Here is a 57671-nt window from a genome sequence, read left to right as displayed (position 1 = left end):
CGACGAACCTGATTGCCAGCGCGGACGCCACCCACCAGGCGTTGGGCGGGCCGGGCCAATGGCTGTTGGCGATGCCGGCCGCGTTCATCGCGGGCATCCAGGTGTTGGTGCGCAGCATGGTCGCGGGTGTCGAGCCCGCCTTCGTGGACTTGACCCACGGGTTCCACGTGGATGAGTTCGCGGCCCGCACCGCGGAGATCGCGGCGACTGGGGACCGCTGCTACACAGCGCTGACCCCGCTGCAGCTGGACAAGGCGATGTCGACGCTCACCGGCATCGACGCGCTGCGCAGCTTCGACGCGGTGCTCGTCGGCGGAGCGGCCACCAACCCGACACTGCTGGACTCGGCGGTCAAGCTGCGCATCAACGTTGTCACCACCTACGGTTCCTCGGAGACCTCCGGCGGCTGCGTCTACGACGGGGTGCCAATCGCCGGCGCCAACGTGCGCATCCGCGACGGCCGCATCTGGCTCGGCGGCCCCATGGTCGCGCGCGGCTACCGCAACCAGCCGGAGCACCCCGACTTCGCCGAGCCGGGGTGGTTCCGCACCTCAGACGCAGGCCAGCTTGCCGACGGCCACCTGACGGTCGAAGGGCGCGTCGATAATGTGATTGATTCGGGTGGGCTGAAGCTGCAGCCGGAGGTGCTGGAGCGCTTCCTGCTGGGTGTGCCAGGTGTGACGGACGCGTGCGTGGTCGGCGTGCCGGACGAGCGTTTCGGGCAGCGGATCTGCGCCGCCTTTGCGGGTGAGGCGCAGGTGCCGGACGTGATGGATGCCCTGCAGGACCTGCCGCGGTGGCAGGTACCGAAAGAGCTCAAGCGCGTCGCGGCGTTGCCGTTGCTGGGGCCGGGCAAGGTGGACCGGTCCGCGGTGCGCGACCTGTTCTAGCCTGCGTTGACGACCGCGCTGATGTCCTCGGCACTGTAGCTTGCGGCGAGCTGGGCGTCGTTACCCCCGCGCAGGTTTGTGCGCACCAGCGCCACCGACTGCGAGCCTGGTACCAGCGGAAACTCCTTCGGTTTGTCAAAGACTTGGCGCACAAAGTGCCCGGAGCGCACCGCGCACATGTTGAGCCACACGTCGTCGGCGCTGGGGGCGGCGCGTTGGAATGCGTCGCCCTGGGCGGCGACGAAGTCCACCATCGCGGGTGGGTACGCCACGCCGGAGACGCCGGTGGCGAAGTGCCGTGGGCTCGGCGCGGTGGTGCGCACACTGCGCCACTGCGTGTACGGCGCGAATTGGCCGCCACGCAGCGAAATCTCGTGGGCGCGGTACGCCGTCACCGCCAGCGGATCCACCACCAGCTTCTCGACGAACCACCTCGGGTACAACACGTCATCATCCACCGTGATCACGCTCGTCCCCGTGCCCGCGATCTGCCGGAACGTGCCGTAGTACTTGGTGTGCGGGCCGTAGTGGCCGTCGGAACGCCGCACCTGCAGGCCGCGCTCCATGAGCTCGTGGAGCGGCTCAGGCCAGGGCGCATCGAAGTCCTCCGCGTCCAGCCACAGGATGGTGGGCACGCGGCGAGTCCCCACCAGCAGCGATGCAAGGGTGTGGTGGACCGTCGATAAGCGGGTGCCGTGCGAAGTCAGGCTGATGACAGTGTGGCCGTCGGCGGGAAACTCGAAGCGCCCGGAGCGCACCGCCAACCGCAACGACGGCAGACGCAGCGCCGCGCCTATCTGCGCCACCGCCTGCCGCGCCGCGTAATCAACCCACATGGCGCACCACTTTAGCCGACAGGCCCGACACGGGGCATGATGGAAAGCATGAACGCACAACCCAACCTGCACGCGTGGTGGGAAGCCTCCCGCCCCCACACCTGGCCAAACGCCTTCGCGCCCGTCATCGCCGGCACCGGCGTCGCGGCCTTTACCGCGCACGCCAACCTCGGCCGGGCGCTGTTGGCGCTGCTCGTGGCGTGGGCCCTCATCATCGGCGTCAACTTTGCCAACGACTACTCCGACGGCATCCGCGGCACCGACGACGACCGCTCCGGCCCCACACGCATCACCGCCAGCGGACTCGCCGAACCCAAAGACGTAAAACTCGCCGCCTTCATCGCGTTCGGTGTTGCAGGGCTGTTCGGCATCATCCTGTCCGTGCTGGCCGGGGCGTGGTGGCTGATCCTGGTCGGCGCCGTCTGCATCGCCGCCGCTTGGTTCTACACCGGCGGCAACAACCCCTACGGATACATCGGACTTGGCGAGATCAGCGTCTTCATCTTCTTCGGCCTCGTCGCCGTGATGGGCACCGAGTTCGTCCAGACCGGCTTCCTGTCCTGGGAGGGCCTGCTCGTCGCCGTGGCGATCGGCGCAATCTCCGCATCCGTGAACCTAGTCAACAACATCCGCGACATCCCCACCGATGCGGAGGCCGGTAAGCAAACCATCGCGGTCCGCCTCGGCGACGCCCGCGCCCGCGCCCTGTTCACCGTCCTGACCTGCGTCCCGTTCGTAGTCAGCGTGCTGTTGGCCCTGGTGTACGCGCCGGCCCTGGTCGGACTGGTGGCGCTCCCCCTGGCGATCGCCGCCATCATGAAGGTCCGCAGCGGCGCGACCGGCACAGCCCTCATCCCGGTGCTGGGCCTCAACGGCAAGGCCATGCTGGCGTGGGCCGTGCTCACGGCGGTTGCGCTGGCGTTCGGCGGGATGGTCGTCCCGTACGCGTAGGGCTGGTTCTTTGTGGTTTTGCGGGGTCTACGCACCAAATTCCCTCGCGCAGCAGTTTGCGTAACCTGGGCTTTTCCAAACCTCCGCGCGAAAATCTAGGAATTTGATGTCCTCGTTCGCCGCGCTAGTGACAAAAGACGCAACCCCCTTTTCACGACCTGGACTTTTACCGAGGTCGAGCGGCAGGATTGCGTCCATTGTCACTCGCCGTTCACACAAGACACCACATTCCCCCACCCGATTTACGCGACCGAGGGAAACGCTCCGACGCCACTCTGAAAAACGGGAATGTGGTGCACGTGCTACGCTCGGAACCCATAATTGTATACGGAATCCCATACATTTTGTTTATACGTTTGAAGGAGTTTCCATGAAGCGTCGCATCACAGCCGCAGCCCTGGCTGGCGCAACCGCACTTTCCCTCGCCGTCGCCCCGACCACGTAGGCAGCGGAGAACCCAGACATCCTCGACACGCTGGATAAGGTCGACGGCAAGCTGCAGGAGACAGAAAAGGAGGTCCGAACGAAAGTCGAGCGCGCCAAGCTCCGAAAGATCCTGCACGACAAGGGCACCAGCGCCGCACCAGATACCCAGACCACCCGGGACTGGGTGTACGGTTCCGTGGAGAACGGTTCCTCCGCCGAAGAGGCCTACCGGGCAACGCAGGTCGGCTGGATCCTGACCTGGATCGCAGTTGCCGCAGCAGGCCTGGGCACCATCGGCTACGGCGCGAAGGTCGCCGGTGTGCTGCCTCCACAGGTTGCGCAGGCGCTGCCGTTCTAAGGACCTAATCTCTCGCCCGGGTGGCATCAGTGGGGCATAATGTTGCGCATGTCGACATTCACTGATGCCATCGAGGAACTCCGCAAGCTGCCGTCGAAGTCGGAGCAAGGGTTGGCGTTTGAAAAGTTGATGGTCAACTACTTCAAGACGGACCCGACGCTATCGAGTGAGTACTCGGAGGTGTACCGCTGGGTGGATTGGCCGTTCAACGGTGGCAAGTCAGACGTGGGGATTGACCTCGTCGCGAAGCGGGTGGATGACGGCGAGTGGACGGCAATTCAGTGCAAGTTTTACATGCCCACGACGCATATTCAGAAGGGTCAACTGGACTCGTTCTTTGAGGCGTCGGGACGCTCGTTCGAAACTGACCGCGGGGTGGAGCAGTTTGCGAACCGTCTGATTATTTCGACGACGGACCATTGGTCGTCGAACGCTGAGGCGATGCTGGAGAACCAGCTGATCGCCACGAACCGGATCGGTACGTCGGCGATTGCGGAGTCCCCGATTAATTGGGATATCGCTTACCCAGGCAGTGAGATGTCGGTGAACCTCACCTTGCGGGAGACGTTTGAGCCGCGGCCGCATCAGGCAACGGCGATTGAAAAGTCGCTGGAGGGGTTCAAGGCGCACGATCTCGGCAAGCTGATTATGGCCTGCGGTACGGGGAAAACGTTTACGGCGCTGCGCTTGGCTGAGCGTTTTGCGAAGGAGCACTATGGCAAGGCGCGAGTGCTGTTTTTGGTGCCGTCGATTAGTTTGTTGTCGCAGTCGTTGAAGGAGTGGACTGCGCAGGCACGGATGGATCTTCGCAGTTACGCGGTGTGTTCCGATAGCAAGGTGGCGCGCAAGGCGGAGGATATCGCCTCATATGACCTTGAGGTGCCGGTGTCCACGAACGGCGCGGACATCGCAGAGCGGTTGTCGAAGCGCAAGCGCGCGGCTGGGTTGAGCGTCGTGTTTTCGACGTACCAGTCCCTGCCCGCGATCCACGACGCGCAAGAAGCTGGCCTCGAGGAGTTCGATCTTGTCATTTGCGACGAGGCCCACCGCACCACAGGGGCCACGCTCGCTGGGGAGGACCCGTCGAACTTCTCCCGCATCCACGACAATGACTACGTCAAGGCAAAGAAGCGCCTGTACATGACTGCCACCCCACGGCTTTTCGACGAAACCGTGAAGGGCAAAGCCATCGAGCATTCGGCGGAACTGTACTCCATGGATGACGAAGCCGTGTATGGCCCCGAGTTTCACCGGTTGGGGTTCGGAGAGGCCGTCGATAAGGGGTTGTTGACGGACTACAAGGTGCTCATCATGACTGTGGATGAGTCGCTGGGTGCCGATGCGATGGGCAAGTTCAACGCTGCTGGTGGCAAGGACATTAACTTAACGACGGGCTCCGCGATGATCGGCGTTTGGAATGCGTTGGCGAAGCGCTCGGGGGGTTTGCAGGGCAAGAAGGGCGGCTTCGATGAGGGCGCGGAGCCGATGCACCGCACGGTGGCGTTCGCGAAGGATATTAAGACGTCGAAGGCGATCACTGAGGCGTTCCCGCTGCTGGTGAAGTCGCACCGCGAGCTGTTGCAGGAAAAGGCGGTGCTCAATGACGTTCAGACGCTGAACATGGATCTTGACGTGCAGGCGCAACATGTTGATGGCGCGATGAATGCCCTGGAGCGCAACACGAAGCTGACGTGGCTTGAGTCGGATATGCCGACCAATGAGACCCGTGTGCTCACAAACGCCAGGTGCCTTTCGGAGGGTGTCGACGTCCCCGCCCTCGATTCGGTGGTGTTTTTCAACCCGCGTAATTCGATGGTGGACGTGGTGCAGTCCGTTGGTCGCGTGATGCGGAAGGCGGAAGGCAAGGACTACGGCTACATCATTTTGCCGGTGGCGGTGGCGCCGGATACATCGCCGTCGGAGGCGCTGAACGATAACCAGCGGTTCAAGGTTGTATGGCAGATCCTCAACGCGTTGCGTGCACACGACGACCGCTTTAACGCCAAGGTGAACTCGATTGCGCTCAACGAGAACGTGCAGGATGATTTGCCGATTTCCGTCCAGCCAGTTGTTGATCCTGCGCAGGAGGCGAAGAAGAAACTCGCGAACAGTGAGCGGACCGAGGCCCACGAATCCGACCAGGTGACAGCCCAGCAGATCGCGTTGTTCTCGCTTGAGCAGTGGCAGGAAGCGATCTACACCAAGCTGGTGGACAAGGTTGGTACCCGCACCTACTGGGAGGATTGGGCCGACGACGTCGCGGACATCTCCAAGGCGCAGGTCACCCGCATCCGCGCGCTGCTTGACCAGGCGGATGCGACACTGCGCGGTGAGTTCGACACCTTCGTAGAAGGTCTGCGGGGTAACCTCAACGACTCGATCTCTGAGGACGAGGCAATCAGTATGCTGTCGCAGCACCTGATTACCGCCCCAGTATTTGACGCCCTGTTTAGCGAGCACAACTTCGCCGTCCACAACCCGGTCTCCCAGGTCATGCAGCGCATGGTCGACGCCCTCGACGACAGTGACCTGGATGCCGAGACTGACTCGTTGGAGAAGTTCTACGCCTCGGTGCGTGTGCGCGCATCTGAGGTCACGAGTGCATCCGGGAAGCAGCAGGTGATCAAAGAACTTTACGAGCGTTTCTTCCAAAAGGCGTTCAAACGCGACGCCGACAAGCTGGGCATTGTGTATACCCCGGTGGAGATCGTGGACTTTATCCTGCGCGCCGCCGACGATGTGTCGAAGAAGCACTTCGGCCGCGGTTTAACCGACGAGAGCGTGCATATCCTGGATCCGTTTACGGGCACCGGCACGTTTATGGTGCGCCTGTTGCAGTCCGGGTTGATTGATCCGAAGGATCTCGCACGCAAGTACGCCAACGAGTTGCACGCCACCGAGATCATGCTGCTGGCTTACTACGTCGCGGCCGCCAACATCGAAACGACGTTCAACGCGTTGCTGGCCGAGGCAGCCAAACGCTCGGAAAGCGCACCCCCCCCCCGCTACGTTTCCTTCGAGGGCATCGCGCTTGCCGATACGTTCCAGATCCACGAGGAAGGAGACATCCTCGACCTCACGGTATTCAGAAACAACAACGAGCGCATCGTTCGGCAGAAGGAAGCCCCGATCAACGTCATCGTGGGCAATCCGCCGTACTCATCGGGTCAGAAAAAAGCGAATGACAACAACGCGAACCTGAAGTACCCGACGCTGGATGCGCGTATCGCGGAGACGTACGCGGCGAAGTCAACGGCGACGAATAAGAACTCGCTATACGACTCATATTTGCGCGCATTCCGGTGGGCGACGGACCGAATCGGGGATCATGGCGTCGTGGCGTTTATCGCAAATAACGGCTGGGTAGACGGCAACACCGGAGATGGTGTCCGCCTGTCGATGGCCGAGGATTTCACCGACCTCTATGTTTTCAATCTGCGCGGCAACTCTTTGGGTGGTGGCGAACAAGCCAAGCGTGAGGGCGACAATGTCTTTGATATCCGGGTTGGCGTTGCGGTGCTGATCGGTGTGAAGGATCCTTCCAAGACCGGCTTCCACCTGCATTACGCGCAGACTCCTGACTATCAGAAGCGTAAAGAGAAGCTGGCGTTTGCCGAGAATGCGTCAATTGACCGGATTAAGTGGCGTTCAATCACGCCGAATCAGCACGGTGACTGGCTAAATCAGCGTAGTGCCGAGTTTGGGACGTGGCCCGTGATCGGCGAGAAGAAGAGCGACGAAACAACATTCTTCACAACGTATTCCTCAGGACTAAAGACAGGTCGCGACTCGTGGTCTTATTCGTCTTCTACCCCACAACTCGTAGAAAACATCGAGACGCACGTTGCGAACTACGATCAGGCGCAAGTTGTGTTGCGAAGCGAAGGGTTCGAGCAAAACAAGCGGGGTGTCGATGCGTTGTTTGCGCAGCACCCGGAGTTGATCGACAGCACGCAGGGTTCATGGAATCGTAGCTTGAAGCAGGAGTTAGCCCGCGGAACCGAGATTACGGTCGATACGGACCGTGTCTACACCTCGTTGTACCGCCCGTTTTTCAAACAGCGCAGTTACTTTGCGAAAGAACTCAACGACATGGTGTACCAGTTGCCGTCGATGTTCCCGACGCAGCACCACCACAACATTGGGTTTGCCCAGATGACCGTGGGCGCAGTGAAGCCTTACAGCATTTTTGCAGCTGATATGCTCCTTGACCTTAATCTGTTTGGTTCAGAAGGGACACAGTTCTTCCCCCGCTTCACCTGGGAGCCCGTGGACGCTGGGGATGGTGGGTTGTTTGGCGAGGGGGCGTCGATAAGCGAGGGTGAATCCTCGATGTATGGGCAGGTCGGTGAGGTTGTTGCGGGGCATGTGCGCAAGGACAACATCACTGATGCGATCAAGGCGCTCTACCGCGATGCGCTGGGTGCCGATGTCACTGGTGACGACATCTTCCACTTCGTCTACGGCAAGCTGCACGACCCGAACTATCGGGAGGCGTACGCGACGGACTTGAAAAAGATGCTGCCGCACATTGAGATACCGGGAACGCGTACGGAGTTCGATAAGTTTGCGCGCGCCGGCAAGGAACTCATGGACCTGCACGTTGGGTACGAGGATGTGGAGCCGTACCCGCTGGACATCGCGGTCAAGGGCGACGAGTCCGACCCAGACACCTGGCGTGTGTTGAAGATGAAGTGGGCACGCAAGAAGGACCCAGAGACGGGTAAGAACGTCAACGACGTGACCAAGTTGATTTACAACAAGCGCGTGACCATCACCGGTATCCCGGCTGAGGCTGATGAGTACATGCTGGGGTCACGCTCTGCGCTGGCGTGGCTGATTGATCGCTACCAGGTGAAGAAGGACAAGGCGTCCGGGATTGTCAACGACCCGAACGATTGGGCCGATGAGGTTGGCAACCCGCGCTACATCGTGGATCTGATTGGCAAGGTCACGCGGGTTGCGGTGGAGACGGTGCGGATCGTGGAGGGGCTGCGAGAATAACGCCGTTTGCTTCATTGACAGTTGAGGCTCGAGAGCGTGGCTTCATCACGGATGATCGAAAAGCGGTGCGGTGGCCCCTCAGTCGTCAGGTTGACCTTGAACACCTCACCGAAGATCCGGGCCGTAGCGGACGTGTCATCCACCTCGACCTCAACTCATCAACCGCACCCTCAAGTCTGCATGCGTCTTTAGCGTCTTTAGACGCTTTCCTGGCGTCATCACCAATCTTCAAACCGAAAGAGGAGTCAGCCATGAGAGGCGTATCCCCCACTTGAACCATGTAGCTTTTAGGCTACACTTGGGCGTGTGGAGATCATTTCCAGCAGCTTGTTTGACGCCTGGTTAGGTGAGCTAAAAGACAAACATGCTCAGCGACGCATTTTGTATGCAATAGCCCGATGCGAAGCACACGGAAGAATGATTGGAGACATCAAACCCGTTGGCGAGAAGGTGAGCGAGATGAGATTTCATTTCGGGCCCGGCTATCGGGTGTACTACACCCGACTAGGCGCAATAACGGTTTTCCTGCTGGCCGGAGGAGATAAATCCAGCCAGGATAAAGATATTCGAACCGCTCAAAAGCTCGCACAACAGGTAAGGGAGGAACAGTCGTGAAGGAAGTAACATTTTCAGCGTTCGATGCAAGCAAATATCTCGATAGCCAAGAAGCAGTGAACGATTACCTGGCTATCGCACTCGAAGACGGCGATACGAAAACCGTACAGGTGGTTTTGCGTGACATTGCAAGGGCACACGGCATGAGCCAGCTCGCTAAAGAGACTCAACTCAACCGTGAATCCCTCTACAAGTCACTATCAAAAGACGGTAACCCGTCCTTTGCGGCTATCACGAAAATCATGAAAGCCCTGGGACTCAAAATAACTCTCGCTACACAAAATGCCTAGATACCTACTGGAATCACATCACCAATAAACCAAACGTGCCTCTGCTCAGCCCGTCCGGCCTCTATCCGCCGATCAGTGGTGGATCGCGGATTTCACGTATGTGCACACCAGCTGCGGTTTCAGCTACGTGGCTTCTGTCACCGACGTATTCACCCGTGAGATCCTGGCGTATGTCGTGGACACCCGAGCCACGAAATCTTTGGCCATCCGTGCGCTGCGACAGGCACTGGCACTACGCCAGCGCCAGGACCCGTACTTTGAGTCGGCCGGGGTGCCCCATCACTCGGGCGGGCTCACAGTACACTCCCACACATCTCCGCCGTCTGCTTGCCGTCCATCAGATAGACGGGTCCATCGGCACTGTCGGCGACGCCTACGACAACGGTCTGATGGAGTCAACGATCGGGCTGTACAAGTCTGAACTCATTGATTTCGAGGCAGAGACGTGGACGAACTGGGGGGAGGTGGAACGCGCCACAGCCGGATGGGTCCACTGGTACAATCACGAGCGGTTGCATTCCTCGCTCGGGCATATCCCGCCGATCAAGCACTACACCAACTACCAACGAGAAAACCACGCAGGCCTTCACGCCGCGTAACACGCCGCTCTCAAAAAGTCAGGCCGATTCACAACACCAGCAGAAGGATGCTCTTTGACGAGTTTGAACGCGGCGTACTAGGCGAACTTCCTACAACACCGTGGCAGCATACCGAATGGAAACGTGCGAAAGTCGCACCCAACTTCCACATCACCGTCAATACTGCACGTTACTTAAGTGCCTTACCAGCTTGTCGGCCGGACTGTCGATGTGCGTATCACTGGCAATGAAGTAACCGTTTTTGATGCCGGGCAGCGTGTTGCAACCCACCGGCTTGCCCAAGCCCGGGGGATCTATGTCACCGATGTGGATCATATTCCTGCCAACATGGCTGATACCACAGGGTTGTGGACCAGTGAGTACTTCTACCGTGAGGCAGCCAAGATCGGGCCCGCAACCCGGAGCGTCATCGAAGAACTCATCAGCGCAAAGGCAATCCCTGCCCAGGCGTATCAGTCGTGGCGAAACGTACTGAATATGGGCAAACACGCCAATAAGGTGATCTTGGAACAAGCCTGTGCACGCCTGATCGCACCTGATGGCACCAGGAGGGCTGTGCCGTATACCGCGGTGAAAAACATGATGGCCGCGGTACGCAAAGACCAATCAACCCGCCCGACAGGCCATGATCTGCCAGCCACAACACCGCCTGAAACACCACCGGTGGAACACGCACGCGATACCCGCGGCGCATATCTGGGTGGGTCTGCCCAGTTCAGTATGGAAAACCTCACGAAGAAAGGACCTCTACAGTCATGACACAGCCACAATCAGCATCAGCATCAGCGCGCTTTCTTGATGAATCGATCCTGCCTGTCTTTACCGATCTACGTATGACGGCTTTTGGCCGAACCGTGATTGATATTGCAGCAGATCCCATCTTCGACTCGTGGAGCTTTTCTGACAAAGTGCTCTACGCGCTCGATAAAGAAGTCGCGGCCAAGCGTGAACGACGAGTCAACAAATTACTCAAAGCATCCCGATCGCCAAATCTCGATGCGTGTATCGAAGACATCACCTACGCACCCGGCCGCAACCTCAACAAAGAGCAAATCACCAGACTCGCTCACTGCCAATGGTGTCAAAAAGCGCAAAGCATTGTCATCCTCGGCAAATCATCCGTCGGCAAAACATACCTGGCCCAAGCACTCCTTACCGCTGCGTGCAGAAACGACTACTCTGCTCGTTTCTTCCGCACAGACACCCTGGCCAACCAGCTGATGGTGCTACGCCATGATGACACAGCACGCATGGAGTTTCTTCAAGATCTCCACCTGGCAGACGTACTCGTACTTGATGACTTCTTAACAACGCCGATTGATGCTGCCACAGCACACCAGCTGCTCAACATTCTTGCTGAGCGTGAACACCGGGGATCAACCATTGTCACCTCCCAGTTCACGCCCGATGAGTGGTACAAGTCCATCCCGGATGCTGTCATCGCCGAGTCGATTTTGAATCGGCTTGTCGTTGGCGCTGAGATCATCACGCTGGAAGGTCCGAATATGCGCCTCGAAGCCAATACGCAGTAGCGGCTCATGGTCAACGCCCGGGTGTTACTCGATACTCACCCGGGCGTTACTAAATCCGTGGTCCTAACAGCTATCGCGTCCCCATTCGTGGCCATGTCTCAGTCGTTTAGCAAGCAGGCGAATACGCTCTGGTACGAGATTTTCGATGTCGTCAAAGCCAACTCGCTGGTGGACTACTCGGGGCCGACTCCTGCGGATAACGTGATGGAACGGCTACTTCAGGCACGCTCATAGTTATTGGCGTAGTGCGGGTGCGGTGTGGGCGTAGATGACGACCACTGCAATCAAGGCGATACAGACGGCGAAGGGTGCCAGCGGGTTCCACCCGTAAAGGGCGGTCGAAGCCAGCGGGGCAATCGCGTACGCCAACCCATTATTAGCGTTGATGATGCCAGCCACTGCGCCTTGCTCATCTGCACTCATCTTCAAGGTTGGGCCAGTGTTGTACCCGGGCATCGCCAGTCCCATACCTACCCCCAGCACGATACACCCGACAACCAGTAAAGCGTGCGAGGAGGTAGGCCAAATGAGCACAGTTGCAACTAGTGTAATGGCCAGACCAGTACGTAAAAGCTTCGCTGCTCCCCACCCTGTCTTTGGAGCAATCACCGCTTGGGCAATGATCATGGTCACGCCCATGATGGTCAGGTAAATCGCGGAAATACCTGCGGTCGCAGTTGCCGACAGGGCGAAGCGGTCTTGGACAGTGAATCCAAAAATCGTAGCAACAGAAGAAAACACAAGAAACATCACCAGACCAGTTGCTAGCCAGGGAGCTACACGCGGATCAGTGAAGCGAATCCGTTGAGGCTTTGCAAAAAGTTGCCCTCGGCTTTGAGGTGCGAAACTCACCAAGAGAACAACCAGACCAATCACCATCACAACGGGCATGACCACCAAGGGCAAGAGCAGGCCACCAGCAGCGGCTAACACACCTCCAGTAACACCTCCAACAATGGAGGCCATCCCTTGAGCCGCTCCAATCATGCCCAGTGCTTTTACCCGCCCGTTCTCGCTGGCAGCATGCGTGACCAGGTGGGCTTGCGCGGTCGGGGCGATCGCTGAAATCCCTCCACCATAGAGCAAACCACGAGTGATCACAACACCAAAAACTAGTCCGACACCGCCAACTACCTGGTTCATCCCCAGGTAGGAGACAATACCGAAGGCGCTCAAAGCGATGATCGCGATCACAAGCCCGGCAGCGAGTACACGTTTAGCGCCGACACGTTGGGAAGCTCGCCCCCAATAAGCACTCAAGCTCGCTAGTACAATCGCTGCCAAAGAGATAGTGGCGCCAATATGCCATTCCCGCAATCCCATCTGTCGTGACAGTGGCGCGATGATCGGATTGAGAATCATTTGCCCCATAAAGGCGAGAAAAACGATTCCCACTACCAGGTTTGCTTGCGCTCCTGGATCAATAGAGCTCTGTGTCGGCTTATTACTACGAGGGTCGGGCATCACTACACTCCATTACTAGAACACTGTTTCACTTAGGGATATTGTAGAATGGTGTTCTAGTAAGGGTCAAGGAATAAGTTAGGGTCACCTTATGAACACTGCGCTAACGGGGCGAAGGGCTGGGCTATCACGCGAGCTGATTGTCAAACAAGCTGTACAGTTAAGCGCGATCAGTGGCGTTGAGGGATGGTCAGTACGGGACATTGCCCGTGAACTGGGCGTGGTTCCCTCAGTGATTTATCATTATTTTCCAAACAAGGAAGCCATTTGTGATGCTGTTGTAGACCGGGTATGTGTCGGGATTGAAGTTCCCGACCCGGACCTTGAATGGAAAGCCTGGTTTCGAGCTATGGCTCACAATCTACGCCCCGCATTGTTAGCATATCCGGGGATTACCGACAGGTTCGCGCGGGGCAAGTTCACCGAACAGTTTTTGCCGATGATCGATGGAGCCTGGGCCAAACTACAAGAAGCTGGGTTTGGTGACAATTCGCCTGTGGCCTACACAATTATCGCGAACTCGATCATCCACACGATCGGAGCGAGAAACCTGCGCGCATCCAATCAAATCCAGCCTCGCCACAACCTGCACGAAATGCTTGTCAGGCTTGAGCCTATGATGGCTCAATCTGTTGGACTGACCAGTATTGTCAACTCTTACCTGGAGCCTCTCTCACACCCTGATGAAGAAGAAGCGATGTCCGAGGAATACTACGACCTCGTCATCGATGTGATTCTAGACGGCATCGAACACACCCTGCTGCCTTAACTCTGACCCACTTCTCAATCATCGTCTTAGTGAGCGCCCGCACAGCTGTGTACTTCAACACAGCGGATGTAGCCCAGTTGATAAGCCGGGTCAGTTCACGTTCACCCCCGCGTTCTCATGGTCACGGAGACGGTTAAGTAGTTCTTCCTGATACGGATTATTCATGGTGTGCCCTTCATCCAGGTATGGGTAAAGGGGGCCAAGGCACACACCCTGACCCCTTCGCTGTCTGCTACGGGCTAGCGTCTACTCGGTAGCACCCGCCGTGGTCGGCTCCACCACATCCTGTTCAGCCGTCGCCAGCGCCTCCGGGCGGATCACGGAACGGCAGCATGGACGATTCCTCCACCTCCGTGATCTGGTAGCCGAACGGGGTAGCCATCGGGTGGCCCGCAGTGACCACCTCACGGCCCGGCACCGTCGGCGCGGAAATGATGCGGAACCCGAGCAGGCGACCAATCTCACCGTTCAAGAGATTGCCGTTGTTCACTGCCTTGTCCAGGCGCTCGTCGTACAGCAACGCCGATTCCATCTCCGGGCCAACCATCACGAAACGGTCAGTCTTCGGAACCGAAGTGGCGTTGAGTTTCTTACGCAGCGCCACCAGCGTCTTGTACGCGTCCTTCTTCTCAATGTCGAGCGGGAGGGTGCCCACCTTGTTGGAGTTCTTCACTCCGTCCTTCATGAGCTTGCCGATGTAGGTATCGACCTGCTCGGACATGCCTTCCTCTGCCTCGCTGACTGCCTCCGGCTTCACGTCCAGAGCAGACTGGACGGAAGATACCAGCGGAATCTTGAAGTTGAAGTAGTCGCCCTGGTCGGTCTTGAACTTACGCTCTCCGAACTCGACATCTTCAACAATCATGTCTTCGGACTCGTCGTACTTACGGATGGTGGGGACGGCCAAGGTTGGAGACAACAACCTCGTCACCCTTGCCCTTGATTTCACCTTCGAATTCGCGGTTCGTCACGCCTTCCTGCGCGAATGCCCAGGTCTCCTTGAGCGGCTGCATGAGCGCGGACGCGACAACGGGGCCAATTACCGGATCCCAGTTCTTGTGGGACTGTGGAGTTGCCATAGTGTGTTCCTCCTAGTGGAAACTGTTAGCGGCTGATACGGCCTTCCTCCACTGCCTTGTTGATTTCCTCAAACTTGCCCTGTGCGTACAGGCGGTTGAGGTCATCGGCGGTGAGGATTCGGCCATCGTTGTTGTTCGTGGGGCTGGGGTTCCGCTGGTGCGGGGTGCTACCCCACCCGCCTTGAACTGTGGGAATGAGTTGAGCGTGTTGGTGACGAGTTCGCCAGCCTTACTGTCCCACTCGTCGCTGCCCCACTTCGGGAGATCACCTACACCACGGAGATACGGCACAAGCATGTCGGGGGCTGCCCCGTTTTCCTTCGCCAGCTTGCGTAGGGTGTTGTCCTCGCGCATTCGGTCGAGTTCGGCCTGGAGCTTGTCACGCTCGGCTTCTCGTTCCTGCGCGGCGGCCTTGGCCTGCTTGATTTGTTCCTCCGAGTCTTCGTCGGACGGTTCAAAACCGAGTACCTGCGCGAGTTTCTTCAACGTCGCTGCCTGTTCTTCCGCCTGCTTCGCCTTCACTCGGCGGTCGCCGTTCTCGTTCTTCAACTTGCGGTTTTCCGCTTCGTATCGGGCGAGCTGCTTACGTAGCGCGTCAAGGTCTACGGCTTCGTCCGCCTCGTTGGCCTGCGCCTCGCCTAGGTGTTCACCGGCTTGAGTGTAGTTGCCCTGCTCGGTGTCGTGCTGGGCTTGCTGCGCCTTGTCAGCGGCCTGCTGTGCGAGGTCTGCGGGGGTGGTGTTTTCATCCGACATGTGGTTTGTCTCCTCATTGGGGGCTTGGGTGGTGTTCCACGCCTTGGTGGTAACGGGGAGGAGTATCGCGGAGTCAGGGTGGCGGTCAGTGTTGCGTGACGGTCACCCAGGCGGAATCGTCCTCACACACCTGCCAGTACCACTCCGGCCACGTATCAGCGTTGGAAGGCAAAGCCACAACCCCTGTAGGGGTTACCCAGGCGGGAGCGTCACCAACCACCATGGGCACTGTTTCCTCCGGCATTACCATCGCCTCGTCACCGTAAACAACCACCCGGTTAGACCACAGGCGTTCGGGCAGCGCCTCCCTAGCGCGCTCCACCGCCCGTGCTGCAACGTCAATCAACGCTAATCACCGCCAAAACTTCATCCGTAGGTGTCAAATCGTCCGTGCGCATCATCGTCAGCGAACCCGCCTTCAACTTCTTCAACCGTTCGTCAACATTGATTAGTCCATCTGATGACTGGCCCTCAAACCACTTGATCTCGCCGTCCTCTTTAACCCAGTTCCAGATATGGCCGCTCCTAGTGTGTGCACGGCACGTACCGGGACATCATCGCGGGGTTCCTCGGGACGGTCGAAGGGTTATAGAGCGTGGCGTGGGGTCGGATTGGCCGTTTTAAAAAATAATGCTTTGTTGCCTTAAGAAATCAAACTCTGTCATGCACTGCACTCCCAAACCATTGGCAACGTCAGGCAGCTTGACCCGCGTTTGTTTTCGCGGACTCGGGGTCTCGTTCGTAATCACGGTGAAGTCTCGGGCATGCGCACTCGCCACTATCCAAGAATCTGCAACGCGCAGAAATTCTCGAATTGCGCTTTCTTCATAGGGAGCATCCTTACGATCACGCACCCATTGTGTTACCGCACGATAGGAGTCAACCTCTTCTTGCGTCACAGTGAGAATCTGCGACGTAGGGACGAAGCTTCTCAGCCACTGTGACTTTTCGTCATCTCGTTTCAGCAACTCATCTTCTACAGTCTGGTGAAAATAAAACTGACCATTGGAGAAAAACGAATCGAACTGCCGCCAGTACGTTTCAAAAATGTCCCGTGGCCGATGATTGAACGCACCAATCACGATATTCGTATCGATGAGGTACATCTATGCGACCCCCTGCGCACGAGTAACCGTATTCTTCAACGTCTCGGTCTTGGCAATCCCCAGTTGACGCGAAGCCTCCTCTTCAGAAATTGCACCGTCTACATATGCCCCGGTGACGGTGTCCAAAAATCGGCCACCCAGCCGCGACTTCAACGTGACGAAAAAGTCGCCGCCTCCGCCAACAACTGGAGGCTTGAGGTTCGAGGGACGTTGCCGAAGGAATTCCTGCACTTGTGGTTTGCCAAGGCGACGCTGCCCCACCAGTGACCACAGCGCCGTATCCGCACTCACGCGGTACGCATCGTATGCCCACTGAGTTATGTTATTCAGGTCGGGATTACGGTCCCACTCCTGCAACAACGCATGCTGTGGCAGAAGCAGGGCAGCTGCAAACCTGTTACACCATCGCTCCACATCGTGATGATCATTCATGGCACCTGTGAGACCTTCTGCAGCGAGCAGTACGTGGCCTAGCTCGTGAGCAAGGCTGAAGTACTGCCCAACTTTGTAATCACTGCCGTTAACGAAGATCAAGGGATAGGGACCATCAAACAGTGTGAAAGCTCGAAACTCGTCGATGTCGAGTTTGCGGTGGTTGTTATTTCCAAGTACGGAGTTTCGCATCACTAAGACACCGCAGTGCTCAATTGCATCCGCTAATTCCAGCACATTCTCCCGACCAGTGGGCGCTTTACCCGGCCTCCATCCGACATCGGCAAGCTGGGGTAACAATGCACACACCGCATCGTCCGGGCTATCACGCAGTGTCCAGGCACCACCGAAATTTGGAGGATCAATTCCTTCCGCGCGCGCAAATTCTGCATACCAGCTCAAGCGGCGCTCACAGGTATAAATCGTCTCCTTCAACGCTGGGCTGAACTCAGTTACTTTCTTACTATCCACGGTGCGAAAATCTGGGAAATCCGGCTGATCGTCCGTGGGGCCGTCGAGAAGCAAGTAACCAAACGGGATACATGCGAGCGATGCCAAGTGCTCAGCCTGACGCAGCGTCGGCGACACCTTGCCTTCCAGCCATTGCCGGACCAACCGGAAATCACTTCTTTGGGCAAGTTCTTCCACCGTGCTGCCAGTACGCTGCAGCGCCCAGCGCAGCGTCGGCTCTGCAATGTCGACTCGAACAGCCATCACTCACCTCCCGCTAGTTACGTAGTTTTTACCTTAGCGGAGGAGCCCGACAAACATCTCTGGGTAGCTACAGCTAGCAAATTGATACAAACGAGTTTTCATGCTTGTGGAACTAACCTCACGAACGCTAGGATTCATGTCAATCGTTCAGCCCGCCTCCGAGCCAAGCTCAGAGTGTGGGCTGGATTTCTTATTGCAATCGGGGAATATACTTCGCCAAGCTGCAAGATCAAACCAGCTACAACCGTTTCGCAACAAATCGCAAGTTCTCCTCGCTTCCAGAAGGACAACGTGAACACATTTTCGGAGCTTTCGTTATCATGTCCTCCGTAATTCGGGTCGTGTCCCCCGGGACGACTTGGCCAGACACAGTCTCGCAGTATCAAAAAGCGTGCCAGCCGTTGCACACAATAGCGATAGACATTTAAGATAAGGCTAACCTAAGTTATCTAATGAGGGGAGTCTCACCTTGAACGTATCCACACGGCGTCGCGTCGCAACGGGCGCTGCCCTATTCGCGCTGCTCAGCACTAACATCGCGGTCGCGCACGCCTTCCCAACTATCGACGCCGCCACCGCACCCGGCTGCACCGGCGAACTCGACACGCGACACCCGGACCTCGGCGTGCAGTTCGACGTCACCGGCCCCGACACCATCGACCCAACCAAAGACATCACGTTCAAGCTGAAAGGGTCGGGGATCAACCCGGCGTCGACGCCCGGGGCGTCCAACGGCGTTTACGTGGTGCTCACGCCGACGCGGGTGTGGCGCCTCAACCACTGCTCCACCATGACCGGCGACGGCGACGCGCTCGTCGCACGCTGGATCCCCGCCGCCGTGATGGAAGAAAACGGCGGGAAGCTGGATCTCGACCTGCTCGTGGAGGCAAACACGCTGCAACCTGGACAAACATACACGGTCGGGATCATGGCGGCGCACGCCCTGGCGCTCAGCGAGCGCTACTTCGACCGCGGCGTCACGTTCAAGGTGCCGTCGGTAACAACGGACCACGTAGCGACGCCATCCAACGTCCGCGGCGAGATCGACCAGCAGCGCAACGTCACCGTCGCATGGGACTACCCCGAGTCTGTCCCCGGCACCGCGTGGCGCACTCAAATCGAATGCGTCGAACACTGCACCAGCACCAAAACACTACGCAGCCTCGACCTTTCCGACCCGAACGCCCGCACCGCCAAGTTCGACGACGCCGACCCCGGCGTCTACCAAGCCTCCGTCAACGCCAGCCGATGGGTCAACGGCAAGTTCGTCACCACAGACTTCGGGGTGTCGACGCGCTTTGTCGTAGGGGACGTCGATAAGCCGATCAGCCAGCGACTGTACGCGGCCGGCATCGCGCATGAGTACGGCGAGTACGTGGCGCCCGGCACCAACGTCACCCTGACGAACCCCCTGAACACGAAGCCGAAGTGGTCCGTGACCGGGGTGAAGGACTACACAGTCGACCCCGCGACGCAGGCGCTGCGCTTCACCATGCCGACCAACCCGGTGCAGGTCGAAGTCGCAGAGGCGAAGGAGGCGCCGACGACCACTCCGACCACCCCGACTTCGACGACCGCAGCGCCTACCGTGCCTGCAGCGCCTACCGTGCCTGCCGAGCCCACTGCCCCTGCTGCCCCTACCAAGTTCCCGGCTTGGGGCGCGGTGCTGATCGCGGGCGGGGTGGCCCTACTCGCCGTCGTTGCTGGCCTGGCTACCCAATCCCCCGTGATCGCGGCGCTACTGAAGCACCTGCAGCGTTAGATCTTCGGCAGGATGCTCGCCGCGAGCGTATGCAACGCGGCGAACCCACCCAGCAGCGTGGCGATGACCCCCAGCACAATCGCCACAATCGACTCCGGGGCCATGCCCTGCTGCTGCGCCGACGGCATCTCGACAGGCGGCAGCACCGTCCCATCCGTCAGCGTCACGACGAGCTTGCCGTCCTTATCCGTCTTCACCGACGCGATACCGCGACCGTCCTTGCCGTTGTTGCCATTTGTGCCTGCGGCGCCGTCCTTGCCTGGGGTGCCGTCTTTGCCTACGGCACCGTCGCGTCCATCCTTACCGTCCCGACCAGCAGGCGCGTCGCGGCCGTCACGACCATCGTGACCGTCCTTGCCATCAGCGCCGTTGCGGCCGTCCTTGCCGTCCTTCCCCACCACTTTGCCGAGGTCCTTGGTTGTGCCGTTGGTGAAGGTCAGGATCAGGTGGCCGTCACGGTTAATAGAGGCGTCGCGGATGCCGCTTTCTGGCTGCTGTCCTGGCGCTGGTGCCGGTTCCGGTTCGGCGGGCTTCTCGGGCTTCTCGCCGAGCTCCAGCGTCACAGCAAACGGCGACGGCTTCTTCTGATCCTCCCACCTGCTCCCCGAGTTGTAGAACCACGACCGCACCGAGTCCGTCACGTTGTTGACCAGCTCAGTCGGCCACGCATCTGGGTAGGAAATGTCCTCGTCCCGCTTATAGACGACCCCTTCGTACTCCGGCGTCGCCCCCACCGTCACCGTCTTTCCCTCGACGGCAACGTTGGCACCCTTGAACGTCGCGACGGTGACCCGCTTCGCTTCCTTATTATTCACTGCCTGGTTCGGGTCCGCCGAGCTCACGACCGCCGTAATCTTACCGGCGCCCTCCACATCGACCTCGAGCGCGAAGTCCTTGAAAGAGATCGTTTGCGCCCCGTTAATCGTGTAGGTCACCTGACCAGTCCACTGCACCGACAGCGCCTTGGTGTCCTCGTTCACCCAGCCGGTCGCCTTGGTCAGTTTCAGGCTCCCATTGTTCGGCTCGGACTCGTCAACCGGAACGACGGAGACTCCCTCCCCTTCCACGGCGGCGTCCCACAGCAGGGCGCGTTTGCTCAGTTCCCACTCCAGGGTTTGGGATTGGGCGTCGACAAGCGGTGTTGACCCAGCTGGCTGAGCTGCTGCGACGGGCGCGACGGCCGTGGTGCCAGCCTCCTGTGCTTGGGCAGGGACGGCCAGCGGCGCGACGGCGAGACTTGCCGCGAGCGCAACCGCGGGCAGCACTGGCAGCGCTGGCAGCGTGGCGTAGGTCCTGCGTTGGGACTTCTTCATAAGGTTCACCCTCCTCGTAGAAATATTAGGCGTGCCTTACCTTAGTTCAATATATGGTTTGGAGTAAAGGTTTCCGGGCAGATTTTGAGGCGTTTCTGGGGCGTTCGTTCCCGTCGCTTCCGTTCCCGTCGACCTCTTCCGGTCGACCAACGCAGGTCACGACGTTTTGGGCCTTTTTGGTGCGATTTTGCCGATTTCGTACTGACCAGGGTTGGTCGACGCGAGCAGGTCGACCGGAACCTTGCACCCCGCACCCGGGGCGCCCGGCCCGCTAATGTAAAGGCAACACGCTTCAGCGGACGTCGAAGGAGAGCTATGGCCCAGCACGTGTGGGGAGCCCACAATAACAAGACGGATTTTGATCCGATTGCATATGGCTGCGTCGGCGTCAGTTACAGATTTCCGGTTGACCTGCGAAGCTTCGCCTCCAAAGACGCGCTCAGGGACGCCTACAGTGAATGGTTCCCCGACAAGACTGCCTTCGAAAGTGGCCAGGTCATCGGGGTGCTCTACCGCTTTTCTCGCCAAGCACGGGTCGGTGACGTGGTTGTACTGAGCAACCGGGAAAACAAAACGCTGAGCATCGGCGTGGTTACCGGGCCGTACTACTTCGAGGAACAGGGCCAGACAGCGCCGCACCGGTTGCCCGTGGAGTGGAAGCACATCGACATCCCGCGTGCCAACCTGTCCCAGTCAACGCTGAACACGCTCGGGTCTGGGATGTCCTTCTTCGAGGTTCGAAACGGTAGACAGGAAATCCTTGATCTGCTCAGAGGCGTCAACCCTGCGACCAAGCAACCAGTGTTTGATTGGGTGCCGTTCTACGAAGAACTCGCCAATACCGTGCTCACGTACAGAACTAGCCGCACTGAACTGCTGGATAAAGTGCTGGAGTGCGGGACGGTCAGCGGCAAGCCCGACCTGTTCAAGTTCCTACTTCCCTCCAACGAGCGCTACAGCGACGGCACTCGGGTCCGCGATATTGATCCGTTTACGGTCTTCGCCCCGTTCAATCGGAGCATCATCGACGCGAACCGCCTCCGCATCGCGGAGGCATACAAGCAGGTCTTTGGCATCGAGGCCCCGGCGCCGACCGGGTTTAGCGGCGTCCCGCTCCTGAACAACCTCAACTCGTGGTTCATGCACTTCCCTGCCGAAAACGCCGATGATTCCGAAAGCAACGTGGAGCAGTTGTGGGATCTCGCCGAGGCGGCTGTCCGCTACGCGGACTCGGGGACAGACGCGGACGAAGAGGCTTTCGTCGCTACGTTTGATGCGGCCCGGCGCAACTCCGTCGTCAAAACCACGATGGGACTGTTCTACCTTCGCCCACGAAAGTTCGTGGCCGTCGATTCGCAGAATGTGCGCTACCTCAACGAACAGTACCCCAACCCAGAAACGCTCAATCTCAACCGCGCAATGACTGGCGATGAGTACGTCGCAACGCTCGACAGCGTCACTGACTGGATCAGCGAGAGTGCCGAAAGCCCAAGCACCATCGTAGAGCTTTCCCACGAGGCGTTCGTGCACCGCGTGGAGCCAGCCACCATCATCGAGGACGAGCCCGCTGCCGAGTCCACCGACAACAGCTACGACGTCAGCCAAATCATCGACGACGGCTGCTTCCTCGAAGAAGCCCAGCTGACCAGCATGCTGCACAGCCTCGAAGCGAAGAAAAATCTCATCCTCCAGGGCCCTCCCGGCACGGGCAAAACCTGGCTCGCCCGCCGCCTCGCGTACGCGCTCATCGGGGAGAAAAACACGGATTCGCTCACGGTCATGCAGTTCCACCCCTCCATGAGCTACGAGGATTTCGTCCGCGGGTACCGCCCATCGCCGACCGGCAGCCTCGAGCTTATCGACGGCCCCCTCCTCACCCTCGCCGAACGGGCCCGCGCAGACCAGGACACCCGCTATGTCATGATCATCGAGGAGATCAACCGCGGCAACCCCGCCCAGATCTTCGGCGAGATGCTCACCCTCATGGAGAACACTAAGCGTGTCCCGGCCGCCGCAATGCAGCTCATCTACCCGCGGACCGACGAGCAGTTCTACCTCCCGCCGAATCTCTACATCATCGGCACGATGAACCTCGCGGATCGCTCGCTCGCACTCGTCGACATGGCTTTTCGACGCCGCTTCGCCTTCACCAACCTCTACCCCCAGATCAACAACCGCTGGTTGGAGTACGTCACGCAGCTCGGCTACGACGCGAGTATCGCCGACGCCTACCGCGCTGCCCTCGCCGACCTGAACCAGGACATCCACGACGACCAGCTGCTGGGCCCCGAGTACCAAATCGGCCACAGCTACGTCGTGCCCACCGAACGCATCGACACCCAAGCCAACGTGGACGCCCCCGCGAAAACCCGCGCCTGGCTGCAGGTAGTCACCGACACCGAGATCCTGCCACTACTCGAGGAATACTGGTTTGATGATCGCGACAAAGTAGCGAAGGCGGAGTCCCAGCTTACGGCTGCACTGCACACGGGAAGCACGCAAGCGTGACGCCCATCCCTGTCCGCAACGTCTGGCTGCTACAGCTGCTGGCGTCGAAGTTGTACCGCGATGGTGGGATCGCGTTGTCCGGCGCGGAGCTCGTCGATAAGGATGTTATTGAGCTGGTCTCAACCATCCTTGCCGACGCCGCCCAACACCGCCTCCGCAACGGACTGCGCATCGGATTCGAGCGCCACACCTCGGACATCCGCCGTGTACGAGGCAAGATCGACCTGCTTGGCACCGCGCGCGACCAGCTCCTCACACGTGGCCGCATCCGCTGCCACTTCGACGAGGTCTCCCTCGATACTCCGACCAACAGGCTGGTCCGCTCCGCGCTCATTCGTGCGACCCGTTTCCCCGGCGCCGACCCCCGCTGCCACCACCTTGCCGATCAGTTCGGCGCCGCCGGTGTTGGCGGTCAGAAGCCTGCCGGGCGGTTCGTCGCCGCCCTCGAGCACGACCGCAACGCCTCGGCCGACCTGCGCATGATCGCCGCCGCGAAACTCATCCACGACCTCGCGGTGCCGACCACCCAAGCGGGATCGCTGCGCACGTTATCTTCCGACATTAGCGACCCCCAGATGCGCCTCCTCTTCGAGGCTGCCGCCCTCGGCGCCTACACCGCCAACCTCCCAACCTGGGATATCAAGGGCGGCAAACATCTTCGGTGGGACCTTTCTTCCACTGGCGGCGAAGGCACTACCCTGTTGCCCGGCATGATCACCGACATCATCCTGCGCCCGCCGGGCGCGCCCCCAATCATCCTCGACACCAAGTTCAACGAGATCCTGCAGCCCACCCAATACCACGCCGGCAAGTTCCGCTCGGGCTACCTGTATCAGATTTACTCCTACGTGATGAGTCAGCAGGCCAACCCAGGCTTCGGGCCACACACCCGGGGTGTGCTGTTGCACCCGGTCATCGGCAAGGCGGTGAACGAAACTGTCGTGATCCAGGGCCACCCGTTCCGCTTCGCCACCGTAGACCTGCACGGTACGTACCGCGAGATCATCGCGGGGTTCCTCGGGGCTGTCGAGGGGTTGTGAGGCAGGGGCTTTGACCGGACATAAACGAAGGAACCCCTCCCACACAACTTTGATGCACATGGGGTGAGCCGTCGACTTCTGGGGCATGAGAAAGCCCTCCATCCAAGAAAAATACTGGGTGGAGGGGATATTTTGTCGTCGCGTCGATTACATTACTAGCTGCGAGACGTATCTACTAGACACCGGAAAAGTATCGGGAGTGGGACTGGCGGAGATTTTCCTCACTGGCACTAGCAACCGCCACAATTTCAACATCAGGATCAGTATTGAATCGATCCAAGTACAGTCGCTCACGTGTAGCTTCAGACAGTGAGTCAAACTGCTTACATCGCACAGATCCCGTTTTGCGATGGTACTCAATCAAGAATGCTGACATAGGGCTTTCACGTTCCTTCCTGTGCGATGTTTAACCGTACTCTGACCAGGCCAAGAGCCAAAAGATAGCCCCGCAACACTCCGTCAATTGGATATGCGTATCCACTTATCCATGATTACTTGGTAGAATGCCCCCGAACGCCCCGAGGCGCCTCTGCGAAAGCATGCACCCGGGGCTCCTGTGTTTCGGCTATCTTTCGACACCGCGAACCTCCGTTCGAACACTGCCCGTGCAATGTCGGGGCTGCATGCTTCAATGAAGTCAACAAGTGATAGTTGATGTGAAAGGTGCAGGTCATGGCGATTTCGATGCCGCAGGACTTCGAGCATGCGCTCACGTCGATGCTCAACGGCGAGAGCGTTGTGATCGACGGGGCGCCCGGCACCGGCAAGTCCACGCTGCTGCGCACGTTCATGGAAGCGAATGACGCGCTACCGGAAAACCTGCGTAAACGGGTGCTACCCGTCGCGCTGTTGGGGGGCGCTGCGGACGGTATCAGCGGGATGACGATCGACTCTGCATTCAACTTCGACCCCTTCATGACGCTCGGCGATGTCCTACCCGGCGGTTCCTGGGACATCAGCGGCGCAGAGATGCTACTTAGCTTGGTTGAGGCATTAGTTATCGACGACGCCCACAACCTCAACACCGAGCTCCTGTTGATGATGAGCGTGGCCCTGCAGCGCGTGCGAAAGAATAACGAACCGTTTGGGGGCGTGCAGCTCATCGCTGCGGGAGAATTGGCTGGGTCCGACTCACCGCTGGGATCGATGGTGCAAGAGCCAGAGCCGGATCCCGAACGTTATGTGTTCCTCTCCTTTGACGGTGTCAGTTTTAACGTCAGCTACCACGTCGTTCGCGTTCACGCGGTGGTTGTGGAGCGTGGCCAGATCGTTGCGGACTTCGGCACGTGGCTCAACCCGATGTCTGACTTGGGGCAGTTCGGACTCGACAACGAGGTTCCTCCGGGTGGGGTTGCTATCGCGCCGCAGCTCGAGGACTTTTGGCCGCTGCTGCTACGGCAGGCTGCGGGTGGCATTGTCGTCGGCGATCGCTTAGAGATGGCCCAGGACGCCGGCCGCTACCAGGCCCGGGGCCTCGACATGGAACTCGGCGACGGCATCGACGCCGAAGCACTCGACATCGTTGTTGAGGGCAGCGACGTCATCGAACGCGCGCACTCCATGGCGCTCGATTTCCTCTCGGGGGACGTCGAGATCCCCTACGTGCGGCCGGTACCCGACGCATCCGATACACAAGAAGGCGCGCTCTTCCAGCCGTTTTGGGCACCCGCTGTCCCGCTCAAGCTCGATCAGACCCGCGCGACCGACTCCGATAATGCCTGGGCAGCCTTCTCCGGCTCCGGCGTGGAAGTCGGCGACCAACGCATGCTCCAACAGACTGCCCTGCGGCTTTCTTCCTGGGGGATGTCTCGCGGTGTTTGGACGAAGCGGGCCGAAGAGGAGGTGCGCAAACGCGCCATCATGACAGGGCTGACGCAGGTGTCCCTCCCGGAAGGCGAAGAGCAAAACATCGATATTGCTGCGCTGCTCTCCCCAGGCATAAGGGTGGTATTTACGGGCTGCCGCGAAGCCATCAGCTTCTACGACGGCGAAGAGCAGCTCATCACCGCCTGCGAGTCGTGCGGACTCATCTTCGAAGACAGCGTCTCTGCAACCACGTGCGATGTCCTCGTAGCGTGGGACCCGGCATCCATGTCGCGCAAGGCAAGAACCGCCAGGGAGCTGGGCATCCCGATCGTCTCGTTCGCCGATTTTGAGGACTGGCATAGGTACTACACGGGTTCGCCCTACGAGACCTTCCTCGCGGACATCCTCGAGGAAGGCCACCAGGTGGCGTTCCTCGGATCGATCGTCATCAACGGGATCCACATCACCGACGGTGCACGCATGGCGCTCCTGTGCGACGAGCTCGGCCTCGTGTACAGCCCGGAAATCCCCATCTCACTTTGCGACGCCCTCATCACCGACGACCTGACCGCCAGCCAGTACGGCTTACCACTCATCCCAGTGGATGCATTCGGCGCGTGGGTGAACAGGGAGTTCGCATCCAAGGGTCAGTTCTTCACCGAAGACTTCTTCATCCCCGCCGACATCACCGCGCTGTATGGCCCGGACGAGCTGCTTTCCAAGATCGACGAGAGCAAAGCTTGACCCTGACGTAACGTCAGACTGCACAATGGCTGCCATGACCAACAACGAAGAGCTTTACACAGTCGGCGAAGTGGCCAACGCATTCGGGATCACGGTGCGAACCCTGCACCACTGGGAGCAGGCCGGCCTCGTCGAACCTGTGTATCGTAGCTGGTCAAACTACAGGCTGTACACGCCAGATGACCTGGAGCGCATCCAGCACATCCTGGTCTACCGGACCACCGGTATGAAACTGTCTCAAATCAAAGAAGTACTCTCCCACCCCACCTCGAACCGGGAACACCTGCGCAGGCAACACGAACGCCTGCTTGAGGAGCGTTCGCGGATCGATGGGATGGTGGTGGCCGTCGAAAAGCTATTGGAGCAAGCAATGAACAATCACAAGCCAACCCTCGAAGAAATCGGCAAGATCCTCGGCGACCCGAACTACACCGAACACCAAGCCGAAGCGCAAGAGGCCTACGGCGACACGCCCGGCTGGGCGCAGTACCAGGGTCGCACCGGCAACTGGGGCGCGAGCGACTGGGAGGACAGCAAGCAGCGTTTCGACGCCATCGATACCAAACTCGCCGACGCTGTTCGCCGCGACGTGCCCACCGACAGCGCGGAAGCCGCCGAACTCGTCGAACAGCACCGGAAGGTGATCGGGCAGTTCTTCGACGTCACCCCGGAGATGCAGTTCCAGATCTCGCGCGGCTACATCGCCGATGAACGCTTCAAGCGCTACTACGAAGAACGCCAACCTGGCCTGGCGCAGTGGCTCGCCGACGCCATCGCGCACGCCACCGGCCACGGGGACGAGAGCGAGTCCTAGCTGGGCCTAGCGCAACAGACGCTTGCACAACCGCAGCGCGAGCGCCATCGCGTCCGCAACCCGCTTGCCGCCGCCAGTGCCGACCCCGCCAAGCGGCACGTAGCGCTGCGCCGCCACGGTACGGGCCTCGGTGTACTTCAGCAGGCCTTCGTCGCCATGGCGTCGCCCCACGCCTGACTGTTTCCACCCGCCCATCGGCGCGTCCATCGATGCCCACGCGGCCGCGTACCCCTCATTAATGTTCACGGTCCCGGCGTGCACGTGCCCCGCGACCACGCGCGCCTCGTCCTCCGCGCCCCAAATCGAGGCATTGAGCCCGTAGTCGGTGTCATTCATCTTCTCGACGCCCACCTCCGGCCCATCCACCACCTCCACAAAGACGACTGGCCCGAACACTTCCTCGCGGTACAGATCGGCGTCCTCCGGGACGTCCACGAGGATGGTCGGTGCGTAGAACGTATCCCCGAGCTGGGGTAACGCCTCCCCACCAGCCAGGACGGTGGCGCCTTTGTCCACGGCGTCGTGGACAAAGGCGTCGACACGCGAGCGGTGCTCCGCCGAAATCAGCGAGCCAACATCGTCACCCCACCCGTGCCCAATGCGCAGGCGTTTCGTCAGCGCCACAAACTGTTCAAGGAACACTTCTGCCACGGCGCGGTCCACGTAGATCCGCTCCACGGAAATGCACAGCTGGCCGGTGTTGCTGAAGCAAGCGTCGACGGCACCGCGCGCCGCCGTCTCGGGGTTTGCGCTAGCCAGAACCAGCAGCGGGTTCTTCCCGCCCAGCTCAGCGGAGAACCCAATCAGACGCTCCCCGGCCTGCGCGGCAAGCTTCCTGCCGGTGGCGGTGGACCCTGTGAACATGAGGAAATCGCACCGCTTCACAATCTCCTGCCCCACCGTCCGCCCGCTTCCCTCCACAACCTGGAACAGGTCGGCTGGCAGCCCAGCCTGCACCAGCAGCTGGTGGGCGCGCTGCGCGGTGCGCGGGGTTTGCGTATCCGGCTTCAGTACCACGGCGTTGCCCGCAATCAGTGCCGCCACCGCATCCGACACCGCCAACGAGAGCGGGTAGTTCCAAGGTGCAATCACTCCCACCACGCCTTTCGGTGCCCGGTGCACCTCGGTCCATGTCACCACCGGCATAGCGCCCCGCACTCGGGCTGGCGTCAGCAGCGCCTTCGCGCGGTACGCGTAGTGGCGGGCGGTAATCGCAACGTCCATGACCTCGTCGAACGCGTTGTGTTTCGCCTTACCTGTCTCCTGCTGGATCAGGTCCACCAATTCGTCGCGGTGCGCCAACACCAGGTCGTGGTAGCGGAGAAAGATGCGGCTGCGCTGGCGAAGAGGGGTCGTCGCCCAGGCGCGCTGTGCCGCGCGTGCAGTGTCGAAAGCGTGCTGTACTGACATGCAGCCCAGGTTAGCGTCGCCGCGCCGCCATGCGGCTGAACTTTTCCACCCGGCGCGAATCCCCATAGATCTGTACCTGCTCGCCAGCCTCCAGAACCATGCGCCCAAGCACGGGCTGCCAGCGGTCCTCGCGGCGCACGGCGATCACCTTCACGCCGTGGCTCTGCCACAACGCCTGCTCGTCGAGCGGGCCCGCCACGTGCGTCGGCACCACCGTGTGCACAATCGCCGTGCCCGAGGACAACTCCACGTAGTCGAGGTTCGCCCCACGCACCAGGTGCGCCACGCGCCGCCCCATCGCCTCCTCCGGGTGCACCGCATGCGGCACCCCGATCTGGTCCAGGATGCGCCCGTGCGCATTACCGGAGGACTTCGCCCACAAATTCTCGACGCCCACATCCACCAACAGCGAACACGTCAAAATCGACGCCTCCACGTGCGCCCCGCCGATCGCCACGACGACGCCGTCGAACTCCGAAATGCCCAGCTCATCAATCGTGGCCACGTCCGTGCAGTCCGCCTGCACCACCTTCGACAGCAGCCCGTTGTTGCGCTTCACGGCAGCCTCTTCCAGATCGATGCCGACGACGGTGGCGTCGTCAAACATGAGCTCCCGGCCCACCGCCGAGCCAAACCTCCCGAGCCCAAGCACCGCGTACGTGGGCGTTGCAAACTTAACCAATGATCGGCCTTTCATAAGGAAGCAAAATTTTCGACGCCGGCTCCGCAAACGCAAACGCCGTCGCCACAGTAATCGGACCCAACCTGCCAACAATCATCATAAAAATAATGACCAACAACGAAGGCGCATCCAGGTGCGGCGTAATGCCCGTGGACAACCCCACCGTGCCAAACGCCGACAGCACCTCAAACAACACCTCCGACAGGTGAAACGGCGTCAGTGCCAACAACGCGAACGTCGCCGCCACCACCAGCGCGCCGCTGAGCATCACCACCGTGATCGCCTGGTGCACCACCTCCACCGGGACACCTTTGCCCAGCATGACCGGCTGCGTGCGTCCCCGCACCACCGCCGACACCGCCGCCACCAACACCAACACCGTCGTGATCTTCACGCCACCCGCGGTGCCGGCCGGGCCCGCCCCCACAAACATGAACAGGTCCATCGCAAACAGCGTCGGCTCGTGCATCCCGCCAATATCGACAGAGTTGAACCCGCTCGTGCGGGTCTGCACCGCCTGAAACAGCCCCGCCAACACCGCATCCGACGCCGGCAACCCACCCAGCGTCCGCGGGTTGTTCCACTCCATGACGAGGATGGTGGCCGTCGAAAAGCAAAGAAGGAAGAGCGTACCGGCAACCACCATGCGCGTATTCAACGTCCAGCGGTGCAGGTGCAACACGTCCCGCCGAAACTGAAACAGCACCGGAAACCCCAAACCACCAATAATGATCGCCGCCATGATGGGCACGCAGACCCACCAGTCCCCCACGAAACTGGTCATGTTGTCCGAATAGAGCGCGAACCCCGCATTGTTAAACGCCGACACCGCATGAAACACCCCATGCCCCAACGCGCGCGGCAATGGGTAGCCCAACGCCACGAACCGCGCCGTCAACGCCAGCGCGACCAACGCCTCCACCACGATGCTCACCAGCAGGACCCGCCTCAACAGCGGCGCGATCCCGCCCACCGCCGTACGACGCTCCACCGCCGAAATCACATTCGCACTCAAATTCGCTTTGCGGACCACCGCCTGACCCAGAATCGTCGCGAAGCTCATCACTCCGAACCCGCCAACCTGGATCAACACGGCAATGACCACCTTGCCGAACGTAGTCCAATACGTCGCCGTATCCACAATGGCTAGGCCGGTTACACACAGCGCGGACGTCGCCGTAAACAACGCCGGCAACAGCGGCAACCCACCCGGATTCACAGTGGAAGCCGGAAGCATCAGCAACACCGTGCCCACGAACAGGGCAACCAGGAAGCCGAACAAAATCACCGCCGCGCTATTGAGCTGGCGGTGCCGAATGTCAGCAGTCACCAGCGGAACATTACGCCAGCGGGGTGCGGGTGGCAAGGGTTTTGAACTTTTCGAGTGTAAAGTGTGAGGGGTATTCCCCTCTTGCCTGAAGTCACCCGTTCAGCGGACTGGCTGCGGAGGGGTTTTCTTGTCGCTGAGTAGCTATGGAGTGGGCGCCAGTGCCAAATCTGACATCGTTTGTTGTCTAGCACATTTTCTGCCAGCAACTTTGAAGCGATAGACCTTATTCGATTGCGTCTTTTGGCACTCGAACCGACCTGCCTGACACCAAATTCCCTCACACAGAACAGGCGACCTGGGCTTTGCGAACCCACGACGCCAAAATGCAGGAATGTGGTGCACACCGTCCCACGAGAGAACTAACGCTCGGCCAGCTCGGCCTCGATCCACGCCTTGCGGGCCTGGCGCTGCTCCTTCCAATGCGCAAGCGCCTGGACGGCCTCGATGCGTTGCTTCTTGAACACCAGCATGGACAGCGGGAACGCCACGATCAGGGCCAGCAGGGCCGACATGATCAGCGGCACGGGCGCCCCAACCGCGACGGCCAGCAGCTGGATCACCACGGTGAGGACGATGAAGAGGAGGAGCCGGTACAACCCGTAGATGGCGGCGGCTTTGTTGGCGCGACGCTTCGCGCTTGGGTCAACTTCGGGTGCTTCACTCATGGGGGCCATGGAGACTTAGCCTAACGCAAAGGTGGACCAGTATGTTAGAGGGCATGGGAAGGCTTCTACTCATCGCTCTGATCATTCTGGCTGTGTACTTGATGTGGCGCGCGTTCGGCCCGGGGTCGAATGCACGGTATGGAGGGTACGGGGTGCAGCAGCAGGAACAACCGCCGGTTATTAAGGGGCCGGATGATGATGAGGAGTTCCTGTGGGAGATCGAGAAGAATAGGTTTAAAGAACGCCGGGCCCGCGAGGAGGCGGAGCGCCGGCGTCGTGAAGAGGAGGAGCGTCGGAGGAAGCGCGGCGAAGACTAGCTGCGCGTTGCTTCCTCGGCGAGGACCTCGGGCAGCTTCTCTGCCCAGGCCAGGGAGTCGCGGACGCCCTGCTCGATGGTGAGTTCTGGGGACCAGCCGAGTACCTCGCGCGCCTTGTCGATGCGCGGTGCGCAACCGGCGACGTCGCCCTCGCGTGGTGGTGCGGTGGTGACCTCCATGTCGGAGCCGCTGGCGGACTTGAACGCCTCGGCGAGCTCGAAGACGGTGGTGCCCGTGCCGGTGCCCAGGTTGATGACCTCGTATGGGGCGAGGTCGGCCTTGAGGGCGGCGACGTGGGCGCGGGCCAGATCCCAGACGTGGACGTAGTCGCGGAGGCCGGAGCCGTCGCGGGTTGGCCAGTCGACACCGGTGACCGTGAACGCCTCACCCTTCTGGTGGGCGGTGATCATCTTGCCCAGCGCGTGGGACGGCAGCGGGTTCTGCAGGCCGGTGCGCAGCTGCGGGTCAGCGCCGATCGGGTTGAAGTAGCGCAGGGCCACGGCCTGGATCTGGCCGGCGGCAGCGGCGTCAGCCATGACGCGCTCCAGCATCCACTTCGACGCGGCGTACGGGCTAGTTGGCGCCACAACGGAGGACTCGTTGACGGTGAAGTCCTCGTCCGCCTGGTACATCGCGGCGGTCGAGCTGAGCATGACGCGCTTGACGCCACGGTCGCGAAGAACCTGGAGCATCTTGGTTGCGCGGCCGACGTTGACGTCGTAGTACTCGAGTGGCTGCGCGACGGACTCCGGCACGATGATCTTGGCCGCGCAGTGGATGACGGCTTCGATGTCGGGGTGGTCGTCGAAAATCTTGTTGAGCAGCTCGGTGTCGGCGATGTCGCCCTCGTAGTGGTCGAAACGCTCGGCGAAGACGCGCAGGCCAGTGGAGTAGTCATCCAAGATGACCGGGGTGATGCCTGCGTCGGAGCAGCACGATGCAATTGTGGAGCCGATGTAGCCGGCCCCTCCTGTAATCAGTGTTTTCATTAGTTCAATCCTGCGTACGAGTGAAGTCCAGCAATGACAGTATTTACATAGGTCATGTTAAAGATGGTCATGGCCAAGGCAAAAACGTTGATCCACGCGGCCTTCGAGTTCTTCCAGCCGGCGGTGGCGCGCGCGTGGAGGTACGCGGCGTACAGAATCCACGTAATCATGGACACGGTTTCCTTCGCGTCCCAACCCCACGGGCGACCCCAGGCGACCTCAGCCCAGATCGCGCCGAACACGATGCCGATTCCGAACAGTGGCAGCGTAATGATCGCCGTCTTGTAGGTGATCTGGTCGAGCGTCTTCGCGCTCGGCAGCGGCTTCGCAATCGCGCCGAAGAACCCGCGCTCCTCGCCGCGCGGCTGCCACATGCGCAGCAAGTACAGCAGCGCAAAGATGCCCGACACAATACCTATCGACGCCCCCACCGACACCGACGAAACGTGCACCGGCAGCCAGTAGGACTGCAACGCCGGCACCACCGGTGCCACGTGCATGTGGAACACGGTGGAGTTGAGGAACATCGCGATCGCCATCGGGGCGAGCAGCCACGGCCAGATGGTGTGCCAGTTCTTGCGCTGCACCACGATCGCGGCTGCGACCATCACGACGGCCGTCATGGCCAGGATGTACTCGTACAGGTTGCCGAGCGGGAAGCGCTTCGCCGCCAGCCCGCGCGTAATGAAGGACGCGACGTGCAGCACGATGCCGAACCAGATCAGCGCCTGCGTCATGTTCGCCCACTTGCGGGCGCCGGCGACGCGGCGGTCGTATTCTGCCTGGTCGAAGGAGTCGGAGGGGACGTCGATAAGCTCGGAGCCGCCCCCGGCCCCCACGGCGACTTTTTGATCCATGCGGGCGCGCTCGCGGCGCATGTCGAGCACGCCGAACATGCGCCCGTAGTAGATACAGGACATGATCAGCGCAGCCAGGTACAGGATGAACGCGGTGCGGAACGTGAGGTCTGAGAGGTCCGCCATCGTGGAATCGACAAGCATGGGGAACAATCTACCGCGTCATCGCAGGTTAGCCAAGGTCATCAACCTCGAAGGAGGGGTGATCCTCCTCCGAAACGCCCAGGATTTCCTCCACGATTTCGTCGAACTCGGCGCCCCACCCGGCGCGGTCCGTGCGCGCCAGACCGGCGAGCTCCACGTGGGTGCCGGTGGCCGTCGGGGTCAGGCGGATCCACAGGCGGCGGCGCTTGATGGTCAGCGAGCCGGCCAGCGCGGCCAGCATGAGCACCGAGGTGGCCAGCATCCAGCCCTGGGTCGGGTCGTGGGAGATTTGGTAGTTGGCGTACTCGGCTGCGCCGTCGAAGCGCACGCGGATGCCACCCTCAAGGGTGGTTTCCTCCCCCGGCACCAGGTTGACGCGCTCCACCTTCTGCAGGCGCCCCTCGGCGATCAGGTTCTGGTCCAGCACGAAGATATTCTGCGGGCGGCCGGTGTCCAGGCCGGCGTCTCCGACGTAGATGTCTACGGCCATCGCCGGGTCCTGCATCGCAGGGAAGCCGGACTGCAGCATGTCGCCATTCACGCCGGTCCACTGGGCGGTCGGCGCGAAGTTGCCCTCGATGGCGATCTGGTGCTCGCGGCGCTCGGTGAGGTCCGGGTACATGCCGGCCGGTGGGTCGAAGCGCATTACGCCGGCGGACAGGAAGTTCTGCACGTCCGTGGGCCGAAACTGCACCATCTGGGTGCGCGACTCCCCATTCGGCCAGGTGATGGTCACCTGCGGGGCAAAGCCGTGCCCCTGCAGGTAGACGCGGTTGCCGTCCACGCGCAGCGGGTGGTTGACCTGCAGCGTGAAGTCCTGCCATTGCTCGCGCGGGGCGGCCACGTCCGGGGTGTAGGCCAAGTCCGACCAGAACCCGTTCGCCTGCCCAGTGTTGAGGTATTCGGCGCGGAAGTTCTTCGACTCGATGCAGAACGGGTGCAGGCCGGTGCCGTCAAACAGTGGACCGGCGCGGAACACGTCGAAGTTCGCAGGCGACGTATTACAGAACTGGCGCGGCTGCTCCACCGGCACCGCGTACTGCGACTCGGACTCGGTCACCATGATGACCTGGCCCTCGTAGAAGACCATTCGGCCCGCCGCGAACGCCACAATCATGCCCACCAGCCCGATGTGGAACAGCAGGTTCATCAGCTCGCGGGAGTAGCCGCGCTCCGCCGAAATGGAGAACACTCCGGCGCGGTCTTCCTCCGGCTGGTAGGAAGCCACGTGCCACTTGCGCAGCACTGCGCGCGCCTTCGCCTCCAGCTCGTCCTTCGGCGTATCGACGTCCCCCTCCGCATGCAGCGGCATCCTGGACAGGTACTTCGGCGCCTTGGTCGGCGTGGCCCGGTACGCGCGCCAGTGGTCAATCGAGCGCGGGATGATGCACCCGACCAGCGAGACCATCAGCAGCGTGACGATAGCGACGAACCAGGTGGAATCGAAGACGTCGAAGAGCTGGAGCTTGTCGTAGATGGGCCCCATGGTTGGGTTGGCGCGCAGGTAGTCGTCTACCAGCGTCGCGGAGACCGTGCGCTGCGGAAGCAGCGCTCCCGGGATGGAGGCCAGGGAAAGCAGGAACAACAGCAGCAGCGCGGTGCGCATACTGGTCAGCCAGTGCCACGACCTGCGTAGCCACGTCCATGCAGTGCTCATTTAAATCACCGTTGCTCCATATCCGACGACGAGCTGGCGCGTCCAGCCGATAAACACGTTCCAGGCCCCAGTCAGCAGCAGCAGGCCGACGATGACCATCGCTACCCCGCCGATCACCTGGATGGTGCGCGAATGCTTCCGCAGCACCTCGATACTACGCACCGCCTTCGCCGAGCCGAGCGCCACCAGCAAAAACGGCAGCCCCAGCCCGAGGCAGTACGCGATGACCAGCAGCACGCCGCGCGCCGCGGTCATGCCCGCCGTCCCCACAGAAACGGACACGATGGCGGTGAGCGTCGGCCCCAAACACGGGGTCCACCCGAGCGCGAACACCCCGCCGAGCAGCGGCGCGCCCAGCAGCGTGGTCCACTTCTTCGGTCGCAGCCGCGTGTCGTTTTGCAGCGCCGGCACCCAACCGGCGAACACCAGGCCCATCAGGATCGTGACCACCCCACCCGCGCGCATGAGGGTCTCCGCGTTGAGCGCCACCGCGCTCACCGCGCCGAAGACGGTCACGGTGGCCAGCAGGAACACCACGGTGAACCCGAGGATGAACAGGCCCGCCGCGCCGGCGACGGCCCAGCGGCGCCGCGTCACAGATACCCCGTGCTCATCCACGTTGAGCTCCCCGCCCACGATGCCCGTCAGGTACGACATGTAGCCCGGCACCAGCGGCACCACGCACGGCGAGGCGAAGGACGCCAACCCGGCCAGCGCAGCCGCCAGCATTCCCAGCAGCAGCGGGCCTTGGGAAACCAGCTCCGATAACGCCTCCCCCACTTAGGCCTCCGCCTCCTGGTGCAGCGTATTCGCCAGGTCGATGATCTCCTGGGCGGTGACCTCCCGCAGGAACACCGCCGCCGGGCGGTGCTGGGTGTCCAGCACGATCGTCGTCGGGATCACGGAGCTGGGCACGCCGCCCAAGAACGCGGCGGTCTTAAACGGCGGGTCGTAAATGGATGGGTAGGTCACCCCGTTGTCCTTCATGAAGTCGCGCGCGATGTCCGCGTTGTGGTCCCGCACGTTAATACCGAGGACGGTGCCGAAGCCCTCGATGGACTCCTGCACCTCCTGGAGGTCGTCGACCTCCGCGCGGCACGGCGCGCACCACTGCCCCCACGCGTTGAGCACCACGACCTCACCGTCGAAGTCGCTGAGCGAGATCTCACTGCCCGGCTCCATCAGGGACTCGCCGGAAAAGTCCGGCAACGGCTTACGCTCCTCCTGCGGGTAGAACAGTTCCACCTGCCCGCCCGGCGAGTGGAACGCGAAGGACCCGCCGTTGTCACTGGCGCTCGAGCACCCGCTCAGCAGCACGGCTGCGGCAACGAATGGGACAAGGCTGCGGCGCACGGTCATAGGGTCCTTCCAGGTTAGATCGCGGATGCGGGGGTTGAGTATGACCAGTCAACAACAACGTCGTCGTCGAACACAAGTGACGTCACGCTGGCCAGCTCGCAGCGACGGCTCACATGCGCGAAGGGCTTGCCCTGCACGTAGCGCTGCACCGTCACGATCGGCAGCTGGTGGCTCACCAACACGGCCTCGTGGCCCTCGGCGCGCTGGCGCGCGTCCTCGATCGCGACGTCCATGCGAGCAAAGATGTCCTCATAGGACTCGCCCCAGCTCGGCTCCCAGGGCTTGAGCATGTGACGCCACCGGATCGGGTTCCACAGCTGAGAGCGCCACCCCTTGGTGCGTAGCCCCTCAAAGGTGTTGCCGGCCTCCAGGATCTCCTCCCGCGTATCAATCTCCAGACCAGTGACCTCCGCAATCGGCTGCGCGGTCTCCTGCGCGCGCAGCAGCGGGCTAGCCGCCAGGTAGGTGACGTCGCGGCCTTCGAAAAACTTCGAGGTCGCAGCCGCCATCGAGTAGCCGCGAGAGCTCAAGTGGTAGCCCGGCATGCGCCCGTAGAGAATCTTCTTCGGGTTGAACACTTCACCGTGGCGCACCAGGTGGACAACAGTTCGCGTCATTTACTGGCCCTCCGGGGTCGCGGCGGCTGCGGCCTTCGCAGCCGGGACGAGCGCGGCCTCGATGGTGGCGAAGTCGTCGTCGGTCAGCGCCGTGGAGACGAACCAGGTCTCGAACGGGCTCGGGGACGCGTGCACGCCGTGGTCCAGCAGCGCGTGGAAGAACGGCGCGTAGCGGAACGTGTCCGCCGCCTTCATGTCGTCGAAGTTGTGGCCCTCGCTCTCCGCGAAGCGCACCGACAGCATCGTCGACGCGCGCTGGATGTGGTGCGCCACGCCCTCACGCGTCAGCGCCGAGCTGACCAGATCTTCCAGCCTGTCCGCGTTGCGGTGCAGCACCGGGTAAATATCCTCGCTGGCCAGGCGCAACGACGCCATGCCCGCAGCCATCGCCACCGGGTTTCCGGACAGGGTTCCTGCCTGGTACACCGGCCCGTTCGGCGCAAGCTTCTCCATTACTTCTCGACGCCCACCAAAGGCCGCCGCCGGCAACCCACCCGAGATGACCTTGCCGAAGGTCGTCAGATCACCCGCAACACCGTCGACCCCGTACCAGCCGGAGTAGGAGGTGCGGAAGCCCGTCATCACCTCATCCAGGATGAGCAGGGCGCCGTTAGCGTGGCAGACCTCCTTCAGCTTCGCGTTGAAGTTGTCCTGCGGCGCCACCGTGCCCATGTTGCCGGCGGCCGCCTCCGCGATCACGGCGGCGATCTGGCCCTCGTTTTCCGCGAACGCCCGCTTCACGGCCTCGATGTCGTTGTACGGCACCACGATCGTGTCCGCCGCCTGCGCGCCGGTCACCCCCGGCGAATCCGGCAGCGAGAACGTCGCAATCCCGGAGCCTGCCGACGCCAACAGAGCGTCCACATGGCCGTGGTAGCAGCCATCAAACTTAATAATCTTCGGGCGCTGCGTATACCCGCGCGCCAGGCGCACCGCCGACATCGTCGCCTCAGTACCCGAGTTGACCATGCGCACCTCCTCCACGGACGTACGCTGCGTAATCATCTCCGCGATCTCCACCTCGGCCTCCGTCGGCGCACCGAAGCTCAACCCGTTCACCAACGCCTTCTCGACGGCCTCCAGGATCGCCGGGTGCGCATTCCCGTGGATCATCGGGCCCCACGAATCCACCAGGTCGACATAGGAGTTGCCGTCGACATCTACAAGCGTGCTGCCGAACGCCTTCTCGATAAAGCGCGTCTGCCCACCCACCGAGCCAAACGCGCGCACCGGCGAGTTCACCCCGCCCGGCGTGACCCGCTGAGCACGCGCAAACAACTCAGCAGAACGAGCAGTATTTTCTGAAGTCAGGTTCGTCTTCGTCATAGTTGCCTATCCTAGGCGATATGAAGATTGCATTTTTAGGCCTCGGCCGTATGGGTACCGAATTAGCACTCAAGCTTGTCAGTGACCACGACCTCACGGTCTGGAACCGCACCGCAGCGAAAACCGCCCCGCTCGTCGAGCGCGGCGCCACCGCCGCCGACACCCCCGCAGACGCCGTCAAAGGCGCCGACATGGTCATCACCTCCCTGTTCGGCCCCGACACCGTCCGCGAAGTCGTCATCGAACCCGGCCTCATCCCCGACGGCGTCACCTGGGCCGACGCCACCACCATCTCCCCCGCCGACGCCGACTCCTTCGCCGCCGCCGTCCCCACCTTCGTCCACACCCCCGTAGTCGGCTCACTCATCCCGGCGCGCGCCGGCAAGCTCGGCGTCTACGTCGGCGGCGCCACCGAGCAGCGCCGCAAGGAAGTCGCCGAGGTCGTCGCGCCGTGGGCCGCCGCGAACCCGGAACGCCTCAAGGTCGTCGACACCGCCGCCCAGGCCGCGACGGGCAAGCTCATCGCCAACCTCGCCCTCGCAGTGACCATGCAGGGGTTCAAGGAGGCACTGCACATCGGCAACGCCCAAGGACTTGACGACGCCACCATCGTCGACATGCTCGGCTCCACCGGCCTCGAGTTCATCGTGAACATGAAGTCCCCCTTCCTGCTCGGCGAGCGCGACACCAACCCCGGCGACTTCTCCACCGACGCCATCGAGAAGGACGCGCGTTTGATGCTCGCCACCGCCGAGGCCGCCGGCAAGGAGCTGCCCGCCGTGGCGGCCGCGGTTGCCTCCCTGCAGGAGCAGCAAAAGAAGGGCCACGGGGACGAGGACTTCTCCTCAGTGGTGGTGTACCGCTAGTTTTCTGGGAAGCGAGTGCCAAAGGACGCAATTCTTGTTCGGGGAGGACGCAAAAGCCCAGGTCGTGAAAAGGGGGTTGCGTCCTTTGGCACTGGCACGGTTGAGAGGGCACCAATTTCCTGGATTTTCGCGCGGCGGTTTGGAAAAGCCCAGGTCGCGCAAACTGCGTGAGGGAATTTGGTGCGCGCACCCGCCTACGCTTTCTTCGCTTGCCCCCTAAACGCGCCGAACATGATGACCACGATCAGGCCGATGGCGATCCAGTTGGCCACCTTCGCGTACTGCTCCAGCACGTACACCACGGGCTCCCCGATCCACCATCCGAGGGCGAAGTACCCAAGTGACCACAGAGTTTTCGAGATGAAGTCCAGCACCATGAACTTCCACAGCGGCATGCCGGTCATGCCCATCAGGACGAAGACGACGAAGGCGATGGGAAGTGGGATCGGTACGTAGGCGAGGAAGATCCCCAACCAGCCGAGCTTGAGGGCCCACTTTTCCACGCGCGCGATGTTGCGGGCGCTGCGCTTGGAGTTCTGCGCCTGCACGTCAAGGATTCCGCGCCCCCACAGTTTGCCGGCCCACCAATAGATCCAGTCGAACTTGATGGCCATCAGCGTGCCGATGAGCAGGTAGCCCAGCCAGTGCTGCACCTCGCCGACGGCGGCGAGCGCGCCCGTCGACGCCGCGCCAATCCGGGAACCGGTAATGGCCAGCATGATGGGCGGGTGCAGCCCAAGCAGCCAGGCGCGAAGTGGGATCATCGCAAGGCCGAAGAGGCCTACGAAGCCGAACCAGCCAAGGCACCAGTAGTCGGCCTTGGTTGGTTTGCTGTTCCAGGGCATGCCTGGTTGTTCCCACCATTCTGGTTCGGGTGTGGTCTGCTCCTCGCTTTGCATAAGCAGAGAGTGTACCTAGCTAGAACATATTTAAAATTCCCGGGTTGGTGGCTACCACGATTCCGATGATTGCCAGCAGCCCGAGTACTACGCCGACGATGATGCCGCCGGTGGAGGAGCCCTCCTTGTCGGCGCCGGTCAGTGCGTCGCAGTTGGCTTTGACGGGTTGGTATTCGGCTTCGGCGCGCTCGGTGTTTGCGCGGGCCTCGGCTGCGGCTGCCTTGGCCGCCGCAGTGGCAGCAGCCGCATCCTCCTGCGTCTGCTTCGCCACGGTCAGCGCTTCCTCGGCTGCGGCTTGTCGGGCCGGTTGCGCCTCCTTGGCGGCGGAAAGCTCCTGCTCACGCTTTGCCACGAGCTCCTCCGCGACCTGCAGCGCGCGTGCGGCTTCCAGGGTCCGCTCCGCCTTGTCGACGTCCGCTTCGCGCTGCTCGAGCGTTTGACGCTTGGTGGCGTCGCCAAACTCGATGGCGTGCTTGAGGCCGTCGTAGTAGGTGTTGAAGCGCTCGGTGTACTCGTCGACGGTGAACAGTGGCGTGCCCTGCTTCATCCAGTGGGTGGCGAAGGTCTGCGCGTGTGCAATACGCCACGGGTACCCCTGGTACCGGAAGGTTTTGGTGTTCACGGCGAAGCCGGTGGCGCGCATGTCCGGGTTGACGATCGCCATGTAGTGGCCAGCGCCCGCCGCGAATGGGTTCTCGCCCTTCTCGAGTGCCTCGAAGTACGCGATGCGCTCCTCGTGGAACCAGCCCTTGAACGGGTTGTCGTAGTTCCAGGACAGGTTGTCCCAGCCGTTCTTCGAGTGCCCGCGCGGCAGCTGGTGCGACCAGTTCACGTTTACCTGGGCCTGCGCCATCAGGAAGTCGGAGACGGGCAGGGCGGGCTGGCCGTCGCTTTCGCGGAGCTCGTTGGCTTCGGGCAGCCAGCCAATGGCTGCCTTCATGTTGTCCAGGTGAGTGGCGTCGTCGGCCTCACCGATGTGGGTGTCGTCCGCGATGCGGTAGCCCGTCTGCCCAGCCACCGGGTCTTCTTCTTTGAAGCGGAAGTCGGTGTTCAGTTCGGCGACGGCGTCGGTTGCGCCCATGGCTTCGAAGAAGCCGAGGGAGCCGCGGTCGAACTGCTGTTGCGCCTCGGCCTTGCTGGCTTCGAGGGCGGCGGCTGCTTCGGCGGCCCGCGCCTTCGAGTCCTCGAGCGCCTGTTGTGCGGACTCCGCCGTCACGCCGGCGGGCACTGCGGACTGTTTCGCGGTGAGGTCGGTGGTGGCGTCGTCAAGAAGGCGTTGGGCGGCGGCGACCATGCCCTTTGCTGCCTTGAGTTCTTCCTGGGCGGCGGCGACGTCGCGCTGCGCCGCATCGAGCGTCTGCTGCGTGGCGCGCTCGCGGTCCTGCGCATCGCGCTGCTTCGCGGTGGCGTCCTTGACCGCGTCGACAAGCGCCACGCAACGAGCCTCCGTGAGCTGGGCGGTGTCCTCCGCCATGGCCTGCGGGGCCACCAACATGGCCGCTGAGCAGGTAGTAACGAGCATGAGTCCGAGCTGCTTCTTCATACCGGCAGATTAGCAGGAAACTTTCGTAATTTTCCCAAATAAAAGCCAGAATTGTTCTAAGGTTTTGCCCATGAAAACAGCACTGACCCGCACGCAGCGCCTCGACAGGCTGCCGGTGACTCCGAAACACAAGAAGCTCCTCGTCGGATCGGGGGTGGGGTGGGCGCTCGACGCGATGGATGTCGGGCTGGTCTCATTCGTCATCGCGGCGCTGGCCGTGCACTGGGACCTGGAGAAAACCACCACGAGCTGGATCGCGTCCGTGGGGTTCATCGGGATGGCGGTCGGCGCCTCCCTCGGCGGTCTGCTCGCGGACAAGCTGGGGCGCCGCCAGGTCTTCGCCCTCACGCTCCTGATCTACGGCGTGGCCACGGGCGCTTCGGCGCTTGCCGGGTCGGTCGCTGTCCTGCTCGTCTTCCGGTTCCTCACCGGCCTGGGCCTCGGCGCGGAGCTGCCCGTCGCGTCCACGCTGGTCAGCGAGTTCGCGCCGCTGAAAGTGCGCGGGCGGATGGTGGTCTGGCTCGAGGCGTTTTGGGCGGCGGGCTGGATCCTGGCGGCGGTCATCGGCACGTTCGTCGTCGCCGAGGGCGAGAACGGCTGGCGCTGGGGGCTTGCGCTCGGCGCCGTGCCTGCGCTCTACGCGCTGTATGTGCGCATGCAGCTGCCCGAATCGGTCCGCTTCCTGGAGGCGCGCGGCCGCGACGAGGAAGCAGAGGCAGTGGTCCGCAGCTTCGAGGAGCAAGTCCCACCCGAACTACTTATCGACGCCCCCATCGCCACCACCGCCGATCCCGATGCAAGTGCTGGCAAAGGCACCCACATCTGGGGCCCCGAACTGCGCGCCCGCACCGCCGCCTTCTGGACCGTCTGGTTCTGCGTCTCCCTCGCCTACTACGGCGCGTTCACCTGGATCCCTTCCCTGCTTGTGGACCAAGGCTTCAGCCTCGTGCGCTCCTTCAGCTTCACGCTGATCATCACGCTGGCCCAGCTGCCCGGGTACGCCCTGGCCGGCTGGCTCATTGAGGTCTGGGGGCGCCGCACCACCCTCGCCGTCTTCCTGGCCGGGTCGGCGGTGTCGGCTGGGCTCTACGGGTTCGCCACCGCGCCCTGGCAGATCATCGCCGCAGGCTGCCTGCTCTCCCTGTTCAACCTGGGCGCGTGGGGTGCCCTCTACGCCATCGGTCCTGAGCTCTACCCCACCCAGATCCGCGCGACCGGCACGGGCGCCGCTGCGGCCTTCGGGCGCGTCGGTTCGATCCTGGCGCCGCTGATCGTCCCGCCAGTCCTGGCCTTCGGCGGCCACGCCAGCGTGTTCGTGGTCTTCGCGGTGGCGTTCACCGTGGCAGCCGCGGCTGCGTTCGTCCTGCCGGAGCAGAAGGGCAAAGTGCTCGTCTAGAGGAGATCCTGCGCCGCCTGACGCGCGTTGCCGATCACGGCCGGGACCCCAACCCCGGCAACCCAGGCGCCGGTCACACCAACGCCGTCGATACCGGCGAGGGCGTCCTGGACCTTGGCCACGGTGGCGAGGTGGGTGGCGTCGTAACGCGGAAGGCCACCGAGCCAGCGCTGGACGAAGATCTCCTCGACGCCGGCGGCGCGGCCGTCGAAGCCGGTGATGGTCTGCAGGTCGTCGAGGGCCCAGTCCACGAGGTCATCTTCGCTGGCGGTCAGGGCGACGTTGTCGCCGTAGCGGCCGAAGCTGGCGCGTACAAGGGCGCCGCCGCGCTCGGCGAGGTGCGGCCACTTACGCGACGAAAGCGTGAACGCCTTGGCGTGCACGTCCTTCGCATCGGTGCAGACCAGCACGCCGGAGTTCTCCGGCAGGCCCTCGTCGGTGGCGAAGCGCAGGCCCACCACGGCGGAGTTCGCCAACTCGACGGAGCGAAGCGCTTCGGAGGCCTCGGGGGCGATGTCGCGAAGCAGCAGCGCGGTCGTCGGCGCCGGGGTGGCCAACAGCACGCGGTCGTAGACGGTGTCCTCGCCACCCTTGAGGCCGAACCCCTCGCCCTCGCGGCTGATGGACGGTATGAAGGCGTCGACGTAGATGTTCGCGCCGGACTGCTCGGCGAGTGCCTCGTAGAGCTCCTGGTAGCCCTCGCGGAAGGTAGCGAAAATGGGCGCAGGCTTCGAGGGCTTCGAGGCCTCAGAAGACCCAGCCGCGGCGACGGCCTTCTTCCGGGCGGCCTCCAGGTTGGCGACCGCGGTGGACAGGTGCACCGGGCCGTCGGCGGCCAGGCGGTCGAACTCGGCGGCGAGCTGCGGCACGGTGGCGCGAACACCCAGGTCGTCGGCGGTGCAGGAGTACACCCCGCCAAGCAGGGAGGAGACGATGTTGTCCACGACATCGTCGCCGTAGCGCTCGCGAACCAGGGCGCCGACGCTCATGTCGCCACCGATGGTCCACTCGAAGCCCTCGCGCTCCGCCTCGGTGTCGATGCGTCGCGCGGTTTCCTCGCTAACCAGGTGCGCGACTGGCTCGGAGGTGGAAGGGATCCCCATCATGCCGCCTGCCGGCATAGCGCGGGTTTCGCCGTCGACGTAGAGCAGGGAGCGCATCCCCGATGGGAAGACCAGCGAGTCCTGCAGGCCCAGCTCTTCGACGAGCTGCTTTGCTTCCGGGCGGCGCGCAATGAAGGCTTCGGCCCCCATATCGGTGGGGCCGCCGTCGAACGCAACGGTGTACAGCTTGCCGCCGATACGGTCGTTGCCCTCGTAGACGTCGACGGTGTGGCCGGAGTTGCGCAGCTCAAACGCTGCGGTCAACCCGGCAAGCCCTGCACCGACAATGGCGATATTCAATGGGGATCTCCTTCGTTATGCTTCGTGGATCATTGCGACGGCGTCGGTGATGGCGCCTGCATCGGTGGTCGGCAAGACGCCGTGCCCGAGGTTGAAGATGTGGCCGGTGGCGGTGCCTGCGTCGATAGCTCGGGCGGCCTCCGCCTTGATGCGGCGCACTTCCTCCTGCACCACGGCGGGGCCAGCGAAGAGCATCGCCGGGTCGAGGTTGCCCTGCAGCACGCGCGGGGACGCGAAGCGCGTGGCGGCGACGTCGAGCGGCACGCGCCAGTCGACGCCCATCACCTCGGAACCGGCCTCGGACATTGCGCCGAGCAGCTCACCCGTGGCCACACCGAAGTGGATGCGCGGGATCACACCCTCGACCTCCTTCAGGATCTCGGCGGAGTACGGCAGGACGTGCTCGCGGTAGTCGGCCTCGGTGAGGAAGCCTGCCCAGGAGTCGAAGAGCTGCATGGCGTCGATGCCGGCGTCGACCTGCGTGCGCAGGAACGCGCTGATGGTCGGCACGAGGCGGCGCATCAGGGCGTGCCACGTGTCCGGGTCGCCGTGCATCATGGCCTTCGTCTTCTCGTGGTTCTTGCTCGGCCCGCCCTCGATGAGGTAGCTGGCCAGCGTAAACGGCGCGCCGACAAAGCCGATCAGGGCCTGGGTGTCGGTGAGCTCGTCGAGAATAATCTCGATACCCTTGGTCACTTCCTCAACGTTGTGGTCCAGCACCGGCAAATTATCGACGTCCTCTTTCGTCGTAATCGCCTTCTCCATCACTGGGCCGCGGCCCGGCACGATCTCCACGCCGATGCCCGCCGCCTTCAACGGCACAACGATGTCGGAAAAGAGGATCGCCGCATCCATGTCGTGGCGGCGCACCGGCTGCATCGTGATCTCCGCGAGGAGCTCCGGCATGAAGCAGGAGTCCAACATGGAGATGCCCTCGCGGGCCTTGCGGTATTCCGGCAGCGAGCGCCCGGCCTGGCGCATAAACCACACCGGGGTGCGTGAGGGCGTGCGGCCGTTGGCGGCCTCAATGAGCGGGGCAGAAGAAAGGTCGCGTCTGGTCATAGTCCCCCACCCTACCGCCGTTGCGGTTTAGGAGGGAAAATGATTTGCCCGCGAGGAGTGCGCCTCAATCACGAGCGAGCTGCCCAGCATGAGCAGCGTGGCCCCCACCGGGGGCAGCACGCCGATCGCGGCAAGCACGATCGCGGTGGAGTTGTACGCCCAGGCGAAGATCATGTTGTAGTCGATGATGTGGCACACGCGGCGCGCGTGCGCGATGAGCTGCGGGACGGCGGAGACGTCGTCGCGGATCAGCACGGCGTTGCAGGCGCGGGCGATGGTGGAGGACTGGGCGTCGATAATGTCGTCGGTGGCGTAGAGCAGGCCGACGTCCGCCACCTTGATAGTGGGAAGCGCGGTGGCGTCGCCGATCATGGCAACCGTGGCGCCCTTCGTGTGGATGGCGCGAACCGCCCCCGGCTTGTCCGGCGCGGTAATGCCGGCGAGCACGTTGGACATACCCAAAAAGTCGGCAAAGCGGCGGGCCACCGGGTAGGTATCGCGGGTGAGCATCACCGTCTCTACGCCCATCTGTTCCAGGCGGTTGATGGCCTCGTGGGCGTCGTCCTTCGCGGGGTCGTAGAGGGTGATCACGCCGCGGTCCTTGCCGCGCCAGCGCACCACTACAGGGGTGCCTCCGGCGGTCGCGGCCATCGCGAGGCGGCCGTGCAGCTGGGACAGGTTCGTGGGGCGCCACAGGCAAGCGTCGAAGGACTCGGTGCGGTCCTCGTCCTCGTCGCCGTAGGTCAAGGTGAGGCGGCCGCGGAACTCGCCGCCGGGCGTGATTTCCTCGTTGCTCATCTCGATCCACGACGGCACATCGGCGCTCTTCGTGCGCCCATCGCGCGCCTCACGCGCCGCCTTCACCATCGCGCGTGCCGACGGGTGGTTGGACTCCACCGACAGCGCACCCGCCACGCGCATCACCATCTCCGGGCTTTCGCCGCGCTCGGCGGTGACGGTCTCCACCGTCATCTGCGGCTTGACAAGGGTGCCCACGCGGTTGAACACGGCCGTGTCCGTCGACTCCAACGCGCGGAAGGTTTCGCCGTCGCGGATCAGGATGCCGTTTCGCACCGCCGACTCAATGCCGAGGCGGATCGCCAGCGACGGCGAAATCGCCAGCGCCACCGGCGCCACCACCACCAAGATGGCCAACGCCGTGGAAAAGCCAGCATTGTAGTTGCCGGTCAGCAGCACCCACAGCCCAAAATCCAAGATAGCCAGCGCATAGGCCGCCGGGATGAGCAGGCCCGCCGCGCGCGTGGACATCAACGTGGCCTCGTTCTGGTGGCGCAGCACCGCGTCCACCCAGCGCTCCACCGCGCCCAGGCGGGTGGTGTGTCCGACGCGTTCCACGCGCATCTTGATCTTGCCGCTGCGCAGCACCGACCCGGCGCGCACCGTTGAGCCGACTTTCACCTCGGAGGGCTCGCGGGCGTCGATAATCTGGGGGTTCAACACGCCAGAGCCGCCAACCACCTCGCCGTCGGCAGGGATGATCTCGCCGGCGTGGACGTAGACGTCATCCCCCTTGTTCAGCTCGACTGCCGGGAAGTCTTCCTCCGTCACGTTGCCCGCCCGCGAACGACGCACCACCTTGTACACCGCGTCCGGATCAGGGTTGCGGGCCTGCAAATCCTCCATGAGGCGGGGGCGAGCGCGCATGGTGAAGTAGCGTCCCACCAGCAGCAGCGTGGTGACGGCGCAGGAGACCTCGAAGAAGATCTCAACGTCGTGGCCCATCTGGTGCGGCACCCAACCGCTGCTGGTAGTCCAGCCGATCTGCCCGGCGGACGTCAGCACCACCGCGACCAGCGACCACAGCCAAGCGGCCAAAATCGCGATCGAGCTCGCGCCGTCCAGCGCGGAAATCCCGCGGCGCACGCCACCAAGCATCGCACGGTGGAACGGGAACGCGCACCACAGTGCGACCGGGGTGGACAACGCCAACGAACACCACTGCCAGCCCGGGAACTGGAACTGCGGCACGTACGCCATCAGGACGACCGGGATGCTCAGCACAATAGCGATCCACATGCGAAGCGGCGTGACCAAGTCGCGGGCGGTAAACAGCACGTCCTGGCCACGCATCATGCCGCGGCGCCGTCGGGCAGTGCGCACGAACCCGCTCGCGCGCGCCGTGCGCAGGGAGCGCTGCTCGTGTTCCTTCATCCGGCGCATCCGGCCGGACATGCCGCGCGTGCCACGCCGCGGCAGCGTGTGATCCACCACCGAATGCCCCTGGGCGCGGCGGCGCAGCGTCGAATCCGTCAGCTGCACCTCCACCCCGAAGCGCTGCATCACCTCGGCGATCGTGTGCGGTGCCGTGGTGTCCGGCGCGGTCACCCACGCCATCTTCGTCGGGTACACCAGGCGCGCCTGCACGCCTGGCAGCTCTTCGAGGGCCTCCTCGATGTCGCGCAGCTGCGCGCCGTCCTCCAGGCCCTCGAGCTCGAACGCGTAGGAAGCGTGGGGGCGCAACGGGTTGCCGTTGCTGTCCTCGGAGTGGCGCGAGTCCGGGTCGAACCCGGCGTCCTTGGCCGCCAGGCGGGCGTCGTCAATTGAGCGCGTCACATTATCAGCCATGCGCCGTTACTCCACTTCTTCCCTACTGCTGCTACTGCTCAGCCGGACGCAGGTAATCCTGCGATTCCTTCCGGGAAGCATAGAACAGCCCCAATGCTCCCGCCACACCGACCACGATCTGCACCGCACCGTCGACGGCGAACAGCGCAACCGGCACTTTAGTCGCAGCGGGCGTCATCAAGAAGAGCGTGAGCACGCGCACCGCGAAGAAGACCGAGAAGACCTGCAGCACCCGCGTGGCGTTGAGCATCCACTTCCCGCGGCGCTGCACTGAGCGCAGCGCCAGGACAAACACCACGATGATGCCCAGCTGCAGCAGCGCCATCAGCACAACCGTGGCGTACATGCTCGCCTGCATCATGTTCTCCGGGATCGCCTCCGACTGGTTCTTCGCGGCCTGGTTCGCCGCCTCGCGCAGCGCAGCCGGGTCGAGCACCGTCACCACCACGGCGAGGATCTGGTGCAGGAGCTCACCGAGGATCATCACTGCCCACGCGCCGAGGAGGTAGCGCACCGCCTCGGGCTGTTGCTGCGTCGGCTCGTCCTTCCGGTGTCTCGGTGGCAGGGCCGGGGCCTGCGCCGCGGGAGGTGTGTTAGCCATGAAGCTCCTTCAGCGCACGCGCGCCCTCGATTGCGTAGTACGTCAAAATCTGGTCCGCGCCAGCACGCTTGATAGAGGTCAGCGACTCCATCATGGTCGCCTCGAAGTCGATCCAACCGTTTTGACCAGCGGCGACCATCATCGCGTATTCGCCCGAAACCTGGTACGCCGCCACCGGCACCGGCGACATGTCTGCAACGCGGCTGAGCACATCCAGGTACGGCAGCGCAGGCTTGACCATGACGAAGTCCGCGCCTTCCTCAATATCGAGCTCGGTCTCGAGCAGGGATTCGCGCACGTTCGCCGGGTCCTGCTGGTACGTGCGGCGGTCGCCCTTCAGGGAGGAGCCGACCGCGTCGCGGAACGGCCCGAAGAACTTCGACGCGTACTTCGCCGAGTACGCCATGATGGCCACGTCCTGGTAGCCCTCGGCGTCGAGTGCCTCACGGATCACGCCGATCTGCCCGTCCATCATCCCCGACGGGCTCACGATGTGCGCGCCCGCGGCAGCCTGCGACAGCGCCATATCGCGGTAGAGGTCCAAGGTGGCATCGTTGTCCACCACCTGGTTGCCATACTTATCGACGCCCACTACGCCACAGTGCCCGTGGTCCGTGAACTCATCCAGGCAGGTGTCGGCCATAATCAGCAAGTCCTCGCCGAACTCCTCGCGCAGTGCGCGCACGTTCCGGTTCAAGATGCCCTCCGGGTCCCACGCGACGGAACCCGTGGCGTCCTTGTCCTCGTCGAGCGGCACGCCGAAGAGGTCCACGCAGCGGATCCCCTCCTCGAGTGCCTCGTGGCAGATCGCCTTCAGGGTGTCCGTGGTGTGCTGGTACACCCCCGGCATGGAGGCAATCTCTCGGCGTTCGGTGATGCCATCAGCCACGAACAACGGCAAAATAAAATCGGCCGGAGCCAGTCGCGTCTCCGCGGTGAGCTGCCGAATCGCAGGATTCCGGCGGAGGCGACGTGGACGGCGTGGAAGATGATATGTAGTCATGTGCTACATCATAACGCCGGTTTCCGACGCGCCCTCCGCTTCTTCCGCGGCGGCGGCAGCTCCCCAGCTGCCCGCAGGGCAGCGACGTGCTCGGCAAGCGCGTCCACCAGGGACGGTACGTCCGCGACCTCTGGTACGACGTCGACACGCAGCCCCTGCTCGCGCGCAGCCTCAGCGGCCATCGGGCCGATGCACGCGATGATCGTGCGCTGGTGCGGCTTACCCGCGATGCCAACCAGATTGCGCACCGTCGAGCCGGACGTGAAGCAGACTGCGTCAAACCCGCCGGTCTTGATCATGTCGCGCACCTCAGGAGCTGGCGGGGCCGCGCGCACCGTGCGGTAGGCCACGACGTCCTCGACGTCCCAGCCCTTCTCAATCAGGCCATCCACCAGCACGTTCGTTCCAATGTCCGCCCGCGGCAGCAGCACCCGCGAGACCGGGTCGATGTCCTCCACGTACTCGGGGAACACCTCCACCAGGCCAGCGGCGTTCTGCTTCGTGCGGTGTGGCAACAGCTCCGGGCTCATCCCCAGCGCACGCAGCGCCTCCGCCGTCTTGCGGCCGACCGCCGCCAGGTGCACCCCCGCAAACGCGCGGGCGTCCAAGCCAAGCTGCTCGAACTTCTTCCACACCGCGTGCACCGCGTTCGTCGAGGTGAACACCACCCACTGGTAGCGACCCTCCACGATCCCCTTAATCGCGCGGTCCATCTGCGCCGGGTTGCGCGGCGGCTCCAGAGAAATCGTCGGCACCGACTGCGGGATCGCCCCGTACGACGCCAGGCGGCTGCTCATCGCCTCCGCCTGCTCCTTCGCACGCGGCACCAGCACACGCCACCCGTACAAAGGACGGTTTTCCCACCACGAAAACTTCGATCGATCATCATTCACAGTACCGAGCGTCACCACCAAAGAACCAGGCAGATCCGCCGTCACCGAGTCCATGGTTGCCAGGGTCTCCAGGGTCGCATCGACCGTGCGCTGCAGCCGCGTCGTTCCGTTGGCCGTGACGCTGCACGCCAGCTCACCCGGGAACCCGCGCTGCATCAACTGCGACGCCATCTCCGGCAGCTGCTCGCGCACCGCCTGCAACACCAACGGCTGCGGCGCCTGCGACAACTGGTCCCAGTCCACCGGCCCGTTCGCCAGATCTGCTTCCGTATACGTTGAACCGAGCGCGATACCCGCAAAGGACGGCACCGTCGACGGCAGCGACATCCCCGGCACAATCTGGAACTCCAGGCCGGCGGCCGCCACCGCGGCGATCTCCTCCCGCACCGCATCGCGCGTCAGCGGGTTCCCGCTGACCAGACGGATCACATCCCCGTCACCGTCATCCCCCTTGCGGATCACCTCGGCCGCCGCCTGCAGCGCCGAGCGCAACCGCGCAACAATATCGTCCGTGCCAAGCGGCACCTCTTCAACCTCAGCCGCGGTTGGGTCCGCAGGCCTCGGCGGGCGACGCCGCGCCCCCGACGCCTTCGCCTCCGCACACATCGCCTCATATTGAGCCTCCGCGGCGTCGATCTTCTCTTGCGGCACCGCGCACGCTGCGGCAAGAACATTTCGGACACCCTCAAGAACATCCGGTTCCACCAACGCGATAGAATTGCGTTCCATCACCTGGCGAGCGCGAATCGTCAGCAAATCGGGATTGCCAGGTCCGGCACCGACGAAGATCACCTTCCCCGGCTGGGGCGTGATTGAGGGCAGTGTCATCAAAATGGTCTTTTCTGGTCTTGTATAAGGCGTAAAGAAGTGTCCCGGCGTACAGCGAGCCCCAAAGGGACCCCTATACACCGAGACGATTGGACGTATGGTAGTTACACCTTAATTTGCATACGCCGTGTTTCAAAACCTGTTTCAAAACCAGTCTGAAAACTTATTGCATAATCTCTGCCGCCCCGCGCCCAATCAGCGTCTGCGCAAGCTGTGTTCCCAGCTCACGGGCGTCCTTACCAGAAGCCTCCTCAATCAGCTGCTTGGAGCCATCCAGGGCGAATACCCCCGCCCGCAAGGTAATGGTGCCGTCAGCGATGGTCGCGTGCGCCGCAACCGGGGCCGTGCAGCCTGCCTCCAGAGTCGCCAGCACCTGACGCTCCGCCGCCGCGCACGCAAAAGAATCCGCGTACAACAGCTTGTCCAGGCCCTCACGCAGCGCGGTGTCGTCGACGCGGCACTCGACGGCCAGCGCGCCTTGCGCCGGGGCGGGCATGAACACCTCAGCATCGAAGACTTGGGTGGCGCGGTCCGCGAACCCACCACGGACCAAGCCCGCATACGCCAGGACAATCGCGTCCATCTCGCCGCTTTCCACCCGGCCCATACGCGTCTCAATGTTGCCTCGCAGCGGGAGGATCTCAAGGTCAGGGCGCAGCGCGCGCAGCTGGGAAACACGGCGCGGCGCCGAGGTGCCCACCTTCGCGCCCTTCGGCAGCGTGTCCAGCGTCAGGCCGTCGCGGGCGATGAGCGCCTCGCGGTGGTCTTCGCGCTCCGGAACGATCAGGTAGGTGCGGGGCTCTGGGGCCGTCGGCAAGTCCTTGAAGGAGTGCACGGCGACGTCCACCTCGCCGTCGAAGAGGGCGTCGCGAAGCGCAGACGTAAACACGCCGACGCCGATGCGTTCCACCGGCGCGTGGGAAACATCCCCGGCAGTTTTCACAATGTGCAGCTCAGACGGGTAACCGTGCGCGATCAGGGCATCACGCATATGACCCGCCTGCGTCGTGGCCAAGTGCGAACCCCGCGTACCAATTTTCAGCATGTAAATTACGACTCCTTCAACTTCAATTCGTCGGGACTCGGCAACCGGTCCATATCAGTAGCGGCCGACACGGGGCGCACCCCAAACAGTTCCTCAACGGCGGTCTCCAGATTAACCAAATCTGAACGCGCCGCCAGCTCCTTCATCTTCACCGTCGGCGTATGCAGCAGCTTATCCACCACACGCTTCACCGAACGGGCAACCTGCTCAAAATCCTGCTCATCCATGTCGGGAAGGCGCTTGCGCAACCGCGCCAGCTCCTCCTGCGAAATCTCCGCGCCAACCCGGCGCAGCTGCGCCACCGCCGGCCCCACATCACGCATCCGCTGCTCGGAGCTAAACGCCTGCACCTCCTCGGCCACGATCGCCTCCGCGGCCTGCAGCACCTTCGAGTCCTCCGAGTCCGCGTTGTGCAGCTGCTCGTGCAGGTACTCGATGTTGATCAAGTGCACGCCCTCGTGCTCCAGTACCGAATTGTCAATATCGCGCGGCAGCGACAAGTCAATCAGCATCGTCGGCCCCGAGATGTCCTCGCCCGAAATGGTGAACCCATCTGACGCCGTCGCCGACACCGTAATATCCACACGCCCCAACGCCCCCGCGCGCGCATTAAAGTCCACGACCTCCGCAGCCACCCCGGCCTCCCGGGCATGCTCCGCCAACCGCTCCGCGCGCGAGCGAGTGCGGTTCGCAATAATCAACTTATCGACGCCCCTCTTGCCCAAATGCGTCGCCGCCAACGAGCTCATCGCACCAGCCCCCAACACCAGCGCAGTCTGGCCCTCCAGCGTGTCCACCCCCATCGTCTCCATCGCCGTATCCAGCGCGAAGGTCACCATCGAGCCGCCCGCATCATCAATCGACGTCTCCGTGTGCACACGCTTGCCCGTATGCAACGCCGACTGCGCCAACGAATGCAACGCCGGGCCCACCGTGCCCTGCTCCGCCGCGTGCGTATACGCGGTACGCACCTGCCCGATGATCTGCTGCTCCCCCACCACCATGGAATCCAGGCCGGAGGCGACCGTCAACAAGTGCTCCGCAGCCGCGTCCGAATACCGCACGTACAGGTAGCCGCGCAGCTCCGCCTCACTCACCCCGGAGACCTCCGCCAGCACCGCCAACACATCCTGCACACCCGCATGGAACGCGTTGGCAACCGTGTACACCTCCAGCCGGTTACACGTCGAAATGATCATCGCCTCAGACAACGACGGGCGCTCCACCAGCGCCGACGCCGCCGAATGCTGCACCGCATCATCCATACTCAAGCGTTCCAACAACGCAACGGGCGCCGAGCGGTGCGACATCCCTACAACGAGAACACTCACTCAATCCCTCCAGTCAGCCGTGAATCAAACCAAAGGATAGCGCGTCACTCTGACAGCGCCTCGGCCAGGTCCGCGTTATCCACTTCCCAACACGCGAACTCGTCCCCATCAATCACCACAACCGGGACGCGATCCCCGAACTCGGCGTTGAGCGACGGAGAGGCGTCGACATCTACAAGCGTGAGCTGCGCGCCGCACTGCTCGACCACCGGGGCGATCTGCGCGGCCACCCGCTCGCACGACCCGCAGGTAGCGCGCACCATCAGTTCAACCTGTTTCATCTCTCCGCCAATCTTGTTTACGATACAAGCTATCACGTCTGCCACACGGTGAAAGGCTCGCTGGCAATGTCCGACCACAAAGAACTCCTGGCCCAATGGTCACTCACCCAAGGCAACCTTCGCCGCTTCCTCGAAGAAGTTGCCCTCCCACCTCTCGACGCCGAATCCCAGCGCACCGCTGGTAACGCCGCCGCAGCCGCCGCCATCGAAGAAACCTTCGGCATCAGCATCGAAGAATTCGCCACCGGCGTCGACTCCGTCGGCGGCGCCTTCAAAACCGCCGGCCGGGAGAAAATCACCCAGCCCGACCCCGACGTCCCCCAAGACACCGAGGCGGCCGCGTTCTTCGACATCGACAACACCCTCATCCAGGGCTCCTCGCTCATCCTGCTGGCCAAAGGCCTGGCCAAGCAGCGCTTCATCACACTCCGCGAGCTCCTGCCCGCCCTGACCAAGCAAATCCGCTACCGCGTCTCCGGCTCCGAAAGCGCCAAAGACATCGCCAAAGGCCGCGAGCAGGCCCTCCAAGTAGTCAAAGGCAAGAACGTCGAGCAGCTCAAAGAGCTCTGTGCCGAAATCGTCGACCGCCAAATGCTCGACAAGACCTACCAATCAACTATCGACGCCGCGTCCCGCCACATCGCCCAAGGCCAACAAGTCTGGCTGGTCTCCGCCACCCCGGTCCAAATCGGCCAGGCGCTCGCAGAGCGGCTCGGCTTCACCGGTGCCCTCGGCACCGTCGCCGAAGAGGAAAACGGCAAGTTCACTGGCCGCCTCGTCGGCGACATCCTCCACGGCCCCGGCAAGCAGCACGCCGTCGCCGCGCTGGCCGCGATTCAGAAGCTCGACCTGGAAAAGTGCACCGCCTACTCCGACAGCATCAACGACCTGCCGATGCTCTCCATGGTCGGCAACCCCGTCGCCATCAACCCGGACCGCGCACTTCGCCGCTACGCGACCGGCCAAGGCTGGACCATCGAGGACTACCGATCCCTTCGTCGCTACATGCTCCCGGCCCTCGGCGCTCTGGCGGGCGGCGCGCTCGCTGCCGGTGTCGCGGCTGGCGTGGTGGCGCTGCGTCGTCGATAGTTTTTTGGTGCGGGCATCACCGCTCAAGCCACTCCGAACGCAGCAATCCGTGGCGGGAACACGCCGCCGACCACGCCATCGGCGAAATCTTCACCACCATCCGCCGCTGACACAGCGGGCAGATACGTGGCGCGTCGTAGGGGCGGGCCGGGTCGAGAGGCCAGGCGATGTCGCCAGAGAGGATGGCGTCGGCAAGATCGGTGTTGTCTGGAATGCGCATCAGAGTGACTTGATCGTGTCGTAGAGGATGCCGTGGCCGGAGTTCACCTTCTGGCCGACGGGTGTAATGCCCAGGTTGATGCGCGGCCGAGAGCTCCCGTCGAGGACGCGGTCCACGGCGTCGCGGTCCTTCTCTATCGGACGGCCAAACGTGGTCAGGTAATTACCGCCGATGATGGCGTTCGCGCCGCCCATCAGGCCGGCTTCGGTGCCGTCGTCGCCAAGGGCGAGCTCGGTGCCACCGGCGAAGCGGAGCTGGGTGGTGGGCATAGCCAAGCGGAACGCGGCGACGGCCCGAAGCGCCTCCCCCTGCGGGACGAGTGGCCGGTCGGCGAACGGGGTGCCGGGGCGAGGGTCGAGGAAGTTCATCGGCACTTCGTGTGGCTGGATCTCGGCAAGCTGCGTGGCGAACTCAGCCCGCTGCTCAATCGTCTCCCCCAGACCAATGATCCCGCCACAGCAGGTCTCCATCCCCTCAGCGAGCACGTGCTCGAGAGTGTCCTTGCGCTCCTGCCAGGTGTGGGTGGTGACCACGTTCGGGAAGAAGGATTCGGCGGTTTCGAAGTTGTGGTTGTAGCGGGACACGCCCATCTGCGCGAGTTGGCGCGCCTGTTCACGGGTCAGAATGCCAAGCGAGGCAGAAATAGAGATGTCCACCTCCTCCCGAATAGCAGTCACTGCCGCCGCAACCTGGTCCAGCAGGTCCTGCGTCGGGCCTTTCACGGCGGCGACGATACAGAACTCGGAGGCGCCCATCTTCTCGGACTGCTTCGCGGCCTCCACGAGCTCGTCGATATTCAGGGTGACGGCACGGACCGGGGACTCAAACAGTCCGGACTGGGAGCAGAAGTGGCAGTCCTCGGGGCAACCGCCAGTCTTCAGGGAGATGATGCCCTCCAGGGAGACGTCGACGCCACAGTGCTTGATGCGAACCTGATGGGCTAGATCGAGCAGTTCCGGCAGGTGTTCGTCCTCGATGGTGAGGATCTGCACGAGCTCTTCCTTGTTCAGGCCTTCGCCCCGCTCAAGGGCTTTTTCGCGTGCGATGTCGAGGATGTCGGTCATGGTAATGCGCTCCGTTCAGTGCGGGGACGTGTTGTAAGTACGCATCAGTGTAGACCGCAATTGAACACCGTTCAGGTGTTTCGTGCCCCAACCTCCACCCACGCCAAAAAGTTCCCAGGCCCGGGAACCATTTTGCGGTTTGGGCCGGTTCCAGTCGACCAACGGTTACGTTTCTGCAGGTCGCGACGACTGTCCACGAAGAAAGTTCCCGCGATCACAGAAATCCGAGGAACTTTTCGCAATTTCGGGGTACTCCACCCGCCCGAACACCCGCCTGACCTGCAAAGTGTAGTAACAGGAATGTAGTAATCCTCCCAAGGGAGCCCAAAAGGGGCTGCGGATGTTTTGTTGGAGTGCATCACGAGGGACTTTGTCTCGTAGTTATGCACTCAGCGCCTGTCTA

Annotated in this window: 54 protein-coding genes and 1 pseudogene (1 of these 55 running past the window's edge); 21 read left to right on the top strand and 34 right to left on the bottom strand. The window is 62.5% G+C overall.

The features are described 5' to 3' along the window. Nucleotides 1–890, top strand: the 3' portion of a protein-coding gene (menE, locus tag QP802_RS08440) for an o-succinylbenzoate--CoA ligase (RefSeq protein WP_284818341.1). The gene continues 238 nt to the left of window position 1, outside the view; 890 of the gene's 1128 nt are visible here — the last part of the coding sequence; its start codon lies off the left edge, out of view; the stop codon is at nt 888–890. Here menE and QP802_RS08435 read toward each other — a convergent pair. Then, nucleotides 887–1726, bottom strand: a complete 840-nt coding sequence (locus QP802_RS08435) for a glycosyltransferase (RefSeq protein ID WP_284818339.1) — start codon at nt 1724–1726, stop codon at nt 887–889. The two genes, menE and QP802_RS08435, sit on opposite strands and share 4 nt — an antisense overlap. A 39-nt stretch (nt 1727–1765) precedes the next feature. Between QP802_RS08435 and QP802_RS08430 the strand changes: the two genes are divergently transcribed. The 3 genes from QP802_RS08430 to QP802_RS08420 all read left to right on the top strand — a co-directional run bounded on the left by QP802_RS08430 (nt 1766) and on the right by QP802_RS08420 (nt 8465). Continuing rightward, nucleotides 1766–2677 (top strand): 1,4-dihydroxy-2-naphthoate polyprenyltransferase, encoded by a 912-nt coding sequence (locus QP802_RS08430; protein ID WP_407933411.1) that lies wholly within the window; start codon nt 1766–1768, stop codon nt 2675–2677. Nucleotides 2678–3299: 622 nt separating this feature from the next. Then, complete coding sequence (locus QP802_RS08425) at nt 3300–3461, top strand: hypothetical protein (RefSeq protein ID WP_284818336.1); 162 nt, start codon at nt 3300–3302, stop codon at nt 3459–3461. Between the two features lie 48 nt (nt 3462–3509). Further along, complete coding sequence (locus QP802_RS08420; RefSeq protein ID WP_284818334.1) at nt 3510–8465, top strand: DEAD/DEAH box helicase; 4956 nt, start codon at nt 3510–3512, stop codon at nt 8463–8465. An 11-nt stretch (nt 8466–8476) separates the two neighbouring features. On the opposite strand, the gene QP802_RS08415 is transcribed toward QP802_RS08420, so the two are convergent. Beyond that, entirely contained in the window at nt 8477–8608 is a 132-nt protein-coding gene (locus QP802_RS08415; protein ID WP_255364819.1) for a hypothetical protein, read from the bottom strand. Nucleotides 8609–8771: 163 nt separating this feature from the next. Here QP802_RS08415 and QP802_RS08410 point away from each other — a divergent pair, with 163 nt between their 5' ends. From QP802_RS08410 to QP802_RS08385, 7 genes and pseudogenes are all read left to right on the top strand, one after another. Then, nucleotides 8772–9080 (top strand): type II toxin-antitoxin system RelE/ParE family toxin, encoded by a 309-nt coding sequence (locus QP802_RS08410; RefSeq protein WP_070482101.1) that lies wholly within the window; start codon nt 8772–8774, stop codon nt 9078–9080. Continuing rightward, nucleotides 9077–9370, top strand: a complete 294-nt coding sequence (locus tag QP802_RS08405; RefSeq protein ID WP_070362126.1) for an addiction module antidote protein — start codon at nt 9077–9079, stop codon at nt 9368–9370. The genes QP802_RS08410 and QP802_RS08405 overlap by 4 nt, the downstream gene beginning before the upstream one ends. Nucleotides 9371–9449: 79 nt before the next feature. Beyond that, nucleotides 9450–9605, top strand: a pseudogene (locus tag QP802_RS11180) (DDE-type integrase/transposase/recombinase); the annotation flags it as partial. 22 nt (nt 9606–9627) lie between these two features. Next, a complete protein-coding gene (locus QP802_RS08400; RefSeq protein ID WP_284818333.1) occupies nt 9628–9969 on the top strand; it encodes an integrase core domain-containing protein in 342 nt (113 codons plus the stop codon). A 177-nt stretch (nt 9970–10146) separates the two neighbouring features. Continuing rightward, nucleotides 10147–10728, top strand: a complete 582-nt coding sequence (locus QP802_RS08395) for a Mu transposase domain-containing protein (RefSeq protein WP_284818331.1) — start codon at nt 10147–10149, stop codon at nt 10726–10728. After that, on the top strand, nt 10725–11501 hold the full coding sequence (locus QP802_RS08390) for an ATP-binding protein (RefSeq protein WP_284818329.1): 777 nt from the start codon (nt 10725–10727) through the stop codon (nt 11499–11501). The genes QP802_RS08395 and QP802_RS08390 overlap by 4 nt, the downstream gene beginning before the upstream one ends. A gap of 93 nt (nt 11502–11594) precedes the next feature. Then, nucleotides 11595–11735: a hypothetical protein gene (locus tag QP802_RS08385; protein ID WP_232745367.1), complete on the top strand. Its 141-nt coding sequence runs from the start codon at nt 11595–11597 to the stop codon at nt 11733–11735. Here the strand turns inward: QP802_RS08385 and QP802_RS08380 are convergent, their stop codons facing one another. After that, a complete protein-coding gene (locus QP802_RS08380) occupies nt 11736–12965 on the bottom strand; it encodes an MFS transporter (RefSeq protein ID WP_070495012.1) in 1230 nt (409 codons plus the stop codon). It abuts the gene before it with no gap. Between the two features lie 91 nt (nt 12966–13056). Between QP802_RS08380 and QP802_RS08375 the strand changes: the two genes are divergently transcribed. Then, nucleotides 13057–13734: a TetR/AcrR family transcriptional regulator gene (locus QP802_RS08375; protein WP_071569465.1), complete on the top strand. Its 678-nt coding sequence runs from the start codon at nt 13057–13059 to the stop codon at nt 13732–13734. Between the two features lie 289 nt (nt 13735–14023). On the opposite strand, the gene QP802_RS08370 is transcribed toward QP802_RS08375, so the two are convergent. The 6 genes from QP802_RS08370 to QP802_RS08345 form a co-directional block, all read right to left on the bottom strand. Further along, nucleotides 14024–14656 (bottom strand): hypothetical protein, encoded by a 633-nt coding sequence (locus QP802_RS08370; RefSeq protein WP_284818327.1) that lies wholly within the window; start codon nt 14654–14656, stop codon nt 14024–14026. Beyond that, on the bottom strand, nt 14619–14813 hold the full coding sequence (locus QP802_RS08365) for a hypothetical protein (RefSeq protein WP_071566606.1): 195 nt from the start codon (nt 14811–14813) through the stop codon (nt 14619–14621). Before QP802_RS08365 ends, QP802_RS08370 begins: the two co-directional genes overlap by 38 nt. A gap of 12 nt (nt 14814–14825) precedes the next feature. After that, nucleotides 14826–15566, bottom strand: a complete 741-nt coding sequence (locus QP802_RS08360) for a hypothetical protein (protein ID WP_071566607.1) — start codon at nt 15564–15566, stop codon at nt 14826–14828. An 85-nt stretch (nt 15567–15651) separates the two neighbouring features. Next, nucleotides 15652–15912, bottom strand: a complete 261-nt coding sequence (locus tag QP802_RS08355) for a hypothetical protein (RefSeq protein ID WP_070465412.1) — start codon at nt 15910–15912, stop codon at nt 15652–15654. Nucleotides 15913–16186: 274 nt separating this feature from the next. Further along, nucleotides 16187–16672 (bottom strand): DUF4411 family protein, encoded by a 486-nt coding sequence (locus tag QP802_RS08350; RefSeq protein ID WP_071569468.1) that lies wholly within the window; start codon nt 16670–16672, stop codon nt 16187–16189. Beyond that, complete coding sequence (locus tag QP802_RS08345) at nt 16673–17818, bottom strand: ImmA/IrrE family metallo-endopeptidase (RefSeq protein WP_071569469.1); 1146 nt, start codon at nt 17816–17818, stop codon at nt 16673–16675. Between the two features lie 469 nt (nt 17819–18287). Between QP802_RS08345 and QP802_RS08340 the strand changes: the two genes are divergently transcribed. Continuing rightward, nucleotides 18288–19580, top strand: a complete 1293-nt coding sequence (locus QP802_RS08340; RefSeq protein ID WP_284818322.1) for a hypothetical protein — start codon at nt 18288–18290, stop codon at nt 19578–19580. Here QP802_RS08340 and QP802_RS08335 read toward each other — a convergent pair. Then, complete coding sequence (locus QP802_RS08335) at nt 19577–20893, bottom strand: HtaA domain-containing protein (protein ID WP_284818321.1); 1317 nt, start codon at nt 20891–20893, stop codon at nt 19577–19579. The two genes, QP802_RS08340 and QP802_RS08335, sit on opposite strands and share 4 nt — an antisense overlap. 315 nt (nt 20894–21208) lie before the next feature. Here QP802_RS08335 and QP802_RS08330 point away from each other — a divergent pair, with 315 nt between their 5' ends. The 4 genes from QP802_RS08330 to QP802_RS08315 all read left to right on the top strand — a co-directional run bounded on the left by QP802_RS08330 (nt 21209) and on the right by QP802_RS08315 (nt 27805). Beyond that, nucleotides 21209–23401, top strand: a complete 2193-nt coding sequence (locus tag QP802_RS08330; protein ID WP_284818319.1) for an AAA family ATPase — start codon at nt 21209–21211, stop codon at nt 23399–23401. After that, the gene (locus tag QP802_RS08325) at nt 23398–24441 is read left to right on the top strand and encodes a 5-methylcytosine restriction system specificity protein McrC (protein ID WP_256059691.1); all 1044 of its coding nucleotides are present in this window, start codon (nt 23398–23400) and stop codon (nt 24439–24441) included. The genes QP802_RS08330 and QP802_RS08325 overlap by 4 nt, the downstream gene beginning before the upstream one ends. Nucleotides 24442–25113: 672 nt before the next feature. Then, complete coding sequence (locus tag QP802_RS08320; RefSeq protein ID WP_284818315.1) at nt 25114–26991, top strand: hypothetical protein; 1878 nt, start codon at nt 25114–25116, stop codon at nt 26989–26991. Nucleotides 26992–27025: 34 nt separating this feature from the next. After that, the gene (locus QP802_RS08315) at nt 27026–27805 is read left to right on the top strand and encodes a MerR family transcriptional regulator (RefSeq protein ID WP_284818313.1); all 780 of its coding nucleotides are present in this window, start codon (nt 27026–27028) and stop codon (nt 27803–27805) included. 6 nt (nt 27806–27811) lie between these two features. Here QP802_RS08315 and QP802_RS08310 read toward each other — a convergent pair whose 3' ends face one another. From QP802_RS08310 to QP802_RS08295, 4 genes are all read right to left on the bottom strand, one after another. After that, a complete protein-coding gene (locus tag QP802_RS08310; protein ID WP_284818311.1) occupies nt 27812–29215 on the bottom strand; it encodes a succinic semialdehyde dehydrogenase in 1404 nt (467 codons plus the stop codon). Between the two features lie 10 nt (nt 29216–29225). Continuing rightward, entirely contained in the window at nt 29226–29897 is a 672-nt protein-coding gene (locus tag QP802_RS08305) for a potassium channel family protein (RefSeq protein WP_284818309.1), read from the bottom strand. Beyond that, nucleotides 29890–31227: a TrkH family potassium uptake protein gene (locus QP802_RS08300; protein ID WP_284818307.1), complete on the bottom strand. Its 1338-nt coding sequence runs from the start codon at nt 31225–31227 to the stop codon at nt 29890–29892. The genes QP802_RS08305 and QP802_RS08300 overlap by 8 nt, the downstream gene beginning before the upstream one ends. Before the next feature lie 359 nt (nt 31228–31586). Next, entirely contained in the window at nt 31587–31901 is a 315-nt protein-coding gene (locus QP802_RS08295; RefSeq protein WP_369822028.1) for a DUF4229 domain-containing protein, read from the bottom strand. A gap of 44 nt (nt 31902–31945) precedes the next feature. Here QP802_RS08295 and QP802_RS08290 point away from each other — a divergent pair, with 44 nt between their 5' ends. Then, complete coding sequence (locus tag QP802_RS08290; protein ID WP_070477766.1) at nt 31946–32209, top strand: hypothetical protein; 264 nt, start codon at nt 31946–31948, stop codon at nt 32207–32209. On the opposite strand, the gene galE is transcribed toward QP802_RS08290, so the two are convergent. The 7 genes from galE to hemL are packed head-to-tail and all read right to left on the bottom strand — an operon-like array spanning nt 32206 to nt 39158. Then, nucleotides 32206–33198: a UDP-glucose 4-epimerase GalE gene (galE, locus tag QP802_RS08285; protein WP_284818305.1), complete on the bottom strand. Its 993-nt coding sequence runs from the start codon at nt 33196–33198 to the stop codon at nt 32206–32208. The two genes, QP802_RS08290 and galE, sit on opposite strands and share 4 nt — an antisense overlap. Beyond that, complete coding sequence (gene ccsB / locus QP802_RS08280; RefSeq protein ID WP_070975705.1) at nt 33198–34199, bottom strand: c-type cytochrome biogenesis protein CcsB; 1002 nt, start codon at nt 34197–34199, stop codon at nt 33198–33200. The genes galE and ccsB overlap by 1 nt, the downstream gene beginning before the upstream one ends. A 28-nt stretch (nt 34200–34227) precedes the next feature. Then, a complete protein-coding gene (locus QP802_RS08275) occupies nt 34228–35856 on the bottom strand; it encodes a cytochrome c biogenesis protein ResB (RefSeq protein WP_284818302.1) in 1629 nt (542 codons plus the stop codon). After that, a complete protein-coding gene (locus QP802_RS08270; protein WP_407933410.1) occupies nt 35857–36585 on the bottom strand; it encodes a cytochrome c biogenesis CcdA family protein in 729 nt (242 codons plus the stop codon). It abuts the gene before it with no gap. A 51-nt stretch (nt 36586–36636) separates the two neighbouring features. After that, the gene (locus QP802_RS08265; RefSeq protein ID WP_071572853.1) at nt 36637–37215 is read right to left on the bottom strand and encodes a TlpA family protein disulfide reductase; all 579 of its coding nucleotides are present in this window, start codon (nt 37213–37215) and stop codon (nt 36637–36639) included. Nucleotides 37216–37229: 14 nt separating this feature from the next. Beyond that, nucleotides 37230–37832, bottom strand: coding sequence for a histidine phosphatase family protein (locus QP802_RS08260; protein ID WP_070975701.1), 603 nt, complete (start codon nt 37830–37832; stop codon nt 37230–37232). Next, complete coding sequence (gene hemL / locus QP802_RS08255) at nt 37833–39158, bottom strand: glutamate-1-semialdehyde 2,1-aminomutase (protein ID WP_070975700.1); 1326 nt, start codon at nt 39156–39158, stop codon at nt 37833–37835. 20 nt (nt 39159–39178) lie between these two features. Here hemL and QP802_RS08250 point away from each other — a divergent pair, with 20 nt between their 5' ends. Continuing rightward, on the top strand, nt 39179–40024 hold the full coding sequence (locus QP802_RS08250; protein WP_284803997.1) for an NAD(P)-dependent oxidoreductase: 846 nt from the start codon (nt 39179–39181) through the stop codon (nt 40022–40024). Between the two features lie 194 nt (nt 40025–40218). Here the strand turns inward: QP802_RS08250 and QP802_RS08245 are convergent, their stop codons facing one another. Beyond that, the gene (locus QP802_RS08245; RefSeq protein ID WP_284818295.1) at nt 40219–40923 is read right to left on the bottom strand and encodes a DedA family protein; all 705 of its coding nucleotides are present in this window, start codon (nt 40921–40923) and stop codon (nt 40219–40221) included. A 19-nt stretch (nt 40924–40942) separates the two neighbouring features. Then, on the bottom strand, nt 40943–42466 hold the full coding sequence (locus QP802_RS08240) for a CAP domain-containing protein (RefSeq protein WP_284818293.1): 1524 nt from the start codon (nt 42464–42466) through the stop codon (nt 40943–40945). Nucleotides 42467–42536: 70 nt separating this feature from the next. Here QP802_RS08240 and QP802_RS08235 point away from each other — a divergent pair, with 70 nt between their 5' ends. Beyond that, on the top strand, nt 42537–43862 hold the full coding sequence (locus tag QP802_RS08235) for an MFS transporter (RefSeq protein WP_284818291.1): 1326 nt from the start codon (nt 42537–42539) through the stop codon (nt 43860–43862). Here the strand turns inward: QP802_RS08235 and QP802_RS08230 are convergent. The 9 genes from QP802_RS08230 to QP802_RS08190 form a co-directional block, all read right to left on the bottom strand. Further along, on the bottom strand, nt 43859–45265 hold the full coding sequence (locus QP802_RS08230; protein ID WP_284818290.1) for a protoporphyrinogen oxidase: 1407 nt from the start codon (nt 45263–45265) through the stop codon (nt 43859–43861). The genes QP802_RS08235 and QP802_RS08230 overlap by 4 nt on opposite strands. Nucleotides 45266–45280: 15 nt before the next feature. After that, the gene (gene hemE / locus QP802_RS08225; protein ID WP_284818288.1) at nt 45281–46327 is read right to left on the bottom strand and encodes a uroporphyrinogen decarboxylase; all 1047 of its coding nucleotides are present in this window, start codon (nt 46325–46327) and stop codon (nt 45281–45283) included. 27 nt (nt 46328–46354) lie between these two features. Further along, nucleotides 46355–48913: a heavy metal translocating P-type ATPase gene (locus QP802_RS08220; protein ID WP_252932160.1), complete on the bottom strand. Its 2559-nt coding sequence runs from the start codon at nt 48911–48913 to the stop codon at nt 46355–46357. A gap of 31 nt (nt 48914–48944) precedes the next feature. Next, a complete protein-coding gene (locus QP802_RS08215; RefSeq protein ID WP_083433292.1) occupies nt 48945–49514 on the bottom strand; it encodes a hypothetical protein in 570 nt (189 codons plus the stop codon). Next, the gene (gene hemB / locus QP802_RS08210; protein WP_284818287.1) at nt 49507–50517 is read right to left on the bottom strand and encodes a porphobilinogen synthase; all 1011 of its coding nucleotides are present in this window, start codon (nt 50515–50517) and stop codon (nt 49507–49509) included. The genes QP802_RS08215 and hemB overlap by 8 nt, the downstream gene beginning before the upstream one ends. An 8-nt stretch (nt 50518–50525) precedes the next feature. Next, nucleotides 50526–52238 (bottom strand): bifunctional uroporphyrinogen-III C-methyltransferase/uroporphyrinogen-III synthase, encoded by a 1713-nt coding sequence (locus QP802_RS08205; protein WP_284818284.1) that lies wholly within the window; start codon nt 52236–52238, stop codon nt 50526–50528. A gap of 163 nt (nt 52239–52401) precedes the next feature. Further along, the gene (gene hemC, locus QP802_RS08200) at nt 52402–53283 is read right to left on the bottom strand and encodes a hydroxymethylbilane synthase (protein WP_256007647.1); all 882 of its coding nucleotides are present in this window, start codon (nt 53281–53283) and stop codon (nt 52402–52404) included. 5 nt (nt 53284–53288) lie between these two features. Then, nucleotides 53289–54614: a glutamyl-tRNA reductase gene (locus tag QP802_RS08195; protein ID WP_284818282.1), complete on the bottom strand. Its 1326-nt coding sequence runs from the start codon at nt 54612–54614 to the stop codon at nt 53289–53291. Between the two features lie 44 nt (nt 54615–54658). After that, complete coding sequence (locus QP802_RS08190; RefSeq protein WP_070363200.1) at nt 54659–54895, bottom strand: glutaredoxin family protein; 237 nt, start codon at nt 54893–54895, stop codon at nt 54659–54661. A 66-nt stretch (nt 54896–54961) separates the two neighbouring features. On the opposite strand from QP802_RS08190, the gene QP802_RS08185 reads away from it, so the two are divergent. Then, a complete protein-coding gene (locus QP802_RS08185) occupies nt 54962–55984 on the top strand; it encodes an HAD-IB family hydrolase (RefSeq protein WP_071573906.1) in 1023 nt (340 codons plus the stop codon). A gap of 16 nt (nt 55985–56000) precedes the next feature. On the opposite strand, the gene bsaP is transcribed toward QP802_RS08185, so the two are convergent. Both bsaP and bioB read right to left on the bottom strand, forming a co-directional pair. After that, nucleotides 56001–56204: a biotin synthase auxiliary protein BsaP gene (bsaP, locus tag QP802_RS08180; protein ID WP_070363202.1), complete on the bottom strand. Its 204-nt coding sequence runs from the start codon at nt 56202–56204 to the stop codon at nt 56001–56003. Further along, the gene (gene bioB, locus QP802_RS08175; RefSeq protein ID WP_284818279.1) at nt 56204–57268 is read right to left on the bottom strand and encodes a biotin synthase BioB; all 1065 of its coding nucleotides are present in this window, start codon (nt 57266–57268) and stop codon (nt 56204–56206) included. Before bioB ends, bsaP begins: the two co-directional genes overlap by 1 nt. Nucleotides 57269–57671: the final 403 nt, after the last annotated feature.

Origin of the sequence: Corynebacterium sp. UMB10119B (genome assembly GCF_030228125.1) — a bacterium.
Classification (GTDB): Bacteria; Actinomycetota; Actinomycetes; order Mycobacteriales; family Mycobacteriaceae; genus Corynebacterium; species Corynebacterium pseudogenitalium.
Note: the sequence above shows the minus strand (reverse complement) of the source record. Positions and strands in the feature narration are given on the sequence as shown.

What these genes read in the sequence shown, in the direction of transcription:
- QP802_RS08435 (WP_284818339.1), bottom strand. Translation starts at nt 1,726, where the DNA reads ATGTGGGTTGATTACGCGGCGCGGCAGGCGGTGGCGCAGATAGGCGCG.
- QP802_RS08430 (WP_407933411.1), top strand. Translation starts at nt 1,766, where the DNA reads ATGGAAAGCATGAACGCACAACCCAACCTGCACGCGTGGTGGGAAGCC.
- QP802_RS08420 (WP_284818334.1), top strand. Translation starts at nt 3,510, where the DNA reads ATGTCGACATTCACTGATGCCATCGAGGAACTCCGCAAGCTGCCGTCG.
- QP802_RS08390 (WP_284818329.1), top strand. Translation starts at nt 10,725, where the DNA reads ATGACACAGCCACAATCAGCATCAGCATCAGCGCGCTTTCTTGATGAA.
- QP802_RS08385 (WP_232745367.1), top strand. Translation starts at nt 11,595, where the DNA reads ATGTCTCAGTCGTTTAGCAAGCAGGCGAATACGCTCTGGTACGAGATT.
- QP802_RS08380 (WP_070495012.1), bottom strand. Translation starts at nt 12,965, where the DNA reads ATGCCCGACCCTCGTAGTAATAAGCCGACACAGAGCTCTATTGATCCA.
- QP802_RS08375 (WP_071569465.1), top strand. Translation starts at nt 13,057, where the DNA reads ATGAACACTGCGCTAACGGGGCGAAGGGCTGGGCTATCACGCGAGCTG.
- QP802_RS08365 (WP_071566606.1), bottom strand. Translation starts at nt 14,813, where the DNA reads ATGGCAACTCCACAGTCCCACAAGAACTGGGATCCGGTAATTGGCCCC.
- QP802_RS08360 (WP_071566607.1), bottom strand. Translation starts at nt 15,566, where the DNA reads ATGTCGGATGAAAACACCACCCCCGCAGACCTCGCACAGCAGGCCGCT.
- QP802_RS08350 (WP_071569468.1), bottom strand. Translation starts at nt 16,672, where the DNA reads ATGTACCTCATCGATACGAATATCGTGATTGGTGCGTTCAATCATCGG.
- QP802_RS08345 (WP_071569469.1), bottom strand. Translation starts at nt 17,818, where the DNA reads ATGGCTGTTCGAGTCGACATTGCAGAGCCGACGCTGCGCTGGGCGCTG.
- QP802_RS08335 (WP_284818321.1), bottom strand. Translation starts at nt 20,893, where the DNA reads ATGAAGAAGTCCCAACGCAGGACCTACGCCACGCTGCCAGCGCTGCCA.
- QP802_RS08330 (WP_284818319.1), top strand. Translation starts at nt 21,209, where the DNA reads ATGGCCCAGCACGTGTGGGGAGCCCACAATAACAAGACGGATTTTGAT.
- QP802_RS08320 (WP_284818315.1), top strand. Translation starts at nt 25,114, where the DNA reads ATGGCGATTTCGATGCCGCAGGACTTCGAGCATGCGCTCACGTCGATG.
- QP802_RS08315 (WP_284818313.1), top strand. Translation starts at nt 27,026, where the DNA reads ATGACCAACAACGAAGAGCTTTACACAGTCGGCGAAGTGGCCAACGCA.
- QP802_RS08310 (WP_284818311.1), bottom strand. Translation starts at nt 29,215, where the DNA reads ATGTCAGTACAGCACGCTTTCGACACTGCACGCGCGGCACAGCGCGCC.
- QP802_RS08295 (WP_369822028.1), bottom strand. Translation starts at nt 31,901, where the DNA reads ATGGCCCCCATGAGTGAAGCACCCGAAGTTGACCCAAGCGCGAAGCGT.
- QP802_RS08290 (WP_070477766.1), top strand. Translation starts at nt 31,946, where the DNA reads ATGGGAAGGCTTCTACTCATCGCTCTGATCATTCTGGCTGTGTACTTG.
- galE (WP_284818305.1), bottom strand. Translation starts at nt 33,198, where the DNA reads ATGAAAACACTGATTACAGGAGGGGCCGGCTACATCGGCTCCACAATT.
- ccsB (WP_070975705.1), bottom strand. Translation starts at nt 34,199, where the DNA reads ATGCTTGTCGATTCCACGATGGCGGACCTCTCAGACCTCACGTTCCGC.
- QP802_RS08275 (WP_284818302.1), bottom strand. Translation starts at nt 35,856, where the DNA reads ATGAGCACTGCATGGACGTGGCTACGCAGGTCGTGGCACTGGCTGACC.
- QP802_RS08270 (WP_407933410.1), bottom strand. Translation starts at nt 36,585, where the DNA reads ATGCTGGCGGCTGCGCTGGCCGGGTTGGCGTCCTTCGCCTCGCCGTGC.
- QP802_RS08265 (WP_071572853.1), bottom strand. Translation starts at nt 37,215, where the DNA reads ATGACCGTGCGCCGCAGCCTTGTCCCATTCGTTGCCGCAGCCGTGCTG.
- QP802_RS08260 (WP_070975701.1), bottom strand. Translation starts at nt 37,832, where the DNA reads ATGACGCGAACTGTTGTCCACCTGGTGCGCCACGGTGAAGTGTTCAAC.
- hemL (WP_070975700.1), bottom strand. Translation starts at nt 39,158, where the DNA reads ATGACGAAGACGAACCTGACTTCAGAAAATACTGCTCGTTCTGCTGAG.
- QP802_RS08250 (WP_284803997.1), top strand. Translation starts at nt 39,179, where the DNA reads ATGAAGATTGCATTTTTAGGCCTCGGCCGTATGGGTACCGAATTAGCA.
- QP802_RS08245 (WP_284818295.1), bottom strand. Translation starts at nt 40,923, where the DNA reads ATGCAAAGCGAGGAGCAGACCACACCCGAACCAGAATGGTGGGAACAA.
- QP802_RS08240 (WP_284818293.1), bottom strand. Translation starts at nt 42,466, where the DNA reads ATGAAGAAGCAGCTCGGACTCATGCTCGTTACTACCTGCTCAGCGGCC.
- QP802_RS08235 (WP_284818291.1), top strand. Translation starts at nt 42,537, where the DNA reads ATGAAAACAGCACTGACCCGCACGCAGCGCCTCGACAGGCTGCCGGTG.
- hemE (WP_284818288.1), bottom strand. Translation starts at nt 46,327, where the DNA reads ATGACCAGACGCGACCTTTCTTCTGCCCCGCTCATTGAGGCCGCCAAC.
- QP802_RS08220 (WP_252932160.1), bottom strand. Translation starts at nt 48,913, where the DNA reads ATGGCTGATAATGTGACGCGCTCAATTGACGACGCCCGCCTGGCGGCC.
- QP802_RS08215 (WP_083433292.1), bottom strand. Translation starts at nt 49,514, where the DNA reads ATGGCTAACACACCTCCCGCGGCGCAGGCCCCGGCCCTGCCACCGAGA.
- hemB (WP_284818287.1), bottom strand. Translation starts at nt 50,517, where the DNA reads ATGACTACATATCATCTTCCACGCCGTCCACGTCGCCTCCGCCGGAAT.
- QP802_RS08205 (WP_284818284.1), bottom strand. Translation starts at nt 52,238, where the DNA reads ATGACACTGCCCTCAATCACGCCCCAGCCGGGGAAGGTGATCTTCGTC.
- hemC (WP_256007647.1), bottom strand. Translation starts at nt 53,283, where the DNA reads ATGCTGAAAATTGGTACGCGGGGTTCGCACTTGGCCACGACGCAGGCG.
- QP802_RS08190 (WP_070363200.1), bottom strand. Translation starts at nt 54,895, where the DNA reads ATGAAACAGGTTGAACTGATGGTGCGCGCTACCTGCGGGTCGTGCGAG.
- QP802_RS08185 (WP_071573906.1), top strand. Translation starts at nt 54,962, where the DNA reads ATGTCCGACCACAAAGAACTCCTGGCCCAATGGTCACTCACCCAAGGC.
- bsaP (WP_070363202.1), bottom strand. Translation starts at nt 56,204, where the DNA reads ATGCGCATTCCAGACAACACCGATCTTGCCGACGCCATCCTCTCTGGC.
- bioB (WP_284818279.1), bottom strand. Translation starts at nt 57,268, where the DNA reads ATGACCGACATCCTCGACATCGCACGCGAAAAAGCCCTTGAGCGGGGC.